Annotated in this window: 53 protein-coding genes, 3 tRNA genes and 2 pseudogenes (2 of these 58 only partly in view); 24 read left to right on the top strand and 34 right to left on the bottom strand. The window is 69.2% G+C overall.

The features are described from left to right. From ygfZ to IE157_RS01410, 3 genes are all read right to left on the bottom strand, one after another. On the bottom strand, nt 1–1,084 hold the 5' portion of the coding sequence (gene ygfZ, locus IE157_RS01400) for a CAF17-like 4Fe-4S cluster assembly/insertion protein YgfZ (protein WP_193518906.1). Its footprint begins 140 nt before the window's first position; only the first 1,084 of its 1,224 coding nucleotides appear in the window; its start codon is at nt 1,082–1,084; its stop codon lies beyond the left edge, outside the window. Continuing rightward, a complete protein-coding gene (locus IE157_RS01405; protein WP_193518907.1) occupies nt 1,081–1,689 on the bottom strand; it encodes a nitrobindin family protein in 609 nt (202 codons plus the stop codon). The genes ygfZ and IE157_RS01405 overlap by 4 nt, the downstream gene beginning before the upstream one ends. Before the next feature lie 115 nt (nt 1,690–1,804). Next, nucleotides 1,805–2,413, bottom strand: a complete 609-nt coding sequence (locus IE157_RS01410) for a hypothetical protein (protein ID WP_035959995.1) — start codon at nt 2,411–2,413, stop codon at nt 1,805–1,807. Nucleotides 2,414–2,594: 181 nt separating this feature from the next. Between IE157_RS01410 and IE157_RS01415 the strand changes: the two genes are divergently transcribed. The 7 genes from IE157_RS01415 (at nt 2,595) to asd (ending at nt 8,494) form a co-directional block, all read left to right on the top strand. After that, nucleotides 2,595–3,284 carry a winged helix-turn-helix transcriptional regulator gene (locus tag IE157_RS01415; protein ID WP_193518908.1) on the top strand — a complete coding sequence of 230 codons (690 nt, stop codon included), beginning with the start codon at nt 2,595–2,597 and terminating at the stop codon, nt 3,282–3,284. A gap of 32 nt (nt 3,285–3,316) precedes the next feature. Beyond that, on the top strand, nt 3,317–4,228 hold the full coding sequence (mshD, locus tag IE157_RS01420; RefSeq protein ID WP_085108431.1) for a mycothiol synthase: 912 nt from the start codon (nt 3,317–3,319) through the stop codon (nt 4,226–4,228). A gap of 74 nt (nt 4,229–4,302) precedes the next feature. Beyond that, the gene (locus IE157_RS01425) at nt 4,303–5,253 is read left to right on the top strand and encodes an NUDIX hydrolase (protein ID WP_167318168.1); all 951 of its coding nucleotides are present in this window, start codon (nt 4,303–4,305) and stop codon (nt 5,251–5,253) included. A gap of 137 nt (nt 5,254–5,390) precedes the next feature. Then, nucleotides 5,391–6,209, top strand: a complete 819-nt coding sequence (locus IE157_RS01430; protein WP_144998286.1) for a thymidylate synthase — start codon at nt 5,391–5,393, stop codon at nt 6,207–6,209. After that, complete coding sequence (locus tag IE157_RS01435) at nt 6,206–6,952, top strand: dihydrofolate reductase (RefSeq protein ID WP_193518909.1); 747 nt, start codon at nt 6,206–6,208, stop codon at nt 6,950–6,952. Before IE157_RS01430 ends, IE157_RS01435 begins: the two co-directional genes overlap by 4 nt. Before the next feature lie 33 nt (nt 6,953–6,985). Then, the gene (locus IE157_RS01440; RefSeq protein ID WP_082943131.1) at nt 6,986–7,330 is read left to right on the top strand and encodes a GNAT family N-acetyltransferase; all 345 of its coding nucleotides are present in this window, start codon (nt 6,986–6,988) and stop codon (nt 7,328–7,330) included. Nucleotides 7,331–7,357: 27 nt separating this feature from the next. Next, a complete protein-coding gene (asd, locus tag IE157_RS01445; RefSeq protein ID WP_193518910.1) occupies nt 7,358–8,494 on the top strand; it encodes an aspartate-semialdehyde dehydrogenase in 1,137 nt (378 codons plus the stop codon). Nucleotides 8,495–8,561: 67 nt separating this feature from the next. Here asd and IE157_RS01450 read toward each other — a convergent pair whose 3' ends face one another. The 10 genes and pseudogenes from IE157_RS01450 to IE157_RS01485 all read right to left on the bottom strand — a co-directional run bounded on the left by IE157_RS01450 (nt 8,562) and on the right by IE157_RS01485 (nt 13,967). Next, the gene (locus IE157_RS01450) at nt 8,562–8,969 is read right to left on the bottom strand and encodes a PGPGW domain-containing protein (RefSeq protein ID WP_193518911.1); all 408 of its coding nucleotides are present in this window, start codon (nt 8,967–8,969) and stop codon (nt 8,562–8,564) included. An 88-nt stretch (nt 8,970–9,057) separates the two neighbouring features. Continuing rightward, nucleotides 9,058–10,191, bottom strand: coding sequence for a UDP-N-acetylmuramate dehydrogenase (locus IE157_RS01455; protein ID WP_193518912.1), 1,134 nt, complete (start codon nt 10,189–10,191; stop codon nt 9,058–9,060). A gap of 11 nt (nt 10,192–10,202) precedes the next feature. Next, complete coding sequence (locus IE157_RS01460; RefSeq protein WP_098055971.1) at nt 10,203–10,685, bottom strand: MaoC family dehydratase; 483 nt, start codon at nt 10,683–10,685, stop codon at nt 10,203–10,205. Then, nucleotides 10,682–11,131, bottom strand: coding sequence for an FAS1-like dehydratase domain-containing protein (locus IE157_RS12755; RefSeq protein ID WP_318281328.1), 450 nt, complete (start codon nt 11,129–11,131; stop codon nt 10,682–10,684). The genes IE157_RS01460 and IE157_RS12755 overlap by 4 nt, the downstream gene beginning before the upstream one ends. A 429-nt stretch (nt 11,132–11,560) precedes the next feature. Beyond that, a pseudogene (locus IE157_RS12760) lies at nt 11,561–11,989 on the bottom strand (substrate-binding domain-containing protein); the annotation flags it as partial. After that, nucleotides 11,907–12,317, bottom strand: coding sequence for a hypothetical protein (locus IE157_RS13045; RefSeq protein ID WP_143470095.1), 411 nt, complete (start codon nt 12,315–12,317; stop codon nt 11,907–11,909). The gene IE157_RS13045 and the pseudogene IE157_RS12760, both read right to left, overlap by 83 nt. A 36-nt stretch (nt 12,318–12,353) precedes the next feature. Next, a complete protein-coding gene (locus IE157_RS01470) occupies nt 12,354–13,016 on the bottom strand; it encodes a Na/Pi cotransporter family protein (RefSeq protein ID WP_193518914.1) in 663 nt (220 codons plus the stop codon). Nucleotides 13,017–13,295: 279 nt separating this feature from the next. Beyond that, nucleotides 13,296–13,369 (bottom strand) — tRNA-Met (locus tag IE157_RS01475). A gap of 53 nt (nt 13,370–13,422) precedes the next feature. Continuing rightward, nucleotides 13,423–13,494: transfer RNA gene (locus tag IE157_RS01480), tRNA-Thr, on the bottom strand. Between the two features lie 308 nt (nt 13,495–13,802). After that, complete coding sequence (locus IE157_RS01485; protein ID WP_193518915.1) at nt 13,803–13,967, bottom strand: hypothetical protein; 165 nt, start codon at nt 13,965–13,967, stop codon at nt 13,803–13,805. Between IE157_RS01485 and IE157_RS01490 the strand changes: the two genes are divergently transcribed. Both IE157_RS01490 and IE157_RS01495 read left to right on the top strand, forming a co-directional pair. Next, nucleotides 13,968–14,348, top strand: coding sequence for a hypothetical protein (locus tag IE157_RS01490; RefSeq protein WP_193518916.1), 381 nt, complete (start codon nt 13,968–13,970; stop codon nt 14,346–14,348). Between the two features lie 153 nt (nt 14,349–14,501). Next, the gene (locus IE157_RS01495; protein WP_193518917.1) at nt 14,502–15,143 is read left to right on the top strand and encodes an MBL fold metallo-hydrolase; all 642 of its coding nucleotides are present in this window, start codon (nt 14,502–14,504) and stop codon (nt 15,141–15,143) included. Between the two features lie 241 nt (nt 15,144–15,384). Here IE157_RS01495 and IE157_RS01500 read toward each other — a convergent pair whose 3' ends face one another. Together IE157_RS01500 and IE157_RS01505 are read right to left on the bottom strand one after the other, a co-directional pair. Beyond that, on the bottom strand, nt 15,385–17,697 hold the full coding sequence (locus IE157_RS01500) for a DEAD/DEAH box helicase (protein WP_404820543.1): 2,313 nt from the start codon (nt 17,695–17,697) through the stop codon (nt 15,385–15,387). Between the two features lie 78 nt (nt 17,698–17,775). Beyond that, nucleotides 17,776–19,524, bottom strand: a complete 1,749-nt coding sequence (locus IE157_RS01505) for a DUF2079 domain-containing protein (protein WP_318281246.1) — start codon at nt 19,522–19,524, stop codon at nt 17,776–17,778. 103 nt (nt 19,525–19,627) lie between these two features. On the opposite strand from IE157_RS01505, the gene IE157_RS01510 reads away from it, so the two are divergent. Beyond that, nucleotides 19,628–20,626 (top strand): DNA-3-methyladenine glycosylase family protein, encoded by a 999-nt coding sequence (locus IE157_RS01510; RefSeq protein WP_064846704.1) that lies wholly within the window; start codon nt 19,628–19,630, stop codon nt 20,624–20,626. A gap of 192 nt (nt 20,627–20,818) precedes the next feature. Beyond that, the gene (locus tag IE157_RS01515; RefSeq protein ID WP_064846703.1) at nt 20,819–21,532 is read left to right on the top strand and encodes a VIT1/CCC1 transporter family protein; all 714 of its coding nucleotides are present in this window, start codon (nt 20,819–20,821) and stop codon (nt 21,530–21,532) included. Between the two features lie 217 nt (nt 21,533–21,749). On the opposite strand, the gene IE157_RS01520 is transcribed toward IE157_RS01515, so the two are convergent. Continuing rightward, the gene (locus IE157_RS01520) at nt 21,750–22,148 is read right to left on the bottom strand and encodes a thioredoxin family protein (RefSeq protein WP_193518918.1); all 399 of its coding nucleotides are present in this window, start codon (nt 22,146–22,148) and stop codon (nt 21,750–21,752) included. 141 nt (nt 22,149–22,289) lie between these two features. Here IE157_RS01520 and IE157_RS01525 point away from each other — a divergent pair, with 141 nt between their 5' ends. Next, on the top strand, nt 22,290–22,931 hold the full coding sequence (locus IE157_RS01525) for an LLM class flavin-dependent oxidoreductase (RefSeq protein WP_193518919.1): 642 nt from the start codon (nt 22,290–22,292) through the stop codon (nt 22,929–22,931). A gap of 313 nt (nt 22,932–23,244) precedes the next feature. Here the strand turns inward: IE157_RS01525 and IE157_RS01530 are convergent. Further along, nucleotides 23,245–23,326, bottom strand: a tRNA-Tyr gene (locus IE157_RS01530). Nucleotides 23,327–23,593: 267 nt separating this feature from the next. Here IE157_RS01530 and IE157_RS01535 point away from each other — a divergent pair. Continuing rightward, nucleotides 23,594–24,085: a YajQ family cyclic di-GMP-binding protein gene (locus IE157_RS01535; protein WP_035960096.1), complete on the top strand. Its 492-nt coding sequence runs from the start codon at nt 23,594–23,596 to the stop codon at nt 24,083–24,085. Between the two features lie 230 nt (nt 24,086–24,315). Here the strand turns inward: IE157_RS01535 and htpX are convergent, their stop codons facing one another. Both htpX and IE157_RS01545 read right to left on the bottom strand, forming a co-directional pair. Then, nucleotides 24,316–25,215, bottom strand: coding sequence for a zinc metalloprotease HtpX (htpX, locus tag IE157_RS01540; protein WP_193518920.1), 900 nt, complete (start codon nt 25,213–25,215; stop codon nt 24,316–24,318). A 20-nt stretch (nt 25,216–25,235) separates the two neighbouring features. Then, the gene (locus IE157_RS01545; protein WP_193518921.1) at nt 25,236–27,146 is read right to left on the bottom strand and encodes a sigma-70 family RNA polymerase sigma factor; all 1,911 of its coding nucleotides are present in this window, start codon (nt 27,144–27,146) and stop codon (nt 25,236–25,238) included. Between the two features lie 604 nt (nt 27,147–27,750). Between IE157_RS01545 and IE157_RS01550 the strand changes: the two genes are divergently transcribed. Next, on the top strand, nt 27,751–28,227 hold the full coding sequence (locus tag IE157_RS01550) for a Fur family transcriptional regulator (RefSeq protein WP_193518922.1): 477 nt from the start codon (nt 27,751–27,753) through the stop codon (nt 28,225–28,227). 126 nt (nt 28,228–28,353) lie between these two features. On the opposite strand, the gene IE157_RS01555 is transcribed toward IE157_RS01550, so the two are convergent. Next, nucleotides 28,354–29,718 (bottom strand): SseB family protein, encoded by a 1,365-nt coding sequence (locus IE157_RS01555; protein WP_064846698.1) that lies wholly within the window; start codon nt 29,716–29,718, stop codon nt 28,354–28,356. Between the two features lie 267 nt (nt 29,719–29,985). Here IE157_RS01555 and IE157_RS01560 point away from each other — a divergent pair, with 267 nt between their 5' ends. Together IE157_RS01560 and rarD are read left to right on the top strand one after the other, a co-directional pair. Next, nucleotides 29,986–31,419: a DUF6882 domain-containing protein gene (locus IE157_RS01560; RefSeq protein WP_193518923.1), complete on the top strand. Its 1,434-nt coding sequence runs from the start codon at nt 29,986–29,988 to the stop codon at nt 31,417–31,419. Nucleotides 31,420–31,460: 41 nt separating this feature from the next. Next, a complete protein-coding gene (gene rarD / locus IE157_RS01565; protein ID WP_193518924.1) occupies nt 31,461–32,399 on the top strand; it encodes an EamA family transporter RarD in 939 nt (312 codons plus the stop codon). A 152-nt stretch (nt 32,400–32,551) separates the two neighbouring features. On the opposite strand, the gene IE157_RS01570 is transcribed toward rarD, so the two are convergent. The 4 genes from IE157_RS01570 to IE157_RS01585 form a co-directional block, all read right to left on the bottom strand. Continuing rightward, complete coding sequence (locus IE157_RS01570) at nt 32,552–32,770, bottom strand: methionine/alanine import family NSS transporter small subunit (protein ID WP_193518925.1); 219 nt, start codon at nt 32,768–32,770, stop codon at nt 32,552–32,554. Beyond that, entirely contained in the window at nt 32,767–34,548 is a 1,782-nt protein-coding gene (locus IE157_RS01575) for a sodium-dependent transporter (protein WP_193518926.1), read from the bottom strand. Before IE157_RS01575 ends, IE157_RS01570 begins: the two co-directional genes overlap by 4 nt. Before the next feature lie 95 nt (nt 34,549–34,643). Continuing rightward, complete coding sequence (locus tag IE157_RS01580; RefSeq protein ID WP_085108442.1) at nt 34,644–35,606, bottom strand: polyprenyl synthetase family protein; 963 nt, start codon at nt 35,604–35,606, stop codon at nt 34,644–34,646. 109 nt (nt 35,607–35,715) lie between these two features. Continuing rightward, entirely contained in the window at nt 35,716–36,987 is a 1,272-nt protein-coding gene (locus IE157_RS01585) for a geranylgeranyl reductase family protein (RefSeq protein ID WP_193518927.1), read from the bottom strand. A gap of 211 nt (nt 36,988–37,198) precedes the next feature. On the opposite strand from IE157_RS01585, the gene IE157_RS01590 reads away from it, so the two are divergent. The 4 genes from IE157_RS01590 (at nt 37,199) to IE157_RS01605 (ending at nt 41,342) form a co-directional block, all read left to right on the top strand. Continuing rightward, the gene (locus IE157_RS01590; RefSeq protein ID WP_193518928.1) at nt 37,199–38,623 is read left to right on the top strand and encodes an isochorismate synthase; all 1,425 of its coding nucleotides are present in this window, start codon (nt 37,199–37,201) and stop codon (nt 38,621–38,623) included. Nucleotides 38,624–38,707: 84 nt separating this feature from the next. Further along, entirely contained in the window at nt 38,708–39,475 is a 768-nt protein-coding gene (locus IE157_RS01595; RefSeq protein WP_064846690.1) for an ABC transporter substrate-binding protein, read from the top strand. Nucleotides 39,476–39,566: 91 nt separating this feature from the next. Beyond that, the gene (locus IE157_RS01600) at nt 39,567–40,361 is read left to right on the top strand and encodes an amino acid ABC transporter permease (protein WP_064846689.1); all 795 of its coding nucleotides are present in this window, start codon (nt 39,567–39,569) and stop codon (nt 40,359–40,361) included. 234 nt (nt 40,362–40,595) lie between these two features. Then, complete coding sequence (locus tag IE157_RS01605; RefSeq protein WP_064846722.1) at nt 40,596–41,342, top strand: amino acid ABC transporter ATP-binding protein; 747 nt, start codon at nt 40,596–40,598, stop codon at nt 41,340–41,342. Nucleotides 41,343–41,516: 174 nt separating this feature from the next. On the opposite strand, the gene IE157_RS01610 is transcribed toward IE157_RS01605, so the two are convergent. The 9 genes from IE157_RS01610 to IE157_RS01650 all read right to left on the bottom strand — a co-directional run bounded on the left by IE157_RS01610 (nt 41,517) and on the right by IE157_RS01650 (nt 52,443). Next, nucleotides 41,517–41,660 (bottom strand): hypothetical protein, encoded by a 144-nt coding sequence (locus IE157_RS01610; protein WP_193518929.1) that lies wholly within the window; start codon nt 41,658–41,660, stop codon nt 41,517–41,519. Beyond that, nucleotides 41,636–42,031, bottom strand: coding sequence for an MFS transporter (locus IE157_RS01615; protein WP_193518930.1), 396 nt, complete (start codon nt 42,029–42,031; stop codon nt 41,636–41,638). Before IE157_RS01615 ends, IE157_RS01610 begins: the two co-directional genes overlap by 25 nt. Before the next feature lie 267 nt (nt 42,032–42,298). Continuing rightward, nucleotides 42,299–43,045 carry an SDR family oxidoreductase gene (locus IE157_RS01620; RefSeq protein ID WP_193518931.1) on the bottom strand — a complete coding sequence of 249 codons (747 nt, stop codon included), beginning with the start codon at nt 43,043–43,045 and terminating at the stop codon, nt 42,299–42,301. Nucleotides 43,046–43,156: 111 nt separating this feature from the next. Beyond that, a complete protein-coding gene (gene menD, locus IE157_RS01625) occupies nt 43,157–45,100 on the bottom strand; it encodes a 2-succinyl-5-enolpyruvyl-6-hydroxy-3-cyclohexene-1-carboxylic-acid synthase (protein WP_193518932.1) in 1,944 nt (647 codons plus the stop codon). A gap of 101 nt (nt 45,101–45,201) precedes the next feature. Further along, the gene (locus IE157_RS01630; RefSeq protein ID WP_098054818.1) at nt 45,202–46,542 is read right to left on the bottom strand and encodes a sulfate adenylyltransferase subunit 1; all 1,341 of its coding nucleotides are present in this window, start codon (nt 46,540–46,542) and stop codon (nt 45,202–45,204) included. A gap of 2 nt (nt 46,543–46,544) precedes the next feature. Next, nucleotides 46,545–47,477, bottom strand: coding sequence for a sulfate adenylyltransferase subunit CysD (cysD, locus tag IE157_RS01635; RefSeq protein ID WP_035960192.1), 933 nt, complete (start codon nt 47,475–47,477; stop codon nt 46,545–46,547). After that, the gene (locus IE157_RS01640) at nt 47,459–48,265 is read right to left on the bottom strand and encodes a phosphoadenylyl-sulfate reductase (protein ID WP_231885587.1); all 807 of its coding nucleotides are present in this window, start codon (nt 48,263–48,265) and stop codon (nt 47,459–47,461) included. Before IE157_RS01640 ends, cysD begins: the two co-directional genes overlap by 19 nt. Next, the gene (locus tag IE157_RS01645) at nt 48,262–49,974 is read right to left on the bottom strand and encodes a nitrite/sulfite reductase (protein WP_064846686.1); all 1,713 of its coding nucleotides are present in this window, start codon (nt 49,972–49,974) and stop codon (nt 48,262–48,264) included. The genes IE157_RS01640 and IE157_RS01645 overlap by 4 nt, the downstream gene beginning before the upstream one ends. A 243-nt stretch (nt 49,975–50,217) precedes the next feature. Beyond that, nucleotides 50,218–52,443, bottom strand: coding sequence for a PhoX family protein (locus tag IE157_RS01650; RefSeq protein ID WP_098054820.1), 2,226 nt, complete (start codon nt 52,441–52,443; stop codon nt 50,218–50,220). A 380-nt stretch (nt 52,444–52,823) separates the two neighbouring features. Here IE157_RS01650 and IE157_RS01655 point away from each other — a divergent pair. The 3 genes and pseudogenes from IE157_RS01655 to IE157_RS01665 form a co-directional block, all read left to right on the top strand. Continuing rightward, nucleotides 52,824–53,119: pseudogene (locus IE157_RS01655) on the top strand (IS3 family transposase); the annotation flags it as partial. Nucleotides 53,120–53,162: 43 nt separating this feature from the next. Then, nucleotides 53,163–53,708 (top strand): flavin reductase family protein, encoded by a 546-nt coding sequence (locus tag IE157_RS01660; RefSeq protein WP_193518933.1) that lies wholly within the window; start codon nt 53,163–53,165, stop codon nt 53,706–53,708. 43 nt (nt 53,709–53,751) lie between these two features. Then, nucleotides 53,752–55,068 (top strand): MFS transporter, encoded by a 1,317-nt coding sequence (locus IE157_RS01665; protein WP_318281251.1) that lies wholly within the window; start codon nt 53,752–53,754, stop codon nt 55,066–55,068. Between the two features lie 60 nt (nt 55,069–55,128). Here the strand turns inward: IE157_RS01665 and IE157_RS01670 are convergent, their stop codons facing one another. Continuing rightward, the gene (locus IE157_RS01670) at nt 55,129–56,142 is read right to left on the bottom strand and encodes an o-succinylbenzoate synthase (protein ID WP_193518935.1); all 1,014 of its coding nucleotides are present in this window, start codon (nt 56,140–56,142) and stop codon (nt 55,129–55,131) included. A gap of 349 nt (nt 56,143–56,491) precedes the next feature. Between IE157_RS01670 and IE157_RS01675 the strand changes: the two genes are divergently transcribed. Next, a protein-coding gene (locus IE157_RS01675) for a hypothetical protein (RefSeq protein ID WP_131332413.1) crosses the window boundary here: on the top strand, nt 56,492–56,510 show its beginning. It continues 242 nt past the right edge of the window; the window shows 19 of its 261 coding nt (coding positions 1–19); the start codon lies at nt 56,492–56,494; its stop codon lies off the right edge, out of view.

Raw genomic sequence — 56,510 nt, forward strand, 5'->3', positions numbered from 1 at the left:
CGGCGTCGTCGGACGCGCCGTTGCCGTTCGATGCGGCCTCCTTCGAGCCCTGCACGACGGTGTCCCGCACGGTGAGCACCGCGTCCGGGGCGACCGAGCGTTTGAGCACGGCGAGCGCGATGGGGCCGGCCTCGTGGTGCAACTGGGCCGCGGTCACGCGACCCACGACCTTGCCGTTCAGCTCGACCGTGGCCCCGGGGCCCGGGAGCGTGTGCTGGGAACCGTCCAGGTCCAGGAACGTGAGCCGGCGCGGCGGGTGGCCCAGGTTGTGCACGCGGGCCACGGTCTCCTGGCCCTTGTAGCAGCCCTTGGCCAGGTGCACGGCGGTGCGCATCCAGTCCAGTTCGTGCGGAATGGTCTTCTCGTCCGTGTCCGCGCCCCAGCGCGGCCGCCAGGCCTCGATCCGCAGGGCCTCCGCGGCCCACGAACCGGCGAGCGAGTACCCCTGTTCCTCGAGAGCCGCGACCGCGGTCTCCAACGACGCGAGCGGAATCAGGTGTTCGTACCACGAGCGCGCGGCACCCGGGTGGTCCTCGGTCACGGCGTAGGCGTGACCGCCCGCGCCGACGCCCGGCCACGGGTCGTGCCACACCAGCACGGGGTTGGTCTGGGCGGGAAGCAGCTCACGAAGGTCCCGCGTGGCGACGAGCACCGCCCAGCGGTCACTGACGTCCTCGATCTCCACCCGCAGGGCGAAGCGCATGGTGGTCAGCCAGTCGGCGAGCCCTGCGGCCTCCCGGGCCTCGGTGATCAACCACGTGGTCCCGCCATCGTCGACCACGTGCGGAGCGAATTCCACGCGGCCCTGGATGCTCAGGAAGAGGGTTTCGGTACTGACTCCCGGGCTCAGTCCGGTGAGCACCTGCGACGACAAGGTGGTGAGCCAGCTCAGTCGATCGGGGCCACTCACGGTCACGACGCCGCGCTGGGACTGGTCCACCACGGCCCTCCCCCGGGCCAGGGCGCGCTGTTCGTGCACGGGGGCGCCGTAGTGCGCCGCGACCCCCTCGTCCAGCGCTTCCGCGGTCACGGCACCGTGGCGGTGCAACAGGACGGAGGAGTATGAGGGTGCGGTGTCAGTCACTTCTGGGGTTCGACCTTGCTCAGTTCGGCGGAAGCGTGCGTAGCGAGTTCGTGGCCCTGCGCGGCCATGTCCCACGCCCACATGAGGTGGTTGTTGACGAGCCCGTAGAGCCGGGTCCCGGAGACGTACTCCTTGGCACCGCGGGCACGGATCACGGCGTCCGTGCTGAGGTCCACGCGCGGGCCCTTGATCTGGCCCAGGTACAGCTCGGCGACGCCGCCGGGCTGGGCGATCGTCACGGAGATGTCGAAGCCGCCGTCCGCGTTGCGCAGGTCCTCGACGTCCTGTGCGGACTTGAGCACGGGCACGGGGTCCGGCGGGAGCATCCCGGGTCCGATGTCGCCGTCCTCACGGAGACGGGCGAGCTCCCAGAACCCTTGTTCGTACGTGGCCTCGCGCTGGGGTTCGCCCTCTTCGTTGAGCAGCGTGGTCCGCGCGCGGTAGATCATGAACGGTAAGCCGGTCTGTTCGAACGTGACGCGTTGCCGGAAGGCACGCTGTTCGGCGTCGCCGTATCCCATGAAGCCGTTGCCCTCCCACGTGCCCAACAGCCATGCGAAAGGAACGAGTTCGGGGGTCAGGTCCGTGGGGATCTCGACGGGCACGAGTTACAGCTGGCCCTTGAAGAGGCTGAACACGACCTTCAAGGAGATTCCGAGGATGCACAGGCCCGCGAGGCCGAGCAGGACGAGGTAGAAGATTTCGAGAGCAAGCATGGCTTCACGCTACCACGGCGGCCAGTAGCTGGGTCGCGAAAACGGCCACCATACCGAACAGTGCCACGGGTGTGACACCGAGCGTGATCATGCCCCTGCGGCGCAGGTTCTCGGGGGCCGCGGAGATCACGCGGGCACCGGCGACCACCAGGATGATGGTCAGCGGGGCGCCCACGCCCGCGACGGTGAGCCACCTGCTCAGTCCCTGGTCGTGGGCCACGCGGGAGAACGCAATCCACCCCGAGGCGGCAACCGCGGCCAGGACCCCCGTCGCGGAGGCCAGCGCGGATTCCAGACGGTACTTGGCACCCTCCCCCCGCACGAGTTCGGCCACGCACACGGCCATGAAGGACACACCGATGATCGCGGGCAACCACACGAGGCGCTGGGACGGGACGAGTTGTACGAGCAGGCACGCGAGGGTGCCGGCCACCGCGATGAGCACGTTGTGCCGGCGCCGCGCCTGGATCCCCGCGGCGGCGGGCCACCCCACACCGATCGTCACGGCCATGGCCACGGACACGAGCAGCGGCGCCCACGAGCCGATCACGCCCGCCGTGAGCGCGAGGACGAGCGCCACCACGGCGGCGACGATGATGCGCGCGTACTTCATGGCGGGGTTCCTTCGGGGCCGAGTGCGGGCGGTGTGGTGCGTACCCGTTTCAGCGTAACCGGCGCGGGCCTCGCGGCGGGTCACGTGTACCCCCGCACGTCCACGGGGCCCGCCTATACTGGCCCGGTCATCGGCCGTGCCCGCGCGGGAGCGGTCACCTCGCGTCCGAGCGGATCCCACAGTGACCCACATCGCCCTGCTCAGCACCGCCTCCCCCGCCGTGGAGTCCGCGCTGCCCGCGCTCGAGCTGCTGCCGCACCGGGTGCGGGTGCACGCCCCGGACGAGAGCAGTGGACTGACCGGGTCCGCGCGCCCGGACGTGGTGATCGTGGACGGCACCCGCAACCTCGTGACGGCGCGCAACACTGCCGTCTCCCTGTCCGGGCTCGAACGCCCGCTGCCCGTGCTCGTGACGGTGACCGAAGGCGGGATGGCGGCCGTGGCGCCGTCATGGTGCGTGAGCGACGTCCTGCTGCACACCGCGGGACCCGCCGAGATCGAGGCGCGGTTGCGCCTCGCGCTCGCCGACGCCGGGACGAACGCGCTCGAGAACGACGACGCCGTGATCCGCGCCGGGGCCGTGGTGATCGACGAGAACTCCTACACCGTGAAACTGGGCGGGCGGGCCCTGAACCTCACGTTCAAGGAATTCGAGCTGTTGAAGTTCCTGGCCCAGCACGCGGGCAGGGTGTTCACGCGCCACCAGTTGCTCTCCGAGGTGTGGGGCTACGACTACTACGGCGGGACGCGCACGGTGGACGTCCACATCCGTCGGCTGCGAGCCAAACTGGGTGCGGATCACGAGCACCTGATCACCACGGTGCGTAACGTGGGGTACAGCTACACCGCGGGCAGGGACCAGACGCCCTGATCGCGCGCCATGACCCACCGAGGAGGCATCCCATGTCCGTGACCGTGACCGCCCACGACGACATCCCGTTCCCCGACGATCTCGTGGCGCTCGCCGAGCGCGCCCACGCCGCGGACGGCGAACCGCCGTTCTCCGACCAGACCCTCGTGGACGTGCGCTCCGGCCGTGCGGGGGTCACGTGCGTCGCGGCCACCGACGGCGAGCGCCTCGTGGGTGCCGCGGTGGTCGTGCCGCAGCCGGATCGCGCGTCCACGTACACGGTGGAGCTCGTGGTGGACCCCGAGCACCGCAACCGGGGTGTGGCCACGGCGATCGCGGGGCAGCTGCGCGCTCAGCTGGACGGCACCGTGGAGGCCTGGGCCCACGGCAACCACGTGGCCGCGCAACGCCTCGCCGAGCTCCACGGTCTCGAGGCCGTGCGGGACCTCTACCAGCTCAAGCGCGCCGTGGCCGGCGCCGAGGACGTCCCCCTGCCCGTGGACCTACCGGAACATCTCGAGATCCGGGCGTTCGAGGTGGGCCGGGACGAGCAGTCGTGGTTGCGGGTCAACGCCGCGGCGTTCGCCGAGCACCCCGAACAGGGCCGCATGACGCTCGCCGATCTGCAGGAACGCGAGAACGAGTCGTGGTTCGATCCCCGGGGTTTCCTGCTCGCGGTCGCCGCGGACGACCCGGATGACGTCGCGGGCTTCCACTGGACCAAGGTGCACCCGGCCTCGGGGGACGCCGCGGCCATCGGTGAGGTCTACGCCGTGGGGATCGCCCCGGACCACCAGGGCCACGGACTCGGCCGCGCCCTGACCGCGGCGGGCATCAACCACCTGGCCGAACAGGGGCTGGACGAGGTCATGCTGTACGTGGACGCGGACAACCCCGCGGCCGTGGCGCTGTACGAATCCCTGGGCTTCGAGCGCTGGCACGTGGACGTCATGTACCGCAGCTGAGACGGCTACGATCGTTACCGAACCCCGCCCGCGCCGCGCGGTCGAGTCGAGCGTCCGACTACGGAGAGCAGGTCATGGCGAAGAACAAGACCCTGAGTAAGTACGACATCCTCGCCGCCGGCTGTGTGTGCTGGCGGGTGGTGGACGGCGAACTCCAGGTGTTGGTCATCCACCGCCCCCGCTACGACGACTGGTCCTGGCCCAAGGGCAAGCAAGACGACGGCGAGACGCTGCCGGAGACGGCCGTGCGCGAGCTGCGCGAGGAAACGGGGTTGCACATCACCCTGGGGGTCCACCTCGCGGACACCGAGTACACCGTCCGCGGTCATGACAAGCTCGTGCGCTACTGGGCCGCGGAGGTCTCCCCGTTCGCCCACACGTCCCCGGAGGACGACGAGGTGGACCGGATGAGCTGGTTGCCCGTGGCCCGGGCCCGCTCGATCCTGACCAACGAGGACGACACCGCTCCCCTGGACGAACTCGCCCGCCTGTACGCGCGGGCCTCCCTGGCCACCCGCCCCGTGATCGTGATCCGCCACGCCAAGGCCAAGCCGCGTTCCTCCTGGCAGCGCGCCGAGGGGGACCGCCCGCTCGCCGCCACGGGCAAGCGTCAGGCGCTCGCCGTGACCCGGTTGCTCGCCGCGTGGCAACCGACGCGCGTGGTGACGTCCCCGTGGTTGCGCTGCATCTCCACCGTGGTGCCCTACGCCAAGAAGTACGGGATCAAGGTCAAGGAGCGCTCACAGCTGACGGAGGCCGCCCACAAGCGCCATCCCAAGCGCGCGGCCCAGGTCACCGAGCAGCTCTTCGACACCGAGCGTCCCGTGGTGCTGTGCACCCACCGCCCCGTGCTGCCCACCGTGTTGAAGGTGCTCGCCAAGCACCTGCCGCCCGCGCTCGCAGCGCAACTGCCGGACGCGGACCCGTACCTGAGCCCCGGTCAGATGATCGTGCTGCACATGCCCCGGGCCTCGCAGAGCGCCCGCGCCGTGGGCTTCGAGATCATTTCCCCGTTCGACGACTGACACCACCCCGACCGCCGGGCCCCCGGCCCGCGTTCATGCCCACGCCGACGCCGCTGTCCCCACCCGGGCGCGCCCCGACCGTTCGTGAGGTGCGCGCCGCGCGGAGGCCGCCGCAGCGGCGTCGTGAGAGGAGACCCATGCCCATCCCCACTCCCTACGAGGACCTCCTGCGGGACGTGCTCGAGAACGGGACCCCCAAGACGGACCGCACCGGCACGGGGACGCTGTCGGTTTTCGGACGCCAGATCCGCTACGACCTGGGCGGCTCCTTCCCCCTGCTGACCACCAAGCGCGTGCACTTCCGCTCGGTGGCGCTCGAGCTGCTGTGGTTCCTCTCTGGCTCCTCCAACGTGCGCTGGCTGCAGGAGCGCGGGGTGAGCATCTGGGACGAGTGGGCAGATGAGAACGGGGACCTGGGGCCCGTCTACGGCGTGCAGTGGCGCAGCTGGCCCGCCGGGCACGGGGAGACGATCGACCAGATTGCCCGCGTGGTCGAGTCCATCCGCACCACTCCGGACTCGCGCCGGCACATGGTCACCGCGTGGAACCCCGCGGAGGTGGACCGGATGGCGCTGCCCCCGTGCCACGCGCTATTCCAGTTCTACGTGCAGCCGCGCGAGGACGGTCCGGACGCCCTGAGCTGCCAGCTGTACCAGCGTTCGGCGGACCTGTTCCTGGGCGTGCCATTCAACATCGCGTCCTACGCACTGCTCACCGTGATGGTCGCGCAGCAGTGCGATCTGGTCCCGGGTGAGTTCGTGTGGACCGGGGGTGACTGCCACATCTACTCCAACCATTTGGAGCAGGTGCGCACCCAGCTCGCGCGTGAGCCCTACCCGTACCCCCGGTTGCAGTTGCGCCGGCGCCCGGAGTCGATCTTCGACTACGAGTTCGAGGACTTCGAGGTGCTCGACTACCAGCACCACCCCGGTATCAAGGCCCCGGTGGCGGTATGAACGGGGACGTCGTGAACGGGCAAGGCTCGGACGCGCTCGCCGCGATCGTGGCTCCCGCAAAGAGTGAGCGGCGCCCGAACGGCGAGAGCAACGTCGCCGTGGGCGGGATCTGGGCGCAGTCCCCGGACGGCGTGATCGGGGCGGACGGCAGCATCCCGTGGCACGTGCCCGAGGACCTGAGGTTCTTCTCCCGCACCACCGTGGGACACCCGGTGATCATGGGTCGGCGCACGTGGGAGTCCTTCCCTGAGCGTTTCCGGCCCCTGCCGGGCCGGCCCAACATCGTGATCACCTCCCGTCCGGACTCGGTGCCCGCGGACGGTTCGCGGGTGTGGGCCGTGGACTCGTACGACGCCGCCGTGGCCCTCGCGCTGCGCCTGCTGCCCCCGGCCCCCGGCGCCGACGACGCCGCGCCCGCCGGGACCTCGTCGCGCACCGACGCTGCCTCCTCGGACGGGCCATCGCTCGTGCCGGGGACCGCGCGCGAGATCTGGGTGATCGGCGGCCCGGGGGTGTGGCGCGAGGCCGCCGCGTACGCTCCGCTGCCCCTGACCCGGGCGCTCGTGACCACCATCGAGCTGGACGTCACCGGCGACACCCACGCCCCACACCTCGACGACGAGTGGGCGCGGCGCGAGGTCGCGGACTGGGCCGAGTCCGCCAAGGGGGTCCGTTACCGGATCGACGAATACACGCGCGGTGCCGCGACCGGGACCGTGACCAGGGGCGATGGGATAGCGTGATGGGACACACAGCTCGAGATGGAGGTCCCCGCCGTGACGACTGAACCCACACCGCAGATCAACAACAGCCCGGACCTGAAGGTGGTCCCCAACCACGACGCTTCACGTTACGAATTGTGGGACGGGGAGCAGTACATCGGGTTCCTGGGCGTGGAGGTGCTCGAGGACGGCACCGTGGACCTGCAGCACACGATCATCTCGGAGGCCTTCGGCCGCCGCGGATACGCGCGGACACTGGTCACGCGCGTGCTGGACGACTACCGGCAGCGCGGCCTCAAGGTCCGGGTCACGTGCAGTTACATCCAGGACTACATGCGTCGCTTCCCGTCCTACCGGGAGCTGCTGGCCACCACCCCGGACCCGCGGACTCGGGGCTGAACACGGTGCCTCGTTAGACTGGGGCGCATGACTTCACAACCCGCCGCCGTAGGTTTCATCGGATGGCGCGGCATGGTGGGCTCCGTGCTCATGGACCGCCTGCGCGCCGAGAACGATTTCGCCCAGCTCGATCCCGTGTTCTTCTCCACCTCCAATGCGGGGGGTCCGGCCCCCTCGGTCGGGAGCGCCGGGGATCCTGGTGTGCTGCAGGACGCCCACGATCTCGAGGCACTCTCCACGTTGCCCATCCTGGTCACGACCCAGGGCGGGGACTACACCAAGGCCGTGCACAGTGAGCTGCGCAAGAACGGCTGGGACGGCATCTGGATCGACGCCGCCTCCACGCTGCGCATGAACGACGACGCCGTGATCGTGCTGGACCCCGTCAACCGGGACGTCATCGACGCCGCCCTGGACCGCGGCGTCAAGGACTTCGTGGGAGGCAACTGCACCGTCTCGTGCATGCTCATGGGGCTGGGCGGGCTGTTCCGCAACGAGCTCGTGGAATGGGCCACGTCCATGACGTACCAGGCCGCTTCCGGTGGCGGTGCGCGCCACATGCGCGAGGTCATCCAGCAGTTCGGGGACATCCACGCGAGCGTCGCCGACCCGTTGGCGGATCCCGCCTCCGCGATCCTGGAGATCGACCGCGCCGTGCTCGCCAAGCAGCGCGGCGGTGAGCTGGACACCACCCAGTTCGGGGTCCCGCTGTCCGGGTCCCTGATCCCCTGGATCGACGCCGATCTGGGTAACGGCCAGTCCCGCGAGGAGTGGAAGGCCGAGGCGGAGACCAACAAGATCCTGGGCCGCTCCGGGGACCGGACCATCCCGGTGGACGGGTTGTGCGTGCGGATCGCCGCGATGCGTTCCCACTCCCAGGCGCTGACCGTCAAGCTGCGCGAGGAGGTCCCCGTCGCGGAGATCGAGCGCTTGCTGGACGCGGACAACGAATGGGCCACCGTGGTGCCCAATACCAAGGAGGACTCCATGCGGGACCTCACGCCGGTGGCCGCCTCCGGGTCCCTGCAGATCCCGGTGGGGCGTATCCGTACCATGTCCATGGGACCGCAGTACATCTCCGCGTTCACCGTGGGCGACCAGTTGCTGTGGGGCGCGGCGGAGCCCGTGCGGCGCATGCTCAAGATCGCCACGGGAACCCTCTGATCATGAGGTTCTGATCCGGGCGTTTCGGTGCGCGCGTTGATCCGCGCGTTCGATGGGGTTCCCGGACCTAGCGAGGATCTTCAGGGGTCGTGGCCCGCATGTGCCGCGGCCCCTGCACCATGGTGTGGGGCTTGTCCCGGGCACGCCGGTAGCGCCACTGCGCCATGATGTTGGCCCACCACCGCCATGCACGCAGCGCGACTTGCTTGATCCGCTGATTCAGCCGGTGGGCCCATTCGAACTCGGTGCTCCAGATCCCCAGCCCCAGGAAGATCGCAAGCCACCCGGGCCCGGGCGTCACGAGCATCACGATCCCCGCGAGCACGAACACCCCGCCGAGCACGATCACGGTGGCCTTGTGCAGGACCCGCAGCACGGGGTGGCGCTCGGACCACGCGCGCAGCCGCAGCACCGCCCGGTGCACCCGGCCCCCGCGTTCGCCGCGCTCGATCTCCTCGTGCAGCTCGGAACTCATGCGCGCGTCCCACTCAGGTGGTGCGACGCGCCGGCGCCGCTCGCCCCGATCATCACGACTGTTCCGTTCGTCCCATGGGTCGCGCTCGTCAGAGCGACAGCCCGATCAGCACGGGCTCGGGGGCCAGTCGTACGCCGAAGACCTGTTCCACGCCGCGCTGTACCGTGCTCGCGACGGCGGCGACGTCCTCCCCGGAAGCGGTGCCCCGGTTCGTCATGGCCAGCGTGTGCTTGCCGGACAGCGCCGCGCGTCCTCCGGCGACCTCCCCGCCGTCCAGGTCCAACAGCTCGTTTCGGGTGCCCAGCAGCCCGAATCCCTTGCCGAAACCGGCGTGGTCGATCAACCACGCCGCGGAGAATTTCACCGCACCGGGAACTTCCTGTCCCGTGGCGTCCAGGACCGGGTAGCGGGGGGCGTCCGCGGGGATCCGATCCGTGAGTTCGTCCTCCGGGACCACCGGATTGGTGAAGAAGGACCCAGTGCTGAACGTGTCCCTGTCCTCGGGGTCCAGGACCATGCCCTTACCCGCTCGCAGTCGCAGCACGGTGTCCCTCACGGTCGCGAGCGGTGCGCTCTGGCCCGTCTCGACCCCGAGAGCGGCGGCCAACTGGGCGTAGCGCACGGGCATCGACTGCTCCTGCCTGCGCAGGCGGAACGTCACGGACAACACCACGTAGCGCGGTGAACCGTGAGTCATGCTGCGTTTGAGCAGGGAGTCACGGTAGGAGAATTCCAGGTCCGCGAAACCGAACGTGAGCTCCTTCCGGGCTTCCCGGTCCCACACCCGCACCCGCACGATGCACTGGGAGACCTCCGCGCCGTACGCGCCCACGTTCTGCACCGGCGTGGCACCCGTGGTGCCCGGGATCCCGGCCAGGGTCTCCAGACCGGCAAGCCCGCGCTGCACCGTCTCCCGAACGGTGTCCTCCCACGGCTCTCCCGCGGCGACGTCCACGAGCGCCGTCTCCGAGTCGCGGTCGGCCGAGCCGTCCTCGTCCGTGACCGTGATCCCGCGCGTGGCCACGTGCACCACGGTTCCTGCGAACGGCTGATCGGAGGCGAGGATGTTGGAGCCGCCGCCCACGATCAACACGCGCTCACCGGCGTCGTCGGCGTGGGAGACCGCGTCGACGAGTTCCGCTTCCGTGGTCACCTCCACGACCTTCTCGGCGGGGCCCCCCACGGCCGTGGTCGTGAGGTGGGACAGGCGTGGTGCGTTCATGAGGCACCACTCTAGTGCGGGAACTGCACAACCGCCTGAGCCTTGACGAGCACCTTGAGCTCCTTGGCCTCGGCTGGATCCGTATCCGGTTCGGAAAGGTCCGGAGCGGTCACGGTGAGGTCCACGCGCACCGTACGCGCCTCGGGATCCACGACTCCGATCACCCCGCTCACGGTCAGCGCGGTGCCCGGGACCACGCGGTCCTCGAACGCGTTGGGGACCACCACGGGCTTGCTGAACCGGGTCTGGTAGTCCACCACGGCGCCGGGATCGCCAGCCCACTCGGTCACCAGCGCCACGGCCGCACCCATGGTGAACATCCCGTGGGCGATCACGTTGGGCAAGCCCACGCCCTGCGCGAAATCCTGGTTCCAGTGGATCGGGTTGAAGTCACCAGACGCGCCCGCATAACGCACCAGGTCCGCGCGCGAGACCTCCACGCGGCGCTCCCCGATGGACTGACCCTTCTCGAGCTCGTCGAACGTGATGTTCACTGGTCCTCCCCGCGTACCAACAACGACGACACGGTGGTCGCCACCTTCTCCCCCGACACCGTGGTGATCTCCACGCGAGAGGTCACCATGGCCCCGGATCCCAGGGGACGCACGTTGTCCACCGTGACCGCGGCGGTCAGCTCGTCCCCGGCGACCACGGGGCGGTGATGCGTGAACCGCTGGTCCGCGTGCACTACGCGCGAGAAGTCGATCCCGGCCTCGGGATCGTTGACCAGGGCGGCGTCGGCCCGCTGGGACACAATGATCGCGAAGGTGGGCGGGGCCACGAGGTCCGCGTACCCGGCAGCGCGCGCCGCGGCGACGTCGTGGTGGGCGGCGTCCATGGCGTGGACGGCGCTCGCGAACTCGCGGATCTTCTCGCGGCCCACGAGGTACGGGGGGATGGACGGGTAGGTCCTGCCCACCACGTCGGCGGATATGGCCATGACTCTCCTCGATCGCTGGGAAGAATTTCTCCCAGAGTACTGGGCGAGCGGGCCCGCACGAACTACCGGGGCCGTGCACGCGCTCGTCCAGCCGCGCCCGGGCCTGCGCGTAGGCGTCCTCGGACAGCGGGTAGAAGAACGCCCGCGGCACGATCGAGGGGCCGTGGTCCAGCAGGTGACGGACGTAGTCCTCCACCGCGGGGTTCTCCTCGAGCGCGGTGCGCGAAACGTCGACGTGGAGTTCACGGCCGAGCGGGTAGCGCCCGGAGACCACGGACTCCCGGTCCGATGCCACGCCGTCCACGGACAGCGTGGTGATCCGGTTGCGACCCCCTCGGGTGCCGCGAGGTAGTTGTCGACCCCCATGAAGGCCAGGGAGTACGGTGCCTCGGCGGCCCAGTGCGCGACCTGCGCGAGGTCCGCACTGTGCTCGTAGTCCTCGCGGATGGCCCCGGGTTCCCCGTTGACCTTCTGGGTGAAATCGAGGAACCTCCCGGACCCCTGGTTGCGACCGAACAGGTCCATGGGCTCGTGGGGCCAGCCTTCCCGCAGGTCCGACCACGTGTCCACCGAGGATCCCGGTTCCCAGATCCGCCGCAGCTCCGCCATCATGATGTCCCGGACGGCCTCGTTCTGCTCGTTGGCGATCAGCACGATCGCGTCCAGGGCAATGGGCAGTTCCACGTACTCCACGCCGTTGTCCGCGCACGCCGCGCGGAAGTCCACGGGGTCCTCGGGGCCCGGGATGGGGGTCGAGGCGTTGTTGATGTCCGATTCACCCGCGCAGAACTTCTCGAACCCGTTGTTGCTGCCCTCGGACGAGATCTGCGCGTTCGTGCCCGATTCCCGCACGGCCATCGCTTCTTCCCCGCTTCCCGGTCGGTGCTCGCGGCGCCCCGTCCGCGGCGTCGTCCGCCCGCTCGCCCCACGGCCTGCCGGCACGCTGCTCACGCACCGCGCCGCGTACGAACGCGCCCACCGCCCGCCAATCGACCCGGGCCTCTTCGAGCAACGTGGCCAGCCTGTCGATCTCGCGGTGCTGGGCCTCACGTTCCTGGGACGTCTCGCGCCATTGCCGACGCCGCTCCAGCTCCTCTCGCAGCCGGGCCACCCGTTCCTCGGCGCCGGCGATCAGTTGCAGCAGTTCTCGTTGGTCCGTCGAGGTGGACGGGTGTTCGGGGTTCATGCGGTCGCTCTCCTCGGCGCTCGATGTGGCTCGCGATCAGAAGACGGAGGTCAGCAGGATCATCACGCCCGGGATGGCGACGAACACACCGAGCACCCAGATCACCACGTAGAGCGTGTTCTCGGCGCCCAGGTTCCCGAGCCACGCGGCGGCTTTGACGGGGATGGGCCGCAGGAGGAGGATGCCCATGATCACGGCCATCGCGAAGACGTTGTAGAGCAGGTGCACGGTTGCCGCCGTCATCCCGGCCGTGCGCTCGATCCCGGAAAAACCGAACGCCGCGATGATCGCCGTCATGGTCGTGCCGATGTTGGCGCCCATCAGGATGAGGATGGCCGTGCCCAGCGGCAGGCCACCCGCGACCATGCCCACCACGATCGAGGCGGTCGTGGACGAGGACTGCGTGAGCACGGTGGCCAGGATGCCGATGGCCAGACCAACGAACGGGTTCTCGGCGACACTGAACAGCTCCTCCGCGCGCCCACCCGTGGCGGCGCTGAAACCGTCACCAATCCACCCCACCGCGGTGATCAGGACATAGATGCCGAACGTCACCAGGAACCACTCGAGGACGTTGCGCGTGCGCTCGGAGACCGGCAGCCGCGCCAAGATGTTGGGTGTCTGCTCGTCCTTCTCGGGACCCGACTGCGCGTCCTTCTCGGTGGGTCGCTGTGCCAGCGTTGATCCGCTACCCGACATGGTGCCTCGCCCCTCCGACGTCCGATTGTGCCCGCCCGCCCCGGAGGCTGCTCCGGAGTGCGGCGCCCTGTTCCTCGAGTGGAACAGGGCCAAGCGGCCGCGAGGTGAATCGGGCTCGTCCGCGAGTCGACCTGACGGACGGGTGGCTCAGCGATCGGCGAGGAGGTCGCCCGCTCCCGGACTGCTCAGCAGCGGGTGGTGCGGGACCGGTTGTCCCGGACCAATTGTGCCCGGGGACGACGAAGGCGCCGCTCCCCGAGGGGAACGGCGCCTGAACGGTAGCGGTGGACGGGCTCGATCCGTCGACCTCACGATTATGAGTCGTGCGCTCTAACCAGCTGAGCTACACCGCCACATCATGGATGAAACCCACGGTTCGCAAAGAGCCGCAGGTTCTCATCATGAGAGCCCCGACCGGGAATCGATCCCGGGACCTCCATCTTACCAAGATGGCGCTCTACCACTGAGCTATCGGGGCAACGCGGAATACTCTAACAGGAGATGAGCGGGTCGCAAAAACGAGCACCTCACCCCACAAGCCGCGCCGATTCACCCGCCACGGTGTGCTCCTTGATGAGCCAGCGGGCCTCGGGGGCGTCCGCCCGACCGACCGCTTCCACGAGGTCCCTGTGCAGGTCCAGGCGGAAACGGATGTACTCGTCCAGGGGGCATCTCCAGGGATGGCTGCACCGAGGCGGTGCGCACCTCCACGACGTCCAACAGGCTCAGGTAGATGGAACGCAGCAGTTCGTTGGGACTGATCCGGGCGATCCTCGCGTGCAACTGCTAGTTGGAGCGCACGAAGGCCACCGGGTCCGGGGCCTCCCACGAGCTCATGGCCAACAACGTGTGGGCCAGGTCCTTCCCGGGCACCGAGATCGCGCGCCGCAAGGCGTGGGGCGGGCGCGACGACCTGCGGGTCGAGTACAACACCGCGAGCCCTTCGTCCATGTGCAACATCGGCCAGCACGATCTGGAGCCCATCCTGCGGCCGCCGGCGAGCGCCACGGGGCGAGCATCCGGTTCGGCACCGAACTGCTCGAACTGACCCAGGGCGGCCGCCGGGTCTCCACGATCGGTCTGGTGGGCCGCGGGCGGTTCACCCTGCTGACCGGGATTGGCGGGGCGCCGTGGCGCGAGGCCGTTCGCGTCGTCGGCGAGGAACTGGGTCTGCAGATCGCCGTCCACGGCATCGGTGCGGGACAGGACCTCGCGGATCCCACCGCCGAACTGCGCGCCGCGCTGCACAGCAGCCTGGGCGCCCCCGCAAGGAATGCACCCGACGCGCAGAACGCCCCCGCCCGGGGCGAACTGCTCACGGAAGGAGCCTGATCATGGCCCTGGGACTGTTGGTCATGAGCCCGACCCTGGGGCTGTAGCTCTTCGGCTGAGGCACGAGAACCACCACTGCAGCATCACCGAGGCGGAGCTCGCGCACCGCGTCACGAGTGACCCCGAGAAGTGGGGACCAAGGCGGGCCCGCCCATGGCTGCGGACCGCGCCGGGATCTCGTCCGCACCGATCGTGGACGGGCACACGTACCTGGTCGATTGCGGACGCGCCTGCGTACCCCAGTTCCACAAGGCGGGGCTGAGCTTCGCGTCCCTGCGGGGGATCTTCCTGACCCATCTGCATGCCGATCCCGTGGCCGACTACTTCAACTACTTCATGATGGCGTCCACGACAGGCCGAAAGAACGGGGACGTTATCCCCGGCCAGCTCGCGGTGTACGGTCCCGGGCCCGCGGGCGGTCTGCCGGAACCGTTCGGGGGTCGGCCGGTGGGGATCGCGAGCCCGGAGGAACCCACACCGGGCACCAAGTCCATGACCGCGCACCTGCTGCGGGCGTTCGCCTACACGAACAACATCTTCATGCGGGACGAGGACGTCCGGGACTACGACTCCCTCGTGGCCGTCAACGAGATCATGCCCCCGCACTCCGCCCACGTGATGGTTGAGGACATGGGACCCGTGGCGCAGGCCTCCCATGTGGACCACATGGTGCTCTCGCACATCGAGAACACGGGCGGCACCATCGATCCCGTGGAGTGGCACCGGCTGGCCAGCCGCGGCTACGACGGCGCGGTGACCGTGGGGCAGGACCTGCAGATCATCACGGTGGCCTGAGCCGCACGCGTCAGCGCTCCTCACACCTCACGGGAACATGAGAAGCAGAAAAGGGCCGTGGCCGGGACGATCGTCCCGGCCACGGCCCTTTGTGCTGTCACTCACCGGCCACGCCGATGACCGACCACGTCAGCGACCATCCCGGCTGAGCCGGTCCTGCTCAGTCGGCCGGCTCAGTGGCTCGCAGCGAACCGGCGAATCCGCGAATCAGCGGCTCACGGTGAGGCAGTGAACCGACAAATCAGCGACCCGAGTAGCCGCCGTTGTCCGGGCGGTTCTTCCGACGCGGCCGGTCCTGCTGGTAGGACCCGCCATGGGAACGGCCGCCGCCGCGATCGTCGCGGTAACCGCCACGATCCTCGCGGTACCCACCGCGATCCTGATAGCCGCCCCGGTCCTCACGGTATCCCCCGCGGTCGTTGCGCGGGCCCCGATCCCCGCGGTACCCGCCCCGGTCGTTGCGGGGTCCACGGTCACGGTCACCGCCGCGGAAGGGCTTGCCCCCGCGCGCGCCACCGGGTCCGCGATCCTCCTGGATCCGGATGGGCGAACCGTTGATCTGGGTGTTGGCCAGCTTGTCGAGGGTTCCCGCGGGGAGGTTCTCGGGCAGACCCACAAGCGTGAACGTGGGGCGGATGTCGATCGCACCGATCTGCGAACCGTTGAGACCGCCCTCGTGCGTGAGGGCACCCACCACGGCGCCGGGGACTACGCGATCGCGGTGCCCCACGGCCAGCTTGTAGGTCTTCATCCCCGCCTCGTCCCCCGGGGAACGGCGATTGCGGGGGCCGTCGCCGTCACGGCGCTCGCGGTCCCGCTTGCGCTGCGGCAGCTCGGGCAGGTCCTCCAGGAGGAACGGACGGCCGTTCTGGGCGATCACGGCGAGCGCAGCGGCGACCTCGACGGCGTCGACGTCGTGCTCGGACTCGTATTGCTTCACGAGCTCACGGAACAGCGAGAGGTCCTCGGAGTCGATGGTCTCCTCGATCTGCTGCGCGAAGTTCTCCTTGCGGGTCTGGTTGACCTCGTCCGTGGAGGGCACGCGCATCTGTTCGACGGGCTGGCGGGTGGCCTTCTCGATCGCGCGCAGCAGGTACTTCTCGCGCGGGGTCATGAACAGGATGGCCTCACCCTTACGCCCCGCGCGGCCGGTGCGGCCGATGCGGTGCACGTAGGACTCGGTGTCGTGGGGGATGTCGTAGTTGACCACCAAAGAGATCCGCTCGACGTCCAGACCGCGGGCTGCAACGTCCGTGGCCACGAGGATGTCGATCTTGCCGTCGCGCAGCGAGTCCACGGTGCGCTCGCGCAGGTTTTGCGGGATGTCACCGTTGATCGCGGCGGCGGTGTAGCCGCGGGCCTTGAGCTTGTCCGCGATCTCCTCCGTGGCGGCCTTGGTACGCACGAAGACGATCACGCCGTCGTAGTCCTCGACCTCGAGCACGCGGGTCATCGCGTCCAGCTTGTGCGGGCCCATGACCTGCATGTACCGCTGCCGGGTGTTGCTGCCCGTGGTGGTCTTGGCCTTGACCGTGATCTCCTGGGGGTCGTGCAGGTACTGCTGCGCGATCCGGCGGATGGCCTTGGGCATAGTGGCGGAGAACAGAGCCACCTGTTTCTCCGTGGGGGTCTGCGCCAGGATCTTCTCGACGTCCTCGGAGAAGCCCATGCGCAGCATCTCGTCCGCCTCGTCCAACACCACGTACGCGATGTCGTCCAGGTTGAGCGAGCCCTTGGCCAGGTGGTCGATCACGCGCCCCGGGGTTCCCACGACCACCTGCGCGCCGCGCTTGAGGCCCGCGAGCTGCGGACCGTACGAGGAGCCGCCGTACACGGGCAGCACGGTGAAGTCGTCCAGGTGGGTCGCGTAGGAGCCGAAGGCCTCGGCGACCTGCAGCGCGAGTTCGCGGGTCGGCGCGAGCACCAGCACGCGCGTGCTGCGCTGCGGGCCGTGCAGGTCGGACAGCTCCGCGAGCTTGGACAGTGCGGGCACCGCGAACGCGGCGGTCTTGCCCGTACCGGTCTGCGCGAGCCCGACGACGTCGCGGCCGCTCAGCAGCGCGGGGATCGTCGCGGCCTGGATGGGCGAGGGGTACTCGTAGCCCACCTCGTCCAGTGCCGCCAGCACACGCGCGTCCACGCCCAGTTCGGCGAACGTAGGCAGGTTCGGTTCGGACTTCTCGGCGTCGGCGGGCTTCTCCGTGGAGCTGTTCTCGGCGCGCTTCTCGGCAGAGTCGTTCTCGACGGGCTGCTCGGCCGGCTCGGCGGCGTCGTCGTCCCGGGCGGGCTGCTCGGCCTCGGAAGGCTGGTCGGCGGGCTCGGTTGCCTCGCCGCTGTCGGTGCGCTGCGCGTCGACGACGACGTCGTGGTTGTCGGGGGCGTCGGTCACGGCGGGAGCGGCGTCGCGCTCGGGGGTTTCGTGCTCGGGGGTCTCGTTGTGGGGATTTTCGTTCTGGGACAGGGAGTCAGTGGACACGGAAGAACCTCGCTTCGGTGGAATGGAGTGATTGTCACCGGTGCGCGCGGTACTACCGCTGAAGTCCTGGACCGACATGCCCGCTACGGCGAAACGGTTACGACAGACAAGAAACCGGGATGATAAACCACTAGCCTACCGCACGGCCGGGCCATGTTAGGCCGATCTGCGGGCCACCACGATGTTCGCCTCGTCACTCACGACCGTGTAGTCGACCCCGTACATGTCCCGCGCGTAGCCCGTGACGTCCGCCGGTGGCTCGCCGCTCCACGTCCCGCCGAGCCGGTCCACGACCACGTACTCGGGGGCGGGATCGTCCCCGTTGCCGATCCAGTGCACGCGGGTGGTGCTCACGAGCCCGTTCATGAGCGAGAGGTCCGTGGCCACGCTCGCCCCGTGCGGGATGCGCTCCACCGCGGCGGCCTTGGCGTTGTGACGCGGATCGGGTTGCCATGCCTCGGCGGTGGCCAGTTGCGCGAGCGGTTGCTGGGTGCCCACCGCGAGCGCGACGACCAGCGCCGCCCACGGGGCCGCGCGCGCCATGGTGCGCAGCACCGCACCCTCGCCGGGGAGGAACGGTGAGCGGTCACGGGTGAGGCGTCCGTTCGAGGCCCCGCTCCCGGCATGATCCCCCGCGGTTCCTCGGCGCGCCGGGCCGTCTCGGACGACGACGTCGCTCCCCGCCTTCTGCGCGCGATCCGCATCGTTGCGGAGCCGATCGATGGCGTCCACGAGCGCCACGAAGACCACGGGCATCAACACCGCGCTGTAGTGCCACCCCGGCCCCCAGTAGCCGTGGTTGGGGGACAGCATGCGCCACGCGAGCGTGGGCAGCGCCACCAGCGCGAGGGGTGAGCGCACCGCCACCACGGCGCCGATCAGCAGCAGGAGCAGCCACGTGACAAGCTTCTCAACCGGGACGACCTGCAACACGACCACGGAGGCGGGATCGCGCAGCAGGAGTGCCAGGTCGATCTTGTCCGAGTACGCGAACTCCCCCGCGGGGTTGAGCGCGGGCAGGATCACCCCCACCGCGAGCGCGGAGGCCAGGACGCCCCACACCATGAGTGTTGCGCCCCACCGCGCGGCCGGATCCCGCAGGACCGCTCTCGCGGGATCCGCCGATGTCTGTCCGGCGCCGCGGTCCCCATCGTGGCGGGCATCCGCGGTGACACGATCCTCAGTCCCGTGCACGTGCACGGCACTGCGCCCTGCGCCGCGGTGGGTGTAGGCGCGGAACTCGGCCCAGCGGCGTCGTACCGCACGGCTCCACCCACGCGCGAACGGGACCAGCGCGTGACCGAGCATGAGCGCCCCGATCACCGCGACCGTGACCCCCAGGTCTTCCTTGACGAGGGCCACGGGCACGCTCCACAGGGCGGCCGCGCGCCACCGCCGTTCCCGCAGTGCGCACAAACCGAGCGCGAGCAGCGGCACGGCGAGCGCGATCTCGTGGAACTGCACCGCGACCGCGTTCTGCAGTCCGAAGCTCGCCGCGTACGCCACGCCGATCGCGACGGCCGGGGCGGGGCGCAGGACATGCAGGGCACACCGCGTGACGACGGCGGCGGAGCTCCCGAAGAGGACGTCCTGCAGGATCATGAGGGTGAGTGCGGAGGGGAACACGGCGTAAATCGGTGCCAGGACGATCAGCAGCGGGTGGAAGTGATCCCCCAGGAGATTGAACCCGTGGCCCTTGATGTCCACGATCGGTGCGTGTCCGGAGGCGTACGCGGAGAGCAGTTGCGTGAAGATCGCGTTGTCCCACGAGGGGACGTCCCAGCGGATCCACTGGCTCCAGGAGAACGCGCAGTACACCGCGGTCGTGAACGCTCCCACGAGGACGGGTAGCAACCATGCGGGACGAGTCCGCCCGGGGTCGGCCGATGCGGGGGAACGGGCCACGATCCTCCCTCCGGGATGCCTGTGCCGGGCGGCGGGGTTGTCGGACCCAGTATGCCAGCCGGGTGCGCGCGAGGGTGTCGGAGACCCGTGGCATCATCTGCGCATGACCACCACGGTGCGGACAGCGCGAATCACCGGTTCGGGGGACTCCCCCACCCGGTTGCGCTGGACGCCACCCGGGCCCGTGCACCTGGGCCAGACCCTGCGGGTGCTCGGGCGCGGTGCGGACGATCCCACGGTGCGCATCCTGAACGAGGACTGCGTGTGGATCACCACGCGCTCGAGCGGGTTGCCGGTGAGTGCGCGGTTCTCCCGCCCACCTCGCGTCGCGGGTGAGAACCCCCTGGACCGGGACGTCGTCGTGGACGCGTGGGGTCCGGGCGCGCAGCAGTGGTTGCCGTCCGCGCCCCGGTGGGTGGGCCACGGCGATTCGTGGGAGGAGTTCGAGTCCTCGGCGGGTTTTGCGCAGCTGCCGCACCGGCTCGTCAGGGCGCGCCACGACCACCCGGGGATGCGCTTGCCGGCCACGGGCACCGTCCTGGACCGCGCCGTCGTCTCCATCCTGGAACAGCGTGTCACGGCGATCGAGGCCGTGCGGGCGTACCGGGCGCTGCTGCGCTGGATCGGTGAGGAGGCACCCGGGCCCGCTCCGCGCGGGATGCGGGTGCCACCCACGGCCGAGCAGTGGCGCAGGGTGCCGTCCTGGCAGTGGCACCGGGCGGGCGTGGACCCCGCCCGTTCCGCGACGGTCATGCGCACGGTGCAGCGGGCGTCGGCCCTGGAGCGCCTTGGCCGGGAGCCGGATCCGGCGCGGGTGCGGGCCGCGGTGCAATCGATCAGCGGGATCGGTGTGTGGACGGCCGCGGAGATCACCCAGTGCACCCACGCGGACCCGGACGGCGTGAGCGTGCGGGACTTCCACCTGGCCGACTACGTGTGCTGGTTCTTCGACGGCGCCCCCGGATCGGACGAACGCATGCTCGAACTGCTCGAACCGTGGCGGGGTCACCGGCAGCGGGTCGTGCGGCTCATCAAGGCCAGTGGGCACCGCAAACCCGCGTTCGGACCCCGCCTCACGCCCCAGGATCATCGTCACCACTGACGGGGTTTGATGGGCCCGCCCCTGGATCGGCGCCGCCGCGGCGAATGGGCTACTCCAGAGCGGCGTCGCCCCACAGAGCGGGCGGGGCATGATGTCGCGTGCCGCGCGTGCTGCTCTCCCGCGGAGGACAGCCCGACTGAGGTTTGGCTTGCCTGCCTGGCGGGGTTTTCATTTGCGACGCAAACTATCTGCATGGCACAGCACACCGCGGTGGAACCGCACGCGACCAAGTCCGGGGAGAAAATGAACAAGCTGCGCGCCGGGGTCCTGGGCGCGAACGACGGCATCGTGTCCGTGGCCGCGACCGTCGTCGGCGTGGCCGGGGCCACCGCGGCCACGACGCCCGTGCTCGTGGCCGGTTCGGCCGCCGTGATCGGCGGCGCACTGTCCATGGCGCTGGGCGAGTACGTGTCCGTGTCGAGTCAGAAGGATTCGCAGGAAGCTCTCATCGAGAAGGAGAAGTGGGAGCTACAGGCCATGCCGGAGGCCGAGCTCGACGAACTCACGCAGATCTACCGGGATCGCGGGTTGAGCGAGACCACGGCCCGACAGGTCGCGGTGGAGCTGTCCGAGAAGGACGTGTTGCGTGCCCACCTGGATGCCGAACTCGGGATTGACCCGGATGACATTCCCAGCCCGTGGGGTGCCGCGATCTCCTCCGCGGTGGCGTTCCTGCTGGGTTCATTGTTGCCGCTGCTGGCCATCCTGCTCCCGCCCACGCCATGGCGGATTCCCGTCACGTTCGTGGCCGTGCTCGTGGCGCTCGCGCTCACAGGGACGCTCGGTGCCCGGTTGGGTGACACCCCGCACGTGGCCCGCGCCGCGGCCCGTGTAGTGACGGGCGGTGCGCTGGCTCTGGGTGCGACCTTCCTCATCGGTTCCCTGCTGGGGGTTTCCGCGGCGTGACGGGCCGCGTGAAGAACGACTGACGGGCGGCGGGGTCCCACATCCCGCCGGACAAGCGGCCCGGGCATTCAGACCGGATATACGGAGAGGGCGGCTCCTTCGGAAGCCGCCCTCCGTGTTTCATGGGCGTGTGCCGTGTGGCGCGGGCATCACATCATCTGTGTATGACGAGAAGTGCGCGCCACTACCGGGTCTACATACGCCGTGGAACTCAGGATCAGTTCTGCTGATCCCCCGCGGCGCCGGTCTCCGCCTCGGCGGCCTGCTTCTCGACCTCCGCGCGGACCTCGTTCATGTCCAGGTTCTTGACGGCGTCGATGACCTGCTCGAGGGAGGATGCGGGAAGCGAGCCGGGCTGCGAGAACACCATGATGCCCTCGCGGAACGCCATGAGCGTGGGGATCGAGGAGATCTGGGCGGCGGCAGCCAGGCCCTGCTCGGCCTCGGTGTCCACCTTGCCGAATACGATCTCGGGGTTGTTCTCGGAGGCGGCCTCGTAGGTGGGTGCGAACTGCTTGCACGGTCCGCACCAGTCCGCCCACCAGTCCAGCAACACGATGTCGTTGTCAGAAATGGTCTGGCCCAGGGTGTCCTGGGTGATGTCTACAGTAGCCATGAAACCAGCGTAGGACTCCGTTCCGCCGGGCTCCAGAACGTTCACTGCGGGCACAAGGAACGCCCTGGGCGCCGCGCCGTCGGCATTCCCAGGAATCACCCGTGAGGAGCCACCCGTGACCTTCAGACTCGGTATCGCCACGTGGGGGAACGCGCTCCCCACCCCGACACGGGTGAGCTTCCCAGTCCGCGGGAGGGGTTCCTGCAGCTCACCGAGTTGGCCCGCACCGCGGACCGGGTGGGCCTGGACATCGTGGCCGTCGGTGAGGGTCACGGGGCGGAGCACGTCAACCCGGATCCGTTGCAGCTGCGGGCCGCGGGACACGGGATCGACGTGATGCTCAACGTCATGGAAGGCCGTTGGGACCAGCTCGTGCCGTACGTCAAGGCGTACCGGGAGGCGCTCCGCGGCTTCAGGCATTCCACGCGCGGCGCGGTGGGCCTGCTGCTGCCGGGCCTCGTGGTGTCCGACGACGACGACGCCCGCTCCCCCGACGCCCTCACCCTCGCCTATCCACACTTCGCCGCCAGCACGAGAACCTTCGGCGCCGCAAGCGCCGACGACCCCGCGTGGACACCGGAGGAGTTCCGCGAACAGTGCGGGCCGGAGGGTGCGCTGCTCGTGGGCGGTGTGAGCGACGTCGTCACCAAGCTGCGGGCCATGCGCGAGACGTTGGAGCTGGATCGGGTGCTCGTGCGCGTGGACGTGAACGGCCTGCCCCACGACGCGGCGCTGCGGACCGTGGAACTGCTCGGTCGAGAGGTCCTCCCGGCGCTGCGCTGAGCCCACCCGCGCTGCTCGGAACTCCCGCACCTGCCACCCACCCCGCTGCCCACATCCATGGGCTCCGCCCCGACACATCACGCCCCATCCTGCGGCTTTTACTGAGCTAAAGCAGAAATGGGCGCCCTCAGCTGCTTGTGCTCCACTAGGAATTCGATGCGGTCGGCACAGAGGGCGGATGAGCCGCGGAGCAGTGCGCGGCAGAGCTTGGCAGGGAAGTCGCGACTGCAGCAGGGCCCTGGGACGAAAGAAGGGGCTCCCCGGATCATGTCATCCGGGGAGCCCCTTCGGGATGATCACTCATCCCCGTGGGTGGCAGGTGAGGGATTCGAACCCCCGTAGGCAGTGCCAGCTGATTTACAGTCAGCCCCCTTTGGCCGCTCGGGTAACCTGCCGAGAGCGCACAGAGCGCATTGCACCCCCGCCGTGCGGGAGCACCTCAACATTACACAGCACACCCCCCGTCCCCCAAATCAGCGCGGGTGCCCCCAGAACCCCTGAACGGCCGGGAGCGTGACATCGGTGCCCCCACGCGGGTGACCGCGAACTGCGCGGGGAGCCCGATCACCACCGATCCGCCCGGTTCCGGCACGAATGCGCTCATCGCGGGCAATTAGGCTGGTGGGTGACATCACGCACCCAACACACCCAGGAGGACAACCGTGGCTTCGGAATCATCATTCGACGTGGTCAGCAAGGTCGACAAGCAGGAAGTGTCCAACGCCCTGAACCAGGCCCAGAAGGAAGTGGCCCAGCGCTACGACTTCCGCGGGGTGGGCGCGGATATCGACTTCTCCGGCGAGAAGATCCTGATCAAGGCCAATTCGGAGGAGCGTGCCCAGGCCGTCCTGGACGTCTTCCAGTCCAAGCTGGTCAAGCGCGGGATCTCCCTGAAGTCCCTGGACGACGGTGAGCCCTACGCCTCCGGCAAGGAGTACCGCATCGAGTGCTCCATCAAGGAGGGCATCGCCCAGGACCAGGCCAAGAAGATCACCAAGCTCATCCGTGACGAGGGCCCCAAGGGTGTCAAGGCCACCATCCAGGGTGATGAACTGCGCGTCTCGTCCAAGTCCCGTGACGACCTGCAGGACGTGATCGCGCTGCTCAAGGGATCGGACGTGGAGGTCGACCTGCAGTTCGTGAATTACCGCTAACGTGACCCGGCCCCGGCGCTGCGCCAGCACCGCGTCGGCCCCACGCCCGTCACACGCCGGTCCGCATCCGGAGACCAGGAAGCCGTGAGCCCCGAGCGGGGATCACGGCTTCTTCCGTAAGGGGTTCGCCCCCCGGGCACGACGGCGGACACGCGGGCCGCAGTCGTGGGACGACGCGACGGGCCAGTCGCACGCGACGCCCACCGCGACGTCGAAACCCGAACGCCGCGTCAGCGGCCGTAGAACCCGCCGTTGCGTGCCATGTTCTGCAGCCGCTGCACGCGGTCGTCGGTGGAGGGGTGGGTGCGGAACAGGCCGGAGACCGCACCGCCGCGGAACGGGTTGGCGATCATCAGGTGGGACGTGTTGACCACCTTCTGGTCCTCCGGGTTCATGGGCCGCTGGGACGCACCGCCCTCGATCTTGCGCAGTGCCGAGGCGAGCGCAAGGGGGTCGCCGGTGAGCTTGGCGCCGTCCTCGTCGGCGTCGTACTCGCGCGTGCGGGAGATGGCGAGCTGGATCACGGTGGCCGCGACGGGTGCGAGGAACGCCATGAGCAACCCCACGAGCATGTTGCCACCGCGGTTGTCGTCACCGCGCCCGCCGCCGAAGATGGCCGCGAACTGCAGCACCTGCGCGGCGGACGTGATGAGTCCCGCCACCGCGGCCGCCACGGACGAGGTCAGGATGTCCCTGTTGTACACGTGCATGAGTTCGTGGCCGAGCACCGCGCGCAGCTCGCGTTCGTCGAGCATCTGCAGGATCCCCTCGGTGCAGCACACCGCGGCGTTGTCCGGGTTGCGTCCGGTGGCGAACGCATTGGGGCTCATGGTGGGCGCGATGTACAGCCGCGGCATGGGCTGCTCCGCCCGGCGGGAGAGCTCCTCCACGATCCGGTACATGGCCGGTGCCTGTTGCGGGCTCACGGGCACCGCTCGCATGGACCGGATGGCGAGCTTGTCCGAGTTCCAGTAGCTGTATGCGGTACTGATCAGCCCGATCACCGCGAACAGGATGATGAAGAACGAGCTGCGCGTGGCCCCGGCGATGATCCAGCCGATCGCCAGCAACACCACCCACATACCGCCCAACAGCAGCACAGTCTTCAGTCCGTTGTAATGGCGGTGCATTCAGTGTTCTCCTGTGGGGTCTAGCGGGGCAAGAAAATGTTGAGGGATACCGACGGTACCAATGCGGACGGCGGCAACGGCGGCGCGGGCAGTGGGGGAAATGTGGGCAGCGGGGGCAGCCCGTCGAGGCAGATGATCTCCCGCCCTCCCATTCCGAGCGACACCTCGCAACCGGGGTCCGTGGTCGTCGGGGGCGGTGGTGCCACCCCCGTCGAGGGGGACGGGACCGGTGTTTGCGTAGCGTCCGACGGCGCGGGGGAGGTTCCCTCGCCCGGGTCCGCGGGGTTCCCTCCCGGGTCCGCGTCACCCGGGGACGGGCTCGGCGACGGCGTGGGCGGGACGTCCGGATCGGTGCCGAGGTCGGGGGCAGAGGACGACGTCGCACCGCCCGCTCCGTTGCCCGGCGCACCCGGGTCCCCGGGCAGTGGCGCACCGCCCGGCCAGCGACCTTGCGAGTCACCCTGATTGCGGCCGGCCTGGCCGTCCGGGCCTTGTCCCTGGGGGACGTCCTCGCGGGCCTGCTTGGGGCGGGACGCGTCGGAATCGCCGAGGGCCACGGACCCTCCACCGTCGGAACCGCCCGAGTCCCCCTGAGCCACGGACGCGGAATCTCCACCATCGGCGGCACCGCCGTCCGAGTCCCGACCGGCGGAATCCCCAGCGCGGGAATCACTGCCGTCCGCCTCGTCGTCGCGACCGGCTGCGGGTGTCTCGGAGGAACCGCGGGCGCCGGACGCAGCGGCGTCGCCGTCGGAAGAGTTCACATCCGGGGGGACGGCGGCGGCGGGCGCACCGCCCGAGGGATCGTCCGGCGAGTTGGACACGGCCACGAGCCCCACGGCCGCGGCGGCCGCAACCAGGACGCCGACCGCGGCGATCGCCAGGCCCGTACCGGACGATGCGAACGCAGCAATCCCCGTGGACTGCCCTGCGGCTGCAGCCCCGGACGAGGCGCCCGCGCCGGCCCCGGAGCCGCCGGCACCCGGACCCCCGGAGGTTGCGATGGCGCTCCCCGCCGCGCCGTCGAAAGCCGGGGTCCCCGCGACTCCCGGAGCCTGGGACGCGGCACCCCCGAAGCCCGCCAGGGACGTGCCGGTGAGCGCGTCCACGAGCCGACCGCCCGCACCGGCCCACAACGGAAGTCCGGCCAGGACGGGCAGGAGCCAACCCCGCATCCCGATCCCGAGGTCCTGGAGCTGCAGGTACTCGGCGGTGCAGCGGGGACAGCGGTCCAGGTGTTCCTGCACGACCTTGGTGCGCGACGGGGTCAGGGAACCGCGCGCGAACGCACCGAGCTGTCGTGAATACTCGCCGCAGTCCTCGAGGGCCCGCGCCGAGACGTGTTCCTGCATGTAGGCGGTGCGGAGTCCCTCCCGTGCGCGCGTGCCCAGCGCGGAGACCGCGTTGGGTTGAATGCCCACGGCGGAGGCCACCTGACGCGGCTTGCGCCCCTCGATCTCGAGGTACCACAGCACTTCCTGCCAGCGCTCTGGCAGGGACGCGAACGCGCGGGCCACCACCACGGAGTCCACCTGGCGCACTACGGTGTCCTCGAACAGTTGCACACGGTCCAGCGGCCCGTCCGGTTGGGGGTCCACGGGACGCGTGCGGCTGAGTTCGTTGGCGCGGTCCGCAGCGAGCCGGGACACGGCCGTAACGAGGTAGGCGCGCAGGAACTCCCGGGGGCCCTTGCCCTCCTTGAGCAGCGCGAACACGCGCGTGAACGCCTCGGAGACGAGGTCCTCCGCTTCCGGCTCGTTGCGGGAATGCATGCGGGCCACGGCCAGTGCCGCCCCGCGGTGCCGTTCGTAGAGCGTGGCGAAGGCATGCGAGTCACCCTCGCGGACCGCGCGTAACAGGTGTTCGTCGCTGATGCGTTGGCCGCCCTGGCCCGGGTGGTCCCCGGTGCCGGGAACTGCTCTGTGTGACATGGCGCTCTCTGCCCACTGGAAGTAACTCGGTACCTCCATTGTGACAGCCGCGGGCGCTGCGCGGCAGTCGCGACCCCGCCCCTCCCCCGCGTTCCCGCTGTCACCGCGCCGGCCCGGTCATGGCCGGGGGCGGGACCGGCGCCCCTGCGCCGGCCCGCCCCCGTCTCCTAGTGCCACCTCCCTCCCCCGCGCCGGACAGCCCGTCCGGCAAAGAGACGCTCTCACCCGCCGCGTGCCGCGCGATGTGTCCCCGTGGTGATCGCGGCACCGGTTCGCCGGTCCCAGAGCGATCGGACCGTCCGGGATCCCGCGCAGCCCGCGCGGGATCCACTACGTAGACGCACGGGATCGGAAATCATGACGCGAGATCCGAAAACTTTTTTCGCGGGTCCCGTCACGGATGACGGCGCCGCTGCGCGCGGCCTTCCGCGCGCCCGTCCCGGACCGCGACGGCCCCACGCGGCGGGCGGGCCGCGAGCGCACCACGGCGGTGACCCGGGGCCGCGGGGGGGGGCATGTCGGCGGGGACGGCGGCGTTGACAGCGCGGGAGCGCCGTGAGTGCAACTATTGTGAGTGGCTCAGAATAAGAATAGAATGGACCCCATGGAGACCACCGTTCAGGCTGCACCGCACCCGTCGCGGGATGCGTGGACCTCGCATCTGCGCTCGCACGGGCGCAGGGTCACCAGACAACGTCTTGCCGTGTTGGACGCCGTGTCCGCGGTTCCGCACGCCACCGCCGAGGACACCGTGCAGCAGGTCCGCTCCGTGCTGCCCAACATGTCCGTCCAGTCCGTCTACGTGGTCCTCGCGGACCTCGCGGCGATCGGGATGGTGTCCAAGTTCGAGCCGCCCGGATCCCCCGCTCGCTACGAGATCCGCACCGGGGACAACCACCACCATGCGTACTGCGTGCGCTGCGGAGTGGTCCAGGACGTGCCGTGCGCCGTGGGCCATGCCCCGTGCCTCACGTCGTCCCAGGACCACGGCTTCGAGCTGCTAGCCGCAGAGGTCGTCTACCGGGGTGTGTGCCCCCGCTGCCAGGAAGAGCTCGCGGCGAGCGCGACCGAGGCCCGCTGAGCCACGCTCTGACACCGGCCCCCTGACGCGCGGCCCCTGACATACAGCCCTGGCGCACCCCCGGACACGCCCCGCGGGTGTGGAAACTGCGGACGAGATGCGCCGCAATTCCGACCCACCGACCTCTCAGTCGCGAGGCTGCGAGGTACCGCCCTGTTCTCGCTGCGTGACGAGCTCCAGCATCTCCCGCAGCTGCGCCGTGGGCAGGGTGGCCACGGGGGCCATGGCATTGAGGCAGATGGCCGCCGCACCCGATTCGAGCGCGAACTCCAGGATCTTCCGGGACGGGGCCGAGCGCACCGTGAGCGCCGGGTCGAGGGCGGCCACCTCCGCCGCGGACGTGAAGACCAGCAGGGTGTCCGGTGCGGCGCCCTCCTCGGAGGGTTGGACCATGACCGGGATCGCGTTCTCCCCCTCGTCCCGGGTGCCGAGCATGAGGTAACCGTTCGGGTTGAGCAGGGCCCCCAGGACGTCCGCCATGGCATTGTCCAGCAGCGCTTGCTTGAGTGCCTCGTTGTGGGGTGAGCGGCCCACCCACTCGATCTGCTGGCGGGGGATCCGCAGGGCGTGTTCGGACGCCGGGTCCACCACGATCTCGTCGTACTGGGTGTCCTGCACGACCATCTCGATCATCGCGCTCGCGCGCTGGCGCAGCAGGACGGGTTCGGCTAGATCCGGGTTCTTGTTGCTGCGGGTGAACATCTCGCGGGCCTGCTCGGCGGTCGTATACACGGCCAGTGCGCGACCGCCGTCGGGCTGGGCGACCGTCTGGACCCGGATGTGGGACTGCGGCCCCACGGGCTGACCGTCCTCCCCCGGGACCAGGTCCGATCCGGAGATGTCCAGCAGCACGGTCCCGGCCAACGCCTCGCGCAGGGCCCCGGCCAGGGTCCGCTCCCCGGGTTCGCGAGTGAACGCCTCGGCCGCCGCGCGCAACCGGGGGTGCACGTCCCCGTGGGAGTCGTCCTCGGAGGTCGGTGCGAACGGCAGCTCGACCCCGGCCTCATCGGCCAGTTCCAGGGCCCACAACGGCGTGCGCTCCTGGGTACGCGGGAACTCAGTCAGCTGAGCCAGCACGTCCCGGCCCGTGTAGGCGCCCTCGTCCGCGTAGGGGCGGGGCAGCTCCCGGAAATTGTAGGACGCGCTCGTGTGCAGCGTGGGCTCGGGCCACCCGCTCGCGGCGATGCTCACGGACGCGGTGAACCAGCTCCCCCGCCCGGGCACCGCGCAGCTGCGCTGCAGTTGCGCGATCGTCTCCAGCACCGGGCTGTCCTGCTTGATGGGCCCTGCCGCCCCGGGGATCACGGAGCCGTCCCTGTTCTCGACCACCCGCAGATGGACCCGCCCGCCCTGGGGCTTGAACTCCACGAGCATGGTGTCCCAGCCCGGTTCCGTGCGCAGGACGGACATCACCCATTCGCCCACCCGTGCCACGAGTTCACGCTCACCGGGTGCGGGGGTCGTCGATTCGGGCCGAGGCTCAGAGGTCATGGTGTGGTGTCCCTTCGACCCGTGAGCCACGGGTCCGCTCGCTGTAAGATCGCGCGATCTCCCCCGGTCGCTGCCGGGCGCCGCGCGCCCCCAGCCTAACGAACCGCTCGCGTGCAAGGCCCCAACACGGCCGCGGGGTACGACGTCGCTCGGTGCGGCCGCGGCGTCGTCGTCGGGTACGTGCCGCGGGTGGATACAGGGGCCCCACAGGCACCGACGTGCCGTCCGGCGCGCGCTGGCGTCCGCGCCAGTTGTTAGCCTGGACCCATGACGAAAACTTTGCAGGAGTTGATCGACGCGTCGATCTTCCTTTCCACCGAATACCAGGCAGTGCTGGCGGAACTGTCCCAGGGCGCGGAGTGGGACGTGGACTTTTCCGCGCCGTCGTTCACCCTGCAAACCACGCCTCCCGTCACCCTGACCCCCTACCTGCTGGGCACCGAATCGGCGTCCCGCGGGTCCTTCGTGTGGTCGTGGCAGGAGCTCGGGCACTTCAACCCGCGCGTGGTCTCCGCCGCCGTGCAGGCCAAGCAGGCCGGTGAGCGTCACGAGGTCTCCGAGCTGACCACGGACGAGCTGCCCCTCGAGGACGGTCTGGCCCGCCGGCTGACCCTGGCCGCCAAGGCCGTCACGGGTCTCTACGCCCACTACCCCGCGCGCGCCGGTGGCAACATCACGGCGTGGTTGCTGCTGGACGGCCCCGAGTTCGAGCTGCCCCGACTCACGGAGCAGCGCATGATGCAGGTCATCGGGGAGTCCCTGACCACGGACACCGCCGTGGACCACAACCTCGCCGTAGCCAGCTACGCCAAGCTGCGCGGCGCCCACGTGGAGTGGGACACGGACGCCACCTGTGTGGTCACCGTGCACGACGGCGCTCAGCGCTTCTGGTTCGACGACCACCAGATCACGGGCGTGGAACCCGCTGAGCCCTCCGTGGGCGAGGAAGAACTGCGCGAGCTCGAACACCAGGCGCAGACTCACCGCGAGGCCCTGCTCGAGGACCGCCGTGCCGCGGTGGCCCAGGCCGAGCAGCTCGGTGAGCAGCAGCGCGTGGAGTCCGCCGAACGCAAGCGGCGCGAGCGTGAAGAAGCCGCCGCAACGGCGTCGTCCGCGTCCGAGCGGGAGGAGCCGCTGCCCAGCGAGCTGTCCCGCGAGGAGATCGAGGCGCCCGAGCCCGAGCAGCCCGAGGGGGACGTGGCCGTCCCCGCGAGCGAGGTGCGGGACCCGGACCGCCCGTTCGACCAGGAACCCACCTCCGGACCCGCCGAGCCGGGTCGCGTGGAGACCACGGTGCTGCCCGGTCCCTCCGGGGACGCGGCCACCGCCGGCCCACAGGCCTCCCCGCACCCCAACACCACGGCCATGTCCCGGATCCCGGACCCCGAGTTCGCCGCGGCCCAGCCGGGGATGCAGGACGAGGACGCGGCGCGGGACACGCGCGAACCCACTGCGCCGGAACCGAGCGAACCCGCGACGGAGCAGCCAGTCCTGCGGGACGTCTCCGAGGACACCGTGGCCCGCGAGCGGGCCGAGCGGGAGACGGTGGTCGCCCGCGAGACCGTCGCCGGCCCCGGCGCTGCTGAGGACGACATCTCCGCCCCCGCCGTGGTGGACGGCCAGGAGGTCGAGACCAACGAGCAGGCGGAGAAGAAGGGCAAGAAGAAGCGCGGTTTCCTGAGCCGTTTCTTCGACCTCTGATCGCGAACCGACGCGGCGGTCACCGGGGATAGGATCGGACGGTGACTGACAACGCGACTTCCGGCCCGGGCCCTCACCAGCAGAAGAGGGCCCGGGCCGGTTTCGGCTACGGGTTCGCCGCGTACGGGATCTGGGGGTTGCTGCCCCTGTACTTCGTGGTCCTGGCCCCGGCCACGGCGTACGAGATCGTGGCCCTGCGCATCGTCTTCTCCCTGGTGGTCTGTCTGCTGATGCTGGCCGTGACCCGCTCCGTGGGCCGGTTCATCCGGTTGTTCCGGGACGGCTCGGCGGTGCTCGCGCTCACGGTGGCCGGTGTGCTGATCGCCGGGAACTGGTTGCTGTACACGGTCGCCACGACCACGGGGCACACCCTCGAGGCGTCCCTGGGGTACTTCATCAACCCGCTCGTGGCCATCCTGCTGGGTGTCCTGGTGCTGCACGAGAAGCTGCGCCCCCTGCAGTGGACCGCGATCGCCGTGGGTGCGCTGGCCGTGGTGATCATGGCCGTGTTCTACGGCGCGGTGCCGTGGCTCTCACTGGGCCTCGCCTTCACGTTCGGCTTCTACGGCCTGGTCAAGTCCCGCGTGGGCTCGCGCTATCCCGCGCTGATCACCCTCACCGGGGAGACCGCCATGATCACGCCGCTCGCGCTCGTGGCGGTCGCGCTGCTGGGCGCCCAGGGACAGATCACCCTGACCTCCGAGGGCACCGGGCATTTCCTGTTGCTGCTGTCCTCCGGCGTGATCACCGCTGTTCCGCTCCTGCTGTTCGGCGCCGCCGCCGCCCGGCTGCCTCTGAGCACCGTGGGCATGCTGCAGTACATCGCACCGATCGGCCAGTTCATCCTGGCCGTCCTGGTCTTCCACGAGGAGATGCCCCCGGAGCGCTGGGCCGGTTTCGGCCTCGTGTGGCTCGCCGTGGTGCTGCTCGTGCTCGACGCCGTCCGCGCACCCCGCGCGCCCCGTCTCCGCCGCCGCTGAGCGCACGCCCCGCGCTACCGACGCCGCGCGGTCCGGGTCCCGGCATCGTTCTCGGTCCCGTGTCCGGGATACCGGGTCCCGGGTTCTGAGTCCCGGAACGAGAAAAGGCCACCCCTGACCAGGGGTGGCCTTCTCTCATGGGACCGCGTGAATCAGATCCGCGACTCGGGAGCCGCGCCGGCGTTCACCTGGGATCCCGGGTCACCGTCGGTGGCCGCGCGGTGCGCGGCGTCCTCACGGGAGCCCTCCGACGGGGTGTCGAGCTCGTCGACCTCCTCGGGCGAGCGCTTGATGTTGATCAGGGCGAGCAACAGCCCACCCCACACGGTGACCATGGCCACGATCATCATGACGACGGACATGGTGCTCATGAGAGTTCTCCTTCCGAGCGGCGGGGCTGGACCTGGGCGGACGACCGGCCCGCGGCGTCGCCAGCAGGGTCGGTGTGACCCGATCCGGCGTGCGCCCACGGGGCCTGACGCTGCACCACGGTCCCGTCCTCGATGGCGCGCAGGGAGAAGTCCTGGCCCAGTGCGGGGGTGCGGGTCGCGGTGTCCTGGTAGTGGGACAGGGGCTTGTGGCGCGCGAGGGTGCCGCGGTCCACGTAGGCGTCCTGGATGGCGGGGGCGGGGCTCGTGAGGGCCTCCGCGGTGCGCCGGGACCAGGGCAGTCGGGACAGCAGGTAGGCAAAGACGATCAGGGCCACGGCCATCCCCCACCCGAACGTGTTCACGAACCACTGCGGCATGTCGTTGTAACCCTGGGACACGGTCTCGGTGAGCTGGTCGATGAGGATGTAGCCCAGGATCACCGGGGTCACACCGCCCACCATGATCATCCACGTGCGCCCGAGCTTGAAGGACGAGACCGAGTTGATGTGGTCACGCAGCGTGGGCAGCGCCGAGAAGCCCGCGGTGAGCAACAGCACGGACACCAGGGCCGCGGCCACGATGCCGAAGTTGTTCACGAACGCGTCCACGACGTCCAACAGGTTCAGCCCCGTGGTCGTGGGGAAGAACAGCAGGGAGATCGCGGCGAGCGGGATGACCACGATGGCCACGGCCGCGGGGCGCGAGAGCCCGAGCTTGTCGCGGAAACCGGCCACGATGACCTCCACGATGGAGATCAGGGACGTGAACCCGGCGAACGACAGGGCACCGAAGAACAGCACACCGATCAGCGTGCCGAACGGGGCCTGGGAGATGATGGCCGGGAAGGCGATGAACGCGAGACCGATCCCGGACGTCGCGACGTCGGCGACTTCCGTCCCCGAGGCCGAGGCCATGAAGCCGAGTGCTGCGAACACGCCGATACCGGCGAGGATCTCGAAGGACGAGTTCGCGAAACCGACCACGAGTGCGGAGCCGGAGAGGTCCGAGCGGGGCTTGAGGTAGGACGCGTAGGTGACCATGATGCCGAAACCCACCGAGAGGGAGAAGAAGATCTGCCCGTAGGCCGCGACCCACACGGAGGAATCACCCAGTGCGGACCAGGACGGGGTGAACAGGGCATCCAGACCCGCGGCGGCACCCGGCAGCGTCAGGGCCATGCCCACCATGATCAAGAACATGACCACGAGCAGCGGGATCAACACCACGTTGATCTTCCCGATCCCGTTCTGCACGCCCATCATCAGCACGATCAGCAGCACGAGCCACGCGATGGCCGTGGCGATGAACACCGGCCAGATGAAGTCGAAGCCGATCGTGACCTCGTCCGAGACCCGCATGTAGTCGCTCATGAAGAAGGTCGCGGGGTCGTCCCCCCACGCCTTGCTGAACGAGAACACGGTGTACTGCATGGCCCATCCGATGATCAGGGCGTAGTACACGGCGATCACCACGCAGATGGCCAGCTGCCACCACCCGATGGTCTCGAGTTTGGGGTGCAGCCGTCGGAAGGACAGCGGGGCGGACCCGCGGTAGCGGTGACCCACCGCGTAGTCGAGCATGAGCAGCGGGATACCGGCGGTCAGCAGGGCCACCAGGTAGGGGATGATGAAGGCGCCGCCGCCGTTGTCGAACGCGACGTACGGGAACCGCCAGATGTTGCCGAGCCCCACGGCGGAGCCGATGGCGGCGAAGATGAACATGGTGCGCCCGGAAAATGCTTCCTTCGCGGCGCGACCACGTGTCGTGTCTGTGGACATGGATGAACCTCACGCGGGACGAATCCCATCGGCGCGCACGCGGAAGCCCTCGTGGCGCGCAAGTGGATTACGGATGCGCCAAGCTTACTGAGAACTCAGCCCCTGCGATGCACCACGCCGTGCGCGAATTCGATCAGTGCCGCTTTGGCCACGGAATCGTCGAGCGGTTCGAGGGCCGCGATGGCCTCGTCCGCCCAGTCGTTGGCAATCTGCCACGCCTCCGCAGCCGCGGGGTGCTCGGACACGGCCTCGACGGCGCGGGCCAGGGCGGCGTCGTCGGACAGGTCCCCGTCCACGAGCTCGAGCAGCTCGCGCGCGGAGGCCGCGGCGGCCGGGTCGGAGCCGGCGGCGTCGCGGCGCAACAGCAGGACCGGGAGGGTGTCCACGCCCTCGCGCAGATCCGTACCGCGTATCTTGCCGGAGACGTCCGGGTGGCCGGTGAGGTCGATGATGTCGTCCGCGAGCTGGAACGCGAGTCCTACCTTCTCGCCGTAGACGACCATGAGATCCACCACGGAGCGGGGCCCCCCGCCCAGCAGGGCGCCGTACTGACCGCTCGCGGCGATCAACGAACCGGTCTTACCGGAGAGCACCTTGATGTAGTGGGCCACGGGATCCTCGTCCGGGGCGGGACCGGTGGTCTCCTGCAGCTGCCCGATCACCAGGCGCTCGAACGTGGTCGCCTGGATCATGAGGGGTTCCTGGCCCAGGGCGGAGACCATGGCGGAGGCACGTGCGAAGATCATGTCCCCGGTGAGGATGGCCACGGTGTTGCCCCACACCGTGTGCGCGGTCTGCACGCCCCGGCGCATGGGGGCGGAGTCCATGACGTCGTCGTGGTAGAGGGAGGCCAGGTGGGTCAGTTCCACGACCGCGGCGGCCTCGATGACCTCGTCCGTGACCTCACCGGCCACTTCCGCCGCGAGCAGCGTGAGGAGGGGCCGCACCCGTTTACCGCCGGCGTCGAGCAGGTGCCGGGCCGTGACGTCCGCGATCCGGTCCGCGGAGTGCACGGACTCTGCCAGCCGCTGCTCGATCCGATCGAGGCTGCGCAGCATGAGCGGGCCCAGGTGGGAGTCCTGGGCGATGAGCTCGAACCCTTCGGGCAAGCGCAGGGAGTCATTCGGGCGGCTGGGGTCAGTCACGATCCACCACTCTATCGACAATTCAGCTCGCGGGGGTCAGTGCGTCCAGCACCGCGATCGCGCGATCGGTCACAGTCCGGGCGGGCCGGTCCGACAGTTCCGTCATGACCCGCACCGCGAAGCGCATCATGGCCGGGACGCTCATCCCCGCCCGTAGGCCCGCGGTGAGGATCGCCGGGTGGCCGATGAGCTCGGCGAGCGCCCGGCCCTGCGTGAAATGGGCCCCCCATTCGGCGCGCACGAGCTGCGGGTAGCGGGCGAGCGCGTTCTCCCGTTGCTGGGGCCCGTTGGCCTCGGCGGCGTCCACGATGCACGACGCCGCGAACAGCGCGGACTCCATGGCGTTGGAGATCCCCTCCCCGTTGAACGGGGACACGAGCCCCGCGGAGTCCCCGAGCAGCATGAGCCCGGGAACGTAGTGCGGGGTGCGGTTGCCGGCCATGGGCAGCGCGGCCGAACCCACCCGGCCCACCTGGTGCTCCGGGTCAAAGGTCCACTCGGCGGGCATGGACGCGGCCCAGTCACGCAGCACCGCGCGGTAATCGAGCTTGCCGAACGCGGGCGAGGTGTCCAGAATGCCCAGGCCGACGTTCGCGGTGCCGTCCCCCACGCCGAAGACCCAGCCGTAGCCGGGCAGCAGGGAGCGCTCGGGGTCCGTGCCGTCCGCGAGTTCGAGCCACCCCTCCATCCAATCGAGCTCCGAGCGCGGGGAACGGTAGTACGTGCGCACGGCCACGCCCAGGGGCCGATCCGTGCGCCGGTGAAGACCCGCGGCCACGGCGGTGCGGGTCGAGTTGCCGTCCGCGGCGAGCACGAGGTCCGCGCGGTGCTCCTCCGTCTCGGCGGTGCGTCGCCCGGTCGCCGGGTCCATCACGGCTGCCTGCACGCCCACGATCCGCCCGGTGTCATCACGCAGCACGTCCCGCACCGTGCGGTGCTCGATCACGTGCGCACCGGCACGCCGGGCGTGCCGCACCAGGTCCTCGTCGAAACCCGCGCGCGTGCGCACGAGTCCGTAGGACGGGAAATCGGTCAGTTCGGGCCACGGGACCTCCACGGTGCGCCCGGACGCCACGAGTCGCAGTCCCTTGTTGGCCTTATAACCCTCCGCGGCGCCGTGCGGCAAGCCCATGAGCTGCATCTGGCGCACGGCCCGCGGCGTGAGCCCGTCCCCGCACACCTTCTCCCGCGGGTAGCCGCTCTTCTCGAGCACGGTCACCGCGATCCCCTGGCTCGCCAACCAGTACGCCGCCGTGGCACCGGCGGGGCCTCCCCCGCTGATCAAGACCTTCACTGCGCCGCGGCCCTCCGCTTCCTGTGTTCTTCCTTGTGATGTCGGCGCGCCCGCGTGCTGGACGGACCACCCGCCCATTGTGTCATCGCCCGCCGACGCCGCTGTCCCCGCCGTCGTCGCTCCGCCCACGGACTCGGCAGGAAGCCGGGCCGGTCCCGGCCCACCCGACCGACACCGCCGCGCCCACGCGCGCGTCCTATGCTTGAGGACGATGACACCCGAGTTCCCCGCACCCCGCCTGAGTGCGCTCACCCTTCCCCTGTCCGAGGTTCCCGCGGCCGCGGAGTTCGCCCGCAACCCGGACGTCCGGCGGTTGCTAGGCAGCGCGGACCCGGCCACGTGGATCATGCGCGGCAAGGGAATCGTCGGCCTCGGTCGCGTGGCGGCCTACCGCGTGCGGGGCGGGACCCGATTCACCTCCGCGCGCGTGTGGTGGGACGAGCTTCGCCAGGACGCGACCGTGCATGACTTCGTGCAGCACCCCGGCACCGGTTTGCTGGCCTTCGGGGCGTTCGCGTTCGCGCCGTCCTCCACGGTGGACTCCGGGCTCATGGTCCCCGAGCTCGTGATCGGCACCGACGCCCACGGCGCGTGGCTCACCCTGATCTCCACCGGACCGTCCGAACCCACGGTCGAGGACGTCGACGCCGCGTGGCGTCGCCTCGTGCGCGCCGCACCCGCGGTGGCGCGGCCTGAGGAACCGGACGCAGCGGCGTCGTCGTACCCCACGGCCGTGCCCGGGACCCTGGACGAACAGCGCTGGATGGAGGCCGTCGCGGACGGCGTGGGGATGATCCGCGCGGGGGAGCTCGACAAGCTCGTGCTCGCGCGGGACGTGGTCGTGGACACCGGGCGGCCCATCGAACTCGGTGCGGTGCTGGGGCGGTTGAGCGAACGCTTCGCCACGTGCTGGACGTACTGCGTGCGCCTGGGCCCGGAGCAGGAAGGCTCCGAGCAGGAGGGCCCGGACGACGGGGAGGGTGCGGGCCGGTTGCTCGGCGCGACCCCCGAGATGCTCATCCGGGTGCATCGCGGCACCGCCACGGCCCGTGTGCTCGCCGGGACCCTGGACCGCCAGGACCTGCCGGACGGCGCCAACCCCGAGGACTTCGCCGGTACCGAGCTGGGCGGGTCCGAGAAGCAACAGCGCGAACACCGCTTCGCCGTGGACTCTCTGATCACGGGGCTGTCCCCGTACGCGGATGAGGTCTCCGGCGGCGAGCACCCCTTCATCCTGGCGCTGCCGAACGTGTGGCATCTCGCGTCGGACGTCACCGCGCAATTGCGTGCGGGCGTGGACGGGACCCTGCCCTCGGCCCTCGAACTCGCGGAGGCCGTCCACCCGACCGCCGCGGTGTGCGGGACGCCCACCGAGACCGCCGGGGCCGTGATCGAGGACCTCGAACGCATGGACCGTGGGCTCTACGCCGGCCCTGTGGGCTGGCTCGACGGCGCGGGTAACGGCGAGTGGGGCATCGCCCTGCGCGGCGCCGTGCAGCTGGACGCGCACCGGGCGCGCGTGAGCGCCGGCTGCGGGATCGTGGCCGAATCCGATCCGCGCGCCGAGCTCGCCGAGACCTGGGCGAAACTGCGCCCCATGCTCGAGTCCCTGCCCGCACGGTGGGACCGGGAGTAAAGGGATTCCGGGCCGATCCGGGCACCCCGTAGTAAAATCGCCACGAGTTTCACCCGGAACCCCACATCTCCCCGAGGAGCACACATGTCAACCCTGCGCCGACTCGTTCCCGCGCTCGCCGTCCTCTCCGCCGCAGGCTTGGCACTGACCGGTTGTGAATCGACCTCCGGGGGCGGCTCCCAGGCCGGTGGCTCCGACACGTTCACCGTGTGCACCAACTCTCCGTACCCGCCGTTCGAGTTCGAGAAGGACGGCAAGATCGTGGGCTTCGACATGTCTCTGGGGGACGAGATCGCCAAGGACCTGGGCCGGGAGAAGAACGTGGTGCAGGCGAACTTCGAGACCCTCGAGTCCGGAGCGGCGCTGGACACCGACCAGTGCGATGCCGCCATTTCCGGGATCACCATCACGGACGCCCGCAAGCAGTCCGTGGACTTCTCCAAGCCGTACTTCAACGACCAGATCGCCCTGCTGACCACCAAGGATTCCGGGATCCGCGACTTCGACTCCGTGGGGGACAAGACCGTGGGCGTACAGCAGGCCACCTCCGGTGAGCAGTTCGCCAAGGACAAGCACCTGAAGACCCAGCAGTTCGAGGACGTGGAGCTCATGTTCCAGTCCCTCGAGTCCGGTGGCGTGCAGGCCGTGTCCGGGAACATCTCCACGCTGTCCAAGCGCGCGAAGGACAACCCGGACCTCGAGGTCGTGCAGACCGTGGACACCAACGAGAACCTGGGCGTGGCCGTGAAGAAGGGCAACACCGAGATCCTCGACTCCGTGAACAAGACCCTGGACCGCATCACGAGCGACGGCACCATGGACAAGATGAAGAAGGAGTGGATGGGCCTGTAGGCTCCACTCCCCGAGAGCAGGACATCCGTGCCGGGCGGTGTGACACCGCCCGGCACGCATATGTGGGCAACCCACGGACAGGGAGACATCCATGGCCATGACCACCCGGCAGCGCGCCAAGCTGTCGCGGGGCATCCAGTACGCCGTACTCGTCGTCGTACTGGTAGCACTCGTGTTCCTCGCGGACTGGAACGTGCTCTACCAGCGCGTGTTCAACCCCGAGGTCGCACTGAACCAGTTCCCCGGGATCATCACCGTGGCGCTGAAGAACACCCTGATCTACACGGTCCTGGGCTTCGTGGTGGGCCTGACCCTGGGTGTGGTCCTCGCGCTCATGAAGCTCTCCTCCGTGGCGCCCTACCGGTGGATCGCGACCCTCTACATCGAGTTCTTCCGCGGCGTGCCCGCGCTGCTCGTGTTCCTGGCCCTGGGCTACGGCATCCCCCTGGCCTTCGGCTTCCGCTTCAACCACTACGTGACCGTGATGATCGCGCTCGGCGTGGTCGCCGCCGCGTACATCGCCGAGTCCCTCCGCGCAGGTCTGCAGGCCGTGCCCCCGGGGCAGTACGAGGCTGCCCGCTCCCTGGGCATGTCCCACACCCGCGCCATGGTCACGATCGTGATCCCCCAGGCCCTGCGCATCGTCCTGCCGCCGCTGACCAACGAGGTCATCCTGCTGACCAAGGACTCCTCCCTGGTCTATCTGCTGGGCATGGGCGTGCAGCAGTACGAACTCACCAAGTTCGGCCGCGAAGGCATCTCCGACGCCGGCGCCGGGCTGACCCCGCTCGTCGTGGCCGGCATCTGCTACCTGATCATCACCGTGCCGCTGGGGCTTCTGTCCCGCCACTTCGAAACCAAGACCGACCGGGTCAAGAAGTCCTAGGAGCTCCCAGTGTCCACTTCCGCAGCCTCCCCCGATCCCGCATCCTCCGACCCGTCGGCGACCCCCGGGGCGGATCCCGCCCGGGGTTCCCAGCACGACGCCGCCTCTACTGCACGTCCCAGCTCTGCCGCGACCGGTCCGGGCCGTTCCGCTGCCCCGTCCCCGGGTGCATCTCGCTCGTCCTCCGACGACGCCGCTGCCGCGTCCGACCGGGGCCACTCCGGTTCCGCCGCGGTGCACGTGCGCGAGCTGCACAAGTCCTACGGGGACCTCGAGGTGCTGCGCGGGATCGATCTGGACGTGGCCACAGGTGAGGTCGTGTGTCTGATCGGGCCCTCCGGTTCCGGCAAGTCCACCCTGTTGCGCTGCCTCAACCTCCTGGAGTCCCCGCAGTCCGGGACCATTTCCGTGGGCGGGTTCACGGTCACGGACCCAGATCTGGACGTGGACGCCATGCGCCGCCGCGTGGGCATGGTGTTCCAGCAGTTCAACCTGTTCCCCCACCTGAGCGTGCTCGAGAACTGCACGGTGTCCCAGGTCAAGGTGCTCAAGCGCTCCAAGGAGGAGGCCAAGCGCATCGCCCTGGCGAACCTGGAACGCGTGGGTCTGGAGGCCAAGGCCGGCCAGCGGCCCACCCAGCTCTCCGGCGGTCAGCAGCAGCGCGTGGCGATCGCGCGGGCGCTGTCCATGGACCCCGATCTGATGTTGTTCGACGAGCCCACCTCCGCTCTCGATCCCGAGACCGTGGGCGACGTCCTCGCGATCATGCGCCAACTCGCGGATGACGGGATGACCATGCTCGTGGTGACCCACGAGATGTCCTTCGCACGCGACGTCGCCGACCGCGTGGTGTTCATGGACGGCGGCGTGGTCGTGGAACAGGGCCCCGCCCGCGAGGTCATCGGCTCACCCCAGCACGAGCGCACCCGCACGTTCCTCTCCCGGGTCCTCAACCCCACCACGGTGGACACCCCGGAGTAATCCGCCCGCCGACTCCCGTGCAACGGGGGCCCCGCCCACGTGATCCCGCAGCAATGGGCGGGGCGCTCGACGCCGCGTGGAAGCACACGACGACGGCGCCGCTATTCGGGAAGAACAGCGGCGCCGTCGTGGTGGAACACGGGTGCCGAGCGGGTGCCCGACCGGATCGGTGGATCAGACGCGATCCGTGACAGGGATGTCGGTGGCGGGCCCCGGGATGTCCTGGGTCTCGAGGATCTCCTCGGCCTTGGCCTTGGCCTGTTCCACCGTGCGCTGACGCGGCACGAGGATGGTCACGAGCGCACCGAACAGGGCCACGGCACCGAAGATGTAGAACGCGGTGGCACCTCCCAGGTTGGCGGCCAGGCGCCACCCGCCGATGAGTGGGCCGAAGATCCCGCCCAGGCGGCCGGAGCCCCAGGCCACGCCGGCGGCACGTGCTTGGTCGTGTAGTAGTTGGACGTGAAGCCGTAGATCAGCACCTGGGTACCCAGGGTGCCCCCACCGGCGATCGCGATGACGATGAACAGCACCGGCAGCGGGAACGCGAAGGTCATGAGCGCCAGGGGGATGGCCGCGAGCACGAACGTGGTGGCCACGATGCGTTGCGGGCCCGAACGGTCCGCGAGCTTGGAGGCGAGCATGCCGCCGATCACCGCGCCCGAGTTGAGCACCGACGTGGCGCTCATTACTCGACCTCGATCCTGACCGAGAGTGTGACCCATGGCACCGGGAGCAACCCCTGGGTTTTACCAGGGGTGCCTCTTTCCCGGATTGTGAATGAATCGGCGTGATTGAAACACGCACCCTATGATGAGGACGCCTATTCACCGGCGTTCGCGGTGGTCCCGGCGGGGTCGGCCGGCACCCCTCGGGGCGCGCATCCCGCGCCGATGCAGCGCGCCCACCCGATCACGACGTCATGAGCGGCCCCTGCGGGAGGCGATGAACCGCGGTCAGCCCCGGTTCACCATCCCGGAGGGCCGCACCGAGATCACCTCGACCTGAGAATCCCGCGTGGCGTCCACTGCCGTGCGCACCGCCGCGGCAATCTGCTCGGGGCGGATCCAGTCCTCGGGGTGGTACTCGTTGCCCATGTACGCCTGCAGTTCCTCCTGCATGTCCGTGGCCACGCGCCCCGGGTGCACCGAGCTCACGCGCACGCCGTTCTCGCGTTCCTCCTCACGCAGCGCGTCGGTCAGGGCGCGCAGGGCGAACTTGGTCCCGGAGTACAGCGCCGCCGACGGGCCCGAGGTGAACCCCGAGCCCGAGTTGATGGCCACGACGTCACCGCCGGCCACGCGCAGCTGGGGCAGGGTCAATCGGGTCAGCTGGGCCACGGAGATCACGTTGACGTCGAAGATCCGCTCCCACTGCTCCCGCGTGGCCTCCTCCACCCGCGCTTGCGGTGCGATCCCGGCCGAGTGGACCAGCACGTTGAGCCCCTCGAACTCGTCCCGCAGGGGTTCCCACGCCGCGGCGACCTCCTCGTCCGAGCTCACGTCCGCGGTGAACGCCCGGGTCCCCGGACCCAGCCCGGCGAGTTCGTCGCGGACCCGCTGGACGTCGGCGGCGGAACGTCCGCCCACGAAGACGATGTGGTCCCGTGCGAGGTCCTGCACGATGGCCCGGCCGATGCCGCGGGTGGCGCCCGTGACGAGCGCGGTGCGGACGGTGGTCGTGTGAGTGCTCTGCTCAGTCATGACGCCATGCTAACGAGCGCCCCGGACACCATGGGCGGCGCATACGGCCGCGGCCGGCCCGGGACGGTACGCACGGCGCACGGTGAAAAGCATGTGAGCGCCGAGTGGCATTCACTCCCCCGCGCGATGCTCCCGTTCGGAGGGCTCGCCCTCAAGGTACTCCCGCACCGCTCGCGCACCGGCGTCCCTGGCGGCCACGTTGAAGTCCCGCAGGCTCTGCCGGTCCAGTGTGACCTCGATGACCCGCCGGCCGGCCACGGGTGCGGCGAGCGCGGCGGCGAGTTCGATCGCGGTGTCCGCGCTCACGTACTGGACCCCGTACGCCGCACACAGCTCCGCGATCCCCACCGTGTGGGGGGTTCCGAAGAAGCGCTCCACGGTCGCGGTGTAACGCGGGTCCCGGCCCAGGTCCCCGTGTTCCAGGGTCTGGAAGATCCCGCCGCCGGAGTCGTTGACCACGATTATGTGCAGGTCCGGAACGCGTTCGCCGGGTCCCAGGAGCAGTCCCCCGGCGTCGTGCAGGAACGTCAGGTCCCCCATGACGGCACGCACGGGCCGCCCCGTCCCCAGTCCCACGCCGTGCGCGGTGGCCACGGTCCCGTCGATCCCCGCGAGCCCGCGGTTGGCGATCACCGCCAGGGGCCCCCGGGCGCGGGCCACGAGATCCAGGTCCCGAACGATGTTGGAGGACCCCGCCACGAGTACCGACCCGTCCGCGCACGCTGCGTCCCACACCGCCCGCGCTACGTGCAGGCGCGTCAGCGAGGGTTGGTCGTCCGCGAACCGCAGCACCGCGGCGTCGGCGGCGGCTCCCGCCTCGCGCCACGCCTCGAGCCACCCGGGTTCCGCGGGTCCGACGGCGCTCGCTGCCTCCTCGAACGAGCCCACCGCGTCCTCGGGGCGCCTGCCGTGCTCGAACCACGGGGAGGGATCGGGTCGCACGGCGATCACCCGCACGTCGGGGCGCTTGAGCAGCGCCGAGACACGGCGACTCAGGGTCGGGCGGCCCACGAGGATCACCGAGTCCACGCGCTCACCGAGGGGTGAGTCCAGCACGCTCTCGTAGGACGGGATGGCGGCCTCTCCCGCGCGCGCCTGGGACGAGGGTTCGGCGAGCAGGGGCAACGAATGCTCCAGCGCGAAACGCTCGGTGGTAGGCCCCGCGCCGTCGCCGGCAAAGATGAGGGGATGCGCGGTGCCCGCGGTCGCCGAGGGTGCCGGGGGCGCCGAAGACTCAGAGTCGGAAGACACCCGCCGCGCGGCATTGGAACGCATATCCGCGCCGTCGGCCTCGGAAGTCACACGCACGGGCTCGTTCCATGGCGCCGACTCCGCGATTCGCACCGATTCGGCGGGCGGGAGGAACGGCTCCAGGAGCACCGACCACGGGTGCACCCGGATCCGCGCGGCACCCACGGAACGCACGGGCCGCACCTCCCTCGCGAGGTCGCGGGCCCAGCTGCGCAGGTGACGGTGGTCGTCGTCGCACACGGGGTACAGCGGATCGCGCAGGGCCACGTTCACATGCACGGGTCCGGGCGGATCCTGCGCATCGCCGGGTAGGGCGGCCAGGACGTGATCCAGCAGGGACTCGGTGTCCTCGCAGTGCTCCGCCCACGACAACTGCGGATCGTCCGGCGGCAGCAGGTCCACCGCCGCGCGCACGAAGTTGGCGAACATCCCGGGTTGCCGCGTGGTCTGGTTCGCGCCGGTGCCGCGCAGTTCGGGCGGGCGGTCGGCGCTGAGCACCACCAGGGGGACCCCCGCGTGGGAGGCCTCCATGACCGCCGGGAGCAGCTCACCCACGGCCGTCCCGCTCGTGGTCACCACGGCGCACGGCAGGCCCGTGGAGCGGGCGATGCCGAGGGCGGTGAAGGCGGCGTCGCGCTCGTCAATCCGCACGTGTACCGACAGTGCACCGCTGGCCTGCGCTGCGGCCGCGGCATATGCCAGCGGCGCGGAACGCGACCCCGGGGACACCACGAGGTGTTCCATCCCGCGCATCGCGAGGGCGCGCAGGACGGCGGTGGCCGAGACGAGGCTGGGGCTGATCACGCTCCAGAGCGTACCGACCGGCACCGACACGCACAGCGGCCCCGGTGCCGCGCCGTCGTCGACGACGTGGACCGGGGCCGCAAAGGTCACTCAGGGGTGGCTCAGATGGCCCACTCCCCCGCGTCCGCGCGGAGGTTACCCAGCACACCCGGGGTGTTGACGCTGTCGTCCTGCACCATGCCCGCGGCCTGCGTGCGACCGGACTGTGGGTCGATGAGCAGGAACGAGCCCAGCGCGTGCGACTGCGTGTACGCAGTGGTGAACAGCGGTTCGGCCACGCGCACGGTCACCCGGCCGATATCATTGAGCTCGAACGACTCCACCGATTCCGCGGCGAGGCTCTCGAGGTTCAGCCTCCCGTCGAGCGAGCCCACGATCCCGCGCACCACGCGCGTGGTGTGCTTGAGCAGCACGCGCTGGCCCTCGCGCAGGGGCTTCTCGTCGTCGAGCCAGCACACCACGGCCTCCACCGACTTGGTGCCCGACGGCGCACCGGCCGGTTCCGCGATCAGGTCACCGCGCGTGATGTCGATCTGGTCCGCGAGTGTGAGGGTCACGGACTGCCCGGCCACGGCGTACTCGGCGGGAGCCCCGGCCACGTCGATGCGCTCGACCGTGGTGGTGCGCCCGGCCGGTTGCACGGCGACCTCGTCCCCCACGGCCACCGAACCGGAGGCAATCTGGCCCGCGTAGCCGCGGTAGTCCACGAACTCCGGGGACAGTGCGGCGGACTGCGGGCGGATGACGCACTGCACGGGCAGCGCGAACCGTTCCGCCTGGGTGAGCTCGGACGAGTCCGGGAGGTTCTCGAGCCAGCTCAGCAGGGACGGACCGTCGTACCACGGGGTGTCCTGGGAGGCCTCGACCACGTTGTCGCCGCGCAGCGCGGAGACCGGGATGATCCGCAGGTCCAGCACACCCAGTTCGTCCGCGAGTTCGTGCAACTGTCCGCTCAGTTCCCGGAACGCTTCTTCCGCATCGGGCAACAGGTCGATCTTGTTGACCGCGATGATCAGGTGCGGCACCCCCAGCAGGGCCCCGACAGCCAGGTGGCGCCGGGTCTGCTCCATGATCCCGTGGGTGATGTCCACGAGCACGATCAGCGCGTCCGCGGTGGAGGCACCCGTGACGGTGTTGCGCGTGTACTGCACGTGCCCCGGGCAGTCCGCGAGGATGAAGCTGCGCGCGGGCGTTGCGAAATAGCGGTAGGCCACGTCGATCGTGATGCCCTGCTCGCGTTCGGCCCGCAGCCCGTCCGTGAGCAGCGCGAGGTCCGCGGCGTCCAGGCCGCGGGACTGGCTGACCCGTTCGATCGCGTCGAGCTGGTCCACCAGGATGTTCTTGGTGTCGTGCAGCAAGCGGCCCACGAGCGTGGACTTGCCGTCGTCCACGCTGCCGGCCGTGGCGATCCGCAGCAGGCTTGCTCGGTTCTCGGTGCTCATCTCTAGAAGTAGCCCTCTCGTTTGCGGTCCTCCATGGCGGCCTCGGACACGCGGTCGTCCGCGCGGGTGGCCCCGCGTTCGGTGAGGGTGCTGGTCATGACCTCAGCCAGCACCTCCTCCGCGGTCGTGGCCGGGGACTCCACGGCACCCGTGCAGCTCATGTCACCCACGGTGCGGTAGCGCACGGTGCGCTGCTCCACGGTCTCGTTCTCCCGCGGGCTCACGTACTCACCCACGGCGAGCCACATCCCGTCGCGGCTGATCACGTCCCGCTCGTGGGCGTAGTACAGCGGGGGCAGGTCGATGCCCTGCTCGGTGATGTAGGACCAGATGTCCAACTCGGTCCAGTTGGACAGCGGGAACACCCGCACGTGCTCACCGGGGCGGTGGCGCGTGTTGTACAGGCTCCACAGTTCGGGGCGCTGGTTACGCGGATCCCACTGGCCGAACTCATCGCGCAGGCTGATGATGCGTTCCTTGGCGCGGGCTTTCTCCTCATCACGCCGGGCGCCGCCGTAGACGACGTCGTGCTTGCCCTCCGTGATCGCGTCCAGCAGGGGAACGGTCTGCAACTGGTTGCGGGTGCCGTCCGGGCGCTCAGCCAGGCGGCCGTCGTCGATGTAGTCCTGGACCTTGGCGACCTCCAGACGGATCTTCAACCGCTCCACGGTGCGGTCCCGGAACTCCAGGACCTCCGGGAAGTTGTGCCCGGTGTCCACGTGCAGCACGGGGAACGGGATGGGGGCCGGCCAGAAGGCCTTGGCGGCCAGGTGAAGCATGACCACCGAGTCCTTGCCGCCGGAAAACAACAGCACGGGGCGCTCGCCCTCGGACGCGGTCTCGCGGAAGATGTGGATGGACTCGGCCTCGAGACGCTGCAGCTGGGAGAGTGTCACGGACTCGGAGGTGGTCGTGGTCATAGGTGGATCCCGCATTCTGTCTTGCCCACACCGGACCAACGACCGGCGCGGGGGTCTTCTCCGGGCGCGACCTTGCGCGTGCACGGTGCACACCCGATGGACGGGTAGCCCTGGCCCAGCAACGGGTTGACCACCACGAGGTTCTGCTCGGCGTAATCGACCACGTGGTCGAAGCTCCAATCCACCACAGGGTTGAGCTTGACCATCTGGTGGTGCTCATCCCACTCCACAGGCGCGGCGTTCGCGCGGTGGGGTGTCTCCTCGCGCCGCAGCCCGGTCACCCAGGCCTCGTAGCCGGCCAGGGCCTTGTCCAGCGGCGCGACCTTGCGCATCCCGCAGCACAGGCCCGGGTCACGGTCGTGGAGCTTGGGACCGTACTTGGCGTCCTGCTCGGGCACGGTCAGCTCGGGCAGCAGGGTCCGCACGTTCACTGGCCAGTCCGAGGCGAAGCGATCGCGGGTCTCGAGGGTCTCCGGGAAGTGGTAGCCCGTCTCCAGGAAGAGCACGTCCACGTCCTTGACGTGATTGCTCACCAGGGCGGGGACCACGGTGTCGGAGGCCATGGAGCACGCGACCGCGAGCTTCTTCCCGAAGGTCTCGGCGGCCCACGCGAGCACCTCGTCCGGGTCCGCATCCCGCAGTCCGAAGCGCTGCTGCGCCTCCTCGACGAGCGCCTTGAGCTCCTCGACGGAGCGGGTGCGTCCGGGGGAAGCGGCCGCGGGGTCCTGCTCGATGGTCGTGGTGTGAGCGGACGACGACGCGTCCGCCGCGCCGCTGTTGCCTGCGGTGTCGGTCCTGGTCATTTCAGTGAATCCTCCTGGGCGTTCAGGGCCCACTCGGCGAAGCTCTGGTGAGCCTCGCGCTCGTCGAGGAACGTGCGGGTGACACGCTCCACGTAGTCGGACAGGTCGTCTGCGGTGATCTTCAGCCCGCGCACGGTGCGACCCAACCCGCCCTCCTCGCGGTCCGGGGAGGCCAGGCCGCCGCCCAGGTGCACCTGGAACACGTACTCCTCACCGATGTACTGGCCCTTGAGGCCGATGTCCGCGGTCTGGATACGCGCGCACGAGTTGGGGCACCCGTTGATGTGCAGGGAAATGGGGGTGGGGATCTCCACATCCTGGAGGCGCTGCTCCATGTCGTCGATCACCCGTGCGGCAAGACCCTTGGTCTCCACGAACGCGAGCTTGCAGAACTCGATCCCGGTGCACGCGATCGTGGACCGGCGGAACGGGCTGGGCTTGGCGTGCATCCCCCACGGGCGCAGCGCCTCGATCAGGGAATCCACGTTCTCCGGGGCCACGTCCAGCACCAGGACCTTCTGGTGCGGGGTCAACCGGATCCGGCCGGAACCGGCGGCCTCGGCGGCGTCGGCGAGCGCCACGAGGGCGTCACCGCTCAGGCGACCCGCGGTCAGCGCGAAGCCCACGTACTTCTTGCCGTCGTTCTGTTCGTGGACCCCCACGTGATCCGCGTGACCCACGGCGCGCTCGGGGGCGGGACCGTCCGGCAGCTCGCGACCCAGGTACTCGTCCTGGAGCACCTGGCGGAACTTCTCCGGGCCCCACTCGGCGAGCAGGAACTTCAACCGGGCCTTGGTGCGCTGCTTGCGGTAGCCGTAGTCGCGGAAGATCGCAGTGACCCCGGCCCACACGGGCACGACGTCCTCCGGCGCCACGAACGCACCCAGGCGCTCCCCCAACCGCGGGGACACGGACAGTGCACCGCCCACCCACAGGTCGTAACCGGGACCGAGTTCCGGGTGGTTGACCCCCACGAAGCTGACGTCGTTGATCTCGTGCACCACGTCCAGGGTGCGGCTGCCGGTGATCGCGGTCTTGAACTTGCGCGGCAGGTTCACGTAGTCCGGGTTGCCCACGAACTCTGTGCGCAGCGCCTCGAGCTCGGACGTGGGATCGATGATCGGATCCGCCTCGACGCCCGCCACGGGACTGCCCAGGAACACGCGGGGGGTGTCACCGCACGCCTCGAGGGTCGTGAGCCCTACCGAGTCCAGGCGTTCCCACATCTCGGGGACGTCCTCGATGCGCAGCCAGTGCAGCTGGATGTTCTGCCGGTCGGACACGTCCGCGGTGCCGCGCGCGAAATCCCGGGAGATGCCACCCAGCACGCGCGTCTGCTCCGTGGTCAGCTGTCCGCCGTCTAGGCGGATGCGCTGCATGAAGTACTCGTCCGAGAGCGATTCGGCGTCCAGCTTGGAGGTCGACGCACCGTCCACGCCCTGCTTGCGCTGCGTGTACAGGCCCAACCAGCGGAACCGCCCGTGGACGTCGTCCGCGGGGATCGAGGCGTACCCCGTCTTGGAGTACGTGTCGATGATCCGCTGCCGGACGTTGAGCGAGTTCTCCTCCGCTTTGAACTCCTCGTTGTGGTTCAGCGGCGTGCGGCCGCTGACCTTCCACTGGCCCAGATCGGTACCCTTGCGGGGTCCGCGCACGCGGCCGGACGCCGCGGCGGGGGCCTTGTCCTGGGTGTCGGCGGAGGGTGTCATGGGTGCTCCTTGGGTGAGGGGGAGGCAAGTCGCTCCAACGTACCGAGCGAGCCCTCAGTGCAGCGATTCACCGTCACAAACACGTCACATAGCCGGCCTTCCCCCTGGTCACCCGCGGGTACAGGCCGACGTCGCTCGGCCGACACCGCGGCGTCGTCGCCCGCTGTGCCCGGGCACGACGACGCGGGCGGAACCGCGGTCCTCGCGATCCCGCCCGCGCATGCGTGCGGTGGTGCTACGAGCTCAGCCCTCGAAGGACTTGGGCGCCTGGCGAGCGCGGCGCTTGAGCTCGGCATTGCTCTTGCCCTGGTACCCGCGGTACTTGGGGCCGTTCTTGCCGTTCTTGCGGCGCTTGTCCTGGTTGCGGCCCTTACCCGGCTTGTCGCTCACGCCACCGGGGAACTCGGGCTGGTCCTCCCGGTTCTTGTGGAAGACCTGGACCACCGCGGGGCGTGGCATGGAGAACTCGCCGGCCCCGGCGCGCGTGGGCAGCACGTAGTCGGGGAAGTACGAGCGGGGCTGCTCGAACGTGCCGTCCTCACCGGGGTGCTGCACGGCCACGTAGACCATGCCCTCGGTGTCGTGGATCACGGGACCGCACGTCTCCGCGTCCTGCGGCACGGCCAGGAACTGCTGCACGCGACCGCGATTGGCACCCTGGAGGTCCACCTTGAACAGACCGTCGTTGTAGCCGATCTTGGAGGGCGCACCGTCCGTGGAGATCCACAGGTTGCCCGCCTTGTCGAAGGCCACGTTGTCGGGGCACGAGATCGGGGAGACCTTTTCCTTGGGGAACCCCCCGAAGTACGTCCCCGAATCCTTGGTGGGGTCACCGCACACGAGCAACAGGTTCCAGTCGAAGCGCGTGGCCTGGGGCCGGTTATTGCGCTCGGTCAGTTCCAGGATGTACCCGTCACGGTTGCCGGTGCGGGGATTGGCCTCGTCCACGTCCGCCTTGCCGGGCTTGCCGCGATCGGAGTTGTTGGTCAGCGCCGCGTACACCTTGCCGGTGTGGGGGTTGGGCTCCACATCCTCCGGGCGGTCCATCTTGGTGGCGCCGGCCTTGTCCGCGGCGAGGCGGGTGTAGACCAGGACCTCCTCCACGGACATGCCGCGGACCATGGACTTTCCACCCTTGAGCAGGGGCAGCCACTCGCCGGTGCCGTCGAACTCGCCGTCGCGGGGCAGCTGGCCCGTCCCAGTGATCTCGGGGGCCTGGGAGTTGCCGCGCAGCCGGGCCACGTAGAGGTCGCCCTCGGAGAGCAACTTCATATTGTGGGCCTTGTCGCCCTTGCGGTATTTGCGGGACGAGACGAACTTGTAGATGTACTCGAACTTCTCGTCGTCACCGGAGTACGCGACCACCGTGCCGTCGTCACCCACGCGCACGTTCGCGCCCTCGTGCTTGAAGCGGCCCAGCGCGGTGTGCTTGATGGGCGCGGAGTTGGGGTTCTGCGGGTCGATCTCCACGATCCAGCCGAAGCGGTTGGGCTCGTTCTTGTACCCCTCGATCCGGGCGTCGAAGCGCTTCTCCACCTCGGGCCAGCGGCGGGACGGCATGGTCGTGGGGAAGCCGTAGCGCTTCTCCTCGGCGGTGCCGGAGGTGATGAAGTACTGGTGCACGTTCTCCTCACCGGAGAGCACCGTGCCCCACGGTGTCACACCGCCCGAGCAATTGTTCTGAGTGCCCAGCACGCGCTTGCCGGTGGGGTCGTCCTGCGTCTTGAGCAGATCGGACCCCGCGGCGGGCCCGTCCATCACGAACGTGGTGGTCAGCGTGATGCGACGGTTGCGAGCGCCGCCGCGCACATAGGTCCACGGCTCCCCCACCTTGGTGCGGGAGATCTCCACGACCGACATGCCGTGCGCCTGGATCGCGGTCTTGACCATGTTGGTCAGGTTGGTCTTGTCGTAGCCCGCCGGGAACATGGTGTTCTCGTTGGTGTACTCGTGGTTGTTCACCAGCACGCCCGTGAGCCCGTTCGGGTCCGGGATGATGTCCAGATAGTCCGAGTTGAACCCGAACTGCTTGGCTTGCGCTTCGGGGGTTTGGTTCTTGGGGTCGAACTCCGGGGAGTCGTAGAACAGGGGGTCACCCCAGCGGATGATGGGCGACCAGTCGTAGCCCTTGGGCACCGAGAGGTCGTCCACGGTCATGTCCACGGGCTTGATGGGCGTGAAGTCCAGGCGGGCACGGCCCTGACCCCAGTAGGCGTAGGTGGCCTCGGCCGGCTGGGCGGTCGCGGCGACCACACCCACGGTCACGGCCCCGGCCATCCCCAGACCCAGGGCGGCACGGCGGCTGACGGCTGCGGAGATGACGTCGTGCACGTACTCGTTGCCGGATGTGTTCGCGTCCGGGGTCATGCACTGGCTACCGCACTTGAGTTCACACGTGAGCGGGCTTCGCTTGCCGTTGACGTGGCCCAGCATGGGCAACAGGCGACGGCGTTCGGGCGCTTGGGTCATGGCGTGGCTCCCTGGGTGGGACATGCGTTGATGCATGTCAGCGAGTGGTTCCGCTGCTCAGCCCACCATCACGGCGTGATCGCCACGCAACCACCGGGCGAACGACGGGTTAATTGCGCGTCCGTCACGGACCACCTTCGGGGCCCCGCGCGCCGCGTGCCGCATTGTGGCGACTTTGGGTCCCGGGCTGCATACAGGGGCGGGTTTCAACCCCCGTTGACGTGCTGGGGCAAGTTCGAGCCACCTCGGCCCCTCATCATGGATCGGGACTGCTGTACGGGGGGGGTGACATCTGATCTGGCTTGCCCGCCGGGCGGCCTGGAAGGATATGCACCATGCCCGCTGCATATCCCCGAGAGTTCCGCGAAGACGTCGTTCGTAAGGACGCGTTCTGCGGGTGGATCGTGGGCTACTCCATGGATTCCCGGATGAAGGCCCGCCTCGCGGTGAACGCACTGGTCAATGCGGCCACGCGGCGCGGGAATCTTTCTTCGCGTTGCTGTAGAAGAACGTCCTCGATCGCCGTCGCTGGCGGACCCGTGACGAGCTGCGGATCGCGATTATCACCTGGATCGAACAGACCTACCACCGGCGCCGTCGATAGGTTCGCCTGTGCCGTTTGACCCCGATGGAATGCGAGACCATTATGAACCCAGCCGTGGACCTCGCGGCTTGACAATAGAACTGTCACCTCACCGTGCAGCAGTGCCCATGCCTACATGGAGGATTTGAAAGCGCTGCACGGCAACCGTATCGAGGTTCACCTGGATGATCGGGGGAGAACTCTGGATGTCGCTGATCTCGTGAGCAACGTTGCCGATGGCACCGAGCTGTACATGTGCGGACCCATTCGCTTGATGGATGCTGTTCGCAGGGCGTGGTCCGATAACCGCCTGGACCCTACCAATTTGAGGTACGAGACGTTCGGGAACAGTGGATGGTACGAGGCCGAGCCCTTCGAAGTCCATATTCCCCGATTGAACTTCAGGACCACCGTGAATTCGGATGAGTCGATGCTCGAAGCGCTGGAACGCGGAGGTGTGGACACCATGTCGGATTGTCGCCGGGGAGAGTGTGGTCTCTGTCAGGTGAAGATTCTGGAGCTTTCCGGGGAAGCTGATCATCGAGACGTCTTCTATTCCGACCGCCAGAAGGCCCCGAACGCCACAATGTGCTGCTGCGTCTCCCGCGCAGTAGCAACTCGACCGGATTCAACTCCGGGAAACCCCGCACAGTCAGCCCTCGTAACCATCGACGTTCCCTGAAAGGCATGTTTTGGACATTCGCCGTAAGATCGACATTTCCAAGATGTCGGCATATCAATGGGTCATTGTTGCACTAGCCGCGTTTCTCAACGCCCTCGACGGGTACGACGTGTTGGCAATGGCCTTCACCGCGACCTCCGTCTCCAAGGAGTTCGAACTCACAGGAGCCCAGCTGGGCTGGCTGCTGAGTTCCGGTCTGATCGGCATGGCTGCTGGGTCACTCTTGCTGGGCCCGTTCGCTGATCGCTTCGGACGTCGCAAGATCTTGTTGGTCGCGGTTGGCATTAATGCCGCAGGTTTGTTCCTTTCCGCCACGGCGAACTCCGCCCTTGAGCTGGGCGCATGGCGAGTCATCACCGGGCTGGGTGTGGGCGGCATCCTCGCAACGGTTACGGTCATCACCAGCGAGTACTCCAATGTGAAGAATCGCGGCATGGCCATCAGTATCTACACCGCCGGCTACGGGGTGGGTGCGACACTGGGTGGAATGGGCGCCACCCAGCTGATTCCCGCTTTCGGATGGCGCTCCGTGTTCCTTGCCGGTGGCCTTGTGACATTGTTCGCAGCCGTTTTGATCCTGGTTATCCTGCCAGAATCAGTTGATTACTACCGTGTCCGACGCCCCAAGAATGCCGAAGAGAAGGTGGCTGGAATTGCCCGACGGATCGGGCTCAAGGGGGACGTTTTCCTGGGGGATGCACCCACCACAACCAATTCGTCACAGGGTAGCGTAACGCAGCTGCTTGGTGGCCGGTACCGGGTTTCGACCATCCTGCTATGGGTATCGTTCTTCGTCATCATGTTCGGCTTCTACTTCGCGAATTCATGGACGCCGAGACTTCTGGTTGAATCCGGGATGACGGAGCAACAAGGCATCGTGGGGGGCCTGATGCTGACCATGGGTGGAACCTTCGGTTCGCTGATCTACGGTGTTCTGACCATTCGGCGTAACGCGCGCGACACTCTCGTGGTCTTCACTATTCTTGCGGCCGTGCTATTGGTGGTATTCATTACTACTACATCAATTCCGGCTCTCGCATTCCTGAGTGGTGTTGTCGTGGGAATGCTCATCAACGGCTGTGTTGCGGGACTCTACACCGTGGCGCCTCAGACGTATGCGCCGGAGGTGCGAGCAACCGGTGTCGGATGGGGTCTCGGAATTGGCCGGGTGGGAGCCATTCTGGCACCCATTCTGGTGGGCACCCTCCTCGACGGCGGCTGGTCACCGACCCAGCTCTACATCGGGGTTGCGGTCGTGGTAGCTCTAGCTGCCTTCGCGGCCTCGCGCTTGAAGCCCCATATCGATACTCCTTTGGTTGAATCCGCCACCGAGGAGCCCACTCCGGCTGCCCGTCGCTGAACCGGACTTGCCAAGAAGGGGCCGATCCTACCCATGCGTAGTGTCGGCCCCTTCCGCCGTCTAAACGTCCCCGCCCCGCAGCACCTCGTACGTGCGGGAGATCCGCTCGAGCCACCAGTCACGGCGCGGGCCCGTGACCGCGTGTTCCGTCACCAGATCCTCGGAGACCGCCACGTCCCGCACCGGGAGGTAGCCGTCCACCGGGCGCAGGGGCTCGGCGGTGACGTCCGCGGTCATCAGGGACAGCGTCCCGAGCCCGCACGCGTACGGCAACTCCGGTAACGCCGCGGCGAGTGCCACGCCCGCCCGGATCCCCACCGAGCTGTCGATCGCGGAGCTGACGACGGCGGGCAGCCCGGCCTGCGCCACGATCTCCAGCGCCCGGCGTACCCCGCCCAGGGGTGCGACCTTGACCACGACCAGATCCGCCGCGTCGGCCCGAGCCACGGCCAGCGGGTCCTGCGCCTTGCGCACGGATTCGTCCGCGGCGATCAACAATTTGTTCCCCGCGCCCCGCAGCCGACGGCGCACGGCGGCCAGCCCCGGCACGGTGGCCACGGGTTGCTCGGCGTACGCGAGCTCGAACTCGCTCAGGGTGGTGAGTGCGCATACGGCGTCGTCCTCGCTCCAGCCCATGTTCGCGTCCACGCGCAGTTGCGCGTCCGGGAGGGCGGCGCGCACGGCGGCGACGCGAGCGACGTCGTCCGCGAGGCTCTGTCCGCGTTCGGCGACCTTGATTTTCACGGCGTGCACCGCGCCGCCGTACCCCGCAAGGACCTCCGGGACGCGCTCGGCGGGGACGGCCGGGACCGTGGCGTTGACGGGCACCCGGGTGCGCACGGGGTCGGGGAACCCGGTCCATGCCACCTCGATGCCCGCGCGCAACCACGACGCCGCTTCGGCGTCCTCGTACTCGGGGAAGGGGCCGAACTCGCCCCAACCCGCCGGGCCGTGGAAGACCACCGTTTCCCGGGCGGTGACCCCCCGGAACCGCACGCGCATGGGCAGGGAGACCACCCGAGCGGTATCGAGCAGATCGGACAGTGGGGGTATGGGCGTCACCGAAGAGAGCATGGCCCTAGGGTACGTGTCCGCCTTGATCGAAACGTCGGTTACTGTCCCCTGTTTGGCGTTACTGCATAGAGTTTGAGCCCATAACTTTTTATTTAAATGCATTTGTTTACATGCGAAACGCACCTTTATGCCGCTGCGCGCCGGAAGTCTTCCCTCGACACCCCACACCCCGTGGGCCGTTCGGCCCACGGAGCGTTCGCAGTCGCAATTACGTGCCACAACGCATGGTTGTGCCCGACGTATTCTGGAGGGGTCACAGGTGTCGTGAGTCCGGGGGGATGATCGCGACGCCACAGGGGGAATCGGGGGATTCGTGTTGCATGTCTTTGCGCTGTCCGAAATCGCGTCCGTGGGGGAAACGTTGCAGG

This window comes from Kocuria marina (assembly GCA_014652975.1).
Classification (GTDB): Bacteria; Actinomycetota; Actinomycetes; order Actinomycetales; family Micrococcaceae; genus Kocuria; species Kocuria marina.

What these genes read in the sequence shown, in the direction of transcription:
- IE157_RS01410 (WP_035959995.1), bottom strand. Translation starts at nt 2,413, where the DNA reads ATGAAGTACGCGCGCATCATCGTCGCCGCCGTGGTGGCGCTCGTCCTC.
- mshD (WP_085108431.1), top strand. Translation starts at nt 3,317, where the DNA reads ATGTCCGTGACCGTGACCGCCCACGACGACATCCCGTTCCCCGACGAT.
- IE157_RS01425 (WP_167318168.1), top strand. Translation starts at nt 4,303, where the DNA reads ATGGCGAAGAACAAGACCCTGAGTAAGTACGACATCCTCGCCGCCGGC.
- IE157_RS01430 (WP_144998286.1), top strand. Translation starts at nt 5,391, where the DNA reads ATGCCCATCCCCACTCCCTACGAGGACCTCCTGCGGGACGTGCTCGAG.
- IE157_RS01435 (WP_193518909.1), top strand. Translation starts at nt 6,206, where the DNA reads ATGAACGGGGACGTCGTGAACGGGCAAGGCTCGGACGCGCTCGCCGCG.
- asd (WP_193518910.1), top strand. Translation starts at nt 7,358, where the DNA reads ATGACTTCACAACCCGCCGCCGTAGGTTTCATCGGATGGCGCGGCATG.
- IE157_RS01450 (WP_193518911.1), bottom strand. Translation starts at nt 8,969, where the DNA reads ATGAGTTCCGAGCTGCACGAGGAGATCGAGCGCGGCGAACGCGGGGGC.
- IE157_RS01455 (WP_193518912.1), bottom strand. Translation starts at nt 10,191, where the DNA reads ATGAACGCACCACGCCTGTCCCACCTCACGACCACGGCCGTGGGGGGC.
- IE157_RS12755 (WP_318281328.1), bottom strand. Translation starts at nt 11,131, where the DNA reads ATGGCCATATCCGCCGACGTGGTGGGCAGGACCTACCCGTCCATCCCC.
- IE157_RS13045 (WP_143470095.1), bottom strand. Translation starts at nt 12,317, where the DNA reads ATGAACCCCGAACACCCGTCCACCTCGACGGACCAACGAGAACTGCTG.
- IE157_RS01470 (WP_193518914.1), bottom strand. Translation starts at nt 13,016, where the DNA reads ATGTCGGGTAGCGGATCAACGCTGGCACAGCGACCCACCGAGAAGGAC.
- IE157_RS01485 (WP_193518915.1), bottom strand. Translation starts at nt 13,967, where the DNA reads ATGGACGAAGGGCTCGCGGTGTTGTACTCGACCCGCAGGTCGTCGCGC.
- IE157_RS01495 (WP_193518917.1), top strand. Translation starts at nt 14,502, where the DNA reads ATGGCTGCGGACCGCGCCGGGATCTCGTCCGCACCGATCGTGGACGGG.
- IE157_RS01500 (WP_404820543.1), bottom strand. Translation starts at nt 17,697, where the DNA reads ATGTCGGTCCAGGACTTCAGCGGTAGTACCGCGCGCACCGGTGACAAT.
- IE157_RS01510 (WP_064846704.1), top strand. Translation starts at nt 19,628, where the DNA reads ATGACCACCACGGTGCGGACAGCGCGAATCACCGGTTCGGGGGACTCC.
- IE157_RS01515 (WP_064846703.1), top strand. Translation starts at nt 20,819, where the DNA reads ATGGCACAGCACACCGCGGTGGAACCGCACGCGACCAAGTCCGGGGAG.
- IE157_RS01520 (WP_193518918.1), bottom strand. Translation starts at nt 22,148, where the DNA reads ATGGCTACTGTAGACATCACCCAGGACACCCTGGGCCAGACCATTTCT.
- htpX (WP_193518920.1), bottom strand. Translation starts at nt 25,215, where the DNA reads ATGCACCGCCATTACAACGGACTGAAGACTGTGCTGCTGTTGGGCGGT.
- IE157_RS01545 (WP_193518921.1), bottom strand. Translation starts at nt 27,146, where the DNA reads ATGTCACACAGAGCAGTTCCCGGCACCGGGGACCACCCGGGCCAGGGC.
- IE157_RS01550 (WP_193518922.1), top strand. Translation starts at nt 27,751, where the DNA reads ATGGAGACCACCGTTCAGGCTGCACCGCACCCGTCGCGGGATGCGTGG.
- IE157_RS01555 (WP_064846698.1), bottom strand. Translation starts at nt 29,718, where the DNA reads ATGACCTCTGAGCCTCGGCCCGAATCGACGACCCCCGCACCCGGTGAG.
- IE157_RS01560 (WP_193518923.1), top strand. Translation starts at nt 29,986, where the DNA reads ATGACGAAAACTTTGCAGGAGTTGATCGACGCGTCGATCTTCCTTTCC.
- IE157_RS01570 (WP_193518925.1), bottom strand. Translation starts at nt 32,770, where the DNA reads ATGAGCACCATGTCCGTCGTCATGATGATCGTGGCCATGGTCACCGTG.
- IE157_RS01575 (WP_193518926.1), bottom strand. Translation starts at nt 34,548, where the DNA reads ATGTCCACAGACACGACACGTGGTCGCGCCGCGAAGGAAGCATTTTCC.
- IE157_RS01580 (WP_085108442.1), bottom strand. Translation starts at nt 35,606, where the DNA reads ATGCTGCGCAGCCTCGATCGGATCGAGCAGCGGCTGGCAGAGTCCGTG.
- IE157_RS01590 (WP_193518928.1), top strand. Translation starts at nt 37,199, where the DNA reads ATGACACCCGAGTTCCCCGCACCCCGCCTGAGTGCGCTCACCCTTCCC.
- IE157_RS01595 (WP_064846690.1), top strand. Translation starts at nt 38,708, where the DNA reads ATGTCAACCCTGCGCCGACTCGTTCCCGCGCTCGCCGTCCTCTCCGCC.
- IE157_RS01600 (WP_064846689.1), top strand. Translation starts at nt 39,567, where the DNA reads ATGGCCATGACCACCCGGCAGCGCGCCAAGCTGTCGCGGGGCATCCAG.
- IE157_RS01615 (WP_193518930.1), bottom strand. Translation starts at nt 42,031, where the DNA reads ATGAGCGCCACGTCGGTGCTCAACTCGGGCGCGGTGATCGGCGGCATG.
- IE157_RS01620 (WP_193518931.1), bottom strand. Translation starts at nt 43,045, where the DNA reads ATGACTGAGCAGAGCACTCACACGACCACCGTCCGCACCGCGCTCGTC.
- IE157_RS01630 (WP_098054818.1), bottom strand. Translation starts at nt 46,542, where the DNA reads ATGAGCACCGAGAACCGAGCAAGCCTGCTGCGGATCGCCACGGCCGGC.
- cysD (WP_035960192.1), bottom strand. Translation starts at nt 47,477, where the DNA reads ATGCGGGATCCACCTATGACCACGACCACCTCCGAGTCCGTGACACTC.
- IE157_RS01640 (WP_231885587.1), bottom strand. Translation starts at nt 48,265, where the DNA reads ATGACCAGGACCGACACCGCAGGCAACAGCGGCGCGGCGGACGCGTCG.
- IE157_RS01645 (WP_064846686.1), bottom strand. Translation starts at nt 49,974, where the DNA reads ATGACACCCTCCGCCGACACCCAGGACAAGGCCCCCGCCGCGGCGTCC.
- IE157_RS01650 (WP_098054820.1), bottom strand. Translation starts at nt 52,443, where the DNA reads ATGACCCAAGCGCCCGAACGCCGTCGCCTGTTGCCCATGCTGGGCCAC.
- IE157_RS01660 (WP_193518933.1), top strand. Translation starts at nt 53,163, where the DNA reads ATGGAGGATTTGAAAGCGCTGCACGGCAACCGTATCGAGGTTCACCTG.
- IE157_RS01665 (WP_318281251.1), top strand. Translation starts at nt 53,752, where the DNA reads ATGTCGGCATATCAATGGGTCATTGTTGCACTAGCCGCGTTTCTCAAC.
- IE157_RS01670 (WP_193518935.1), bottom strand. Translation starts at nt 56,142, where the DNA reads ATGCTCTCTTCGGTGACGCCCATACCCCCACTGTCCGATCTGCTCGAT.